General features: G+C 69.3%; 48 protein-coding genes, 1 pseudogene and 1 riboswitch (1 of these 50 running past the window's edge). Of the genes and pseudogenes, 32 read left to right on the forward strand and 17 right to left on the reverse strand.

Features of this window, described 5'->3' with window-relative positions; all coding sequences use genetic code 11:
* The first annotated feature begins 381 nt into the window (after positions 1-381).
* Positions 382-2004, forward strand: coding sequence for a chaperonin GroEL (gene groL / locus SALPAC4_RS0111320; RefSeq protein WP_018218064.1), 1623 nt, complete (start codon positions 382-384; stop codon positions 2002-2004).
* A gap of 58 nt (positions 2005-2062) precedes the next feature.
* Here the strand turns inward: groL and SALPAC4_RS0111325 are convergent, their stop codons facing one another.
* The 3 genes from SALPAC4_RS0111325 to SALPAC4_RS0111335 form a co-directional block, all read right to left on the reverse strand.
* Positions 2063-2266: a hypothetical protein gene (locus tag SALPAC4_RS0111325; protein WP_018730316.1), complete on the reverse strand. Its 204-nt coding sequence runs from the start codon at positions 2264-2266 to the stop codon at positions 2063-2065.
* Between the two features lie 86 nt (positions 2267-2352).
* Positions 2353-3282 carry a GNAT family N-acetyltransferase gene (locus SALPAC4_RS0111330; RefSeq protein WP_019870415.1) on the reverse strand — a complete coding sequence of 310 codons (930 nt, stop codon included), beginning with the start codon at positions 3280-3282 and terminating at the stop codon, positions 2353-2355.
* 15 nt (positions 3283-3297) lie between these two features.
* A complete protein-coding gene (locus tag SALPAC4_RS0111335) occupies positions 3298-5754 on the reverse strand; it encodes a S8 family serine peptidase (RefSeq protein WP_019870416.1) in 2457 nt (818 codons plus the stop codon).
* A 160-nt stretch (positions 5755-5914) separates the two neighbouring features.
* Here SALPAC4_RS0111335 and SALPAC4_RS0111340 point away from each other — a divergent pair, with 160 nt between their 5' ends.
* Positions 5915-7726, forward strand: coding sequence for a glycerol-3-phosphate dehydrogenase/oxidase (locus SALPAC4_RS0111340; RefSeq protein WP_019870417.1), 1812 nt, complete (start codon positions 5915-5917; stop codon positions 7724-7726).
* Positions 7727-7848: 122 nt separating this feature from the next.
* Here SALPAC4_RS0111340 and SALPAC4_RS0111345 read toward each other — a convergent pair whose 3' ends face one another.
* Positions 7849-9243 (reverse strand): FAD-binding oxidoreductase, encoded by a 1395-nt coding sequence (locus SALPAC4_RS0111345; protein ID WP_019870418.1) that lies wholly within the window; start codon positions 9241-9243, stop codon positions 7849-7851.
* A gap of 307 nt (positions 9244-9550) precedes the next feature.
* On the opposite strand from SALPAC4_RS0111345, the gene SALPAC4_RS0111350 reads away from it, so the two are divergent.
* Complete coding sequence (locus SALPAC4_RS0111350; protein ID WP_019870419.1) at positions 9551-10834, forward strand: FUSC family protein; 1284 nt, start codon at positions 9551-9553, stop codon at positions 10832-10834.
* Between the two features lie 63 nt (positions 10835-10897).
* Here the strand turns inward: SALPAC4_RS0111350 and SALPAC4_RS0111355 are convergent, their stop codons facing one another.
* A complete protein-coding gene (locus tag SALPAC4_RS0111355) occupies positions 10898-12142 on the reverse strand; it encodes an aminotransferase class V-fold PLP-dependent enzyme (RefSeq protein ID WP_019870420.1) in 1245 nt (414 codons plus the stop codon).
* 43 nt (positions 12143-12185) lie between these two features.
* A riboswitch (SAM riboswitch) is annotated at positions 12186-12305 on the reverse strand.
* A gap of 24 nt (positions 12306-12329) precedes the next feature.
* Between SALPAC4_RS0111355 and SALPAC4_RS0111360 the strand changes: the two genes are divergently transcribed.
* Positions 12330-14045 carry a PrsW family intramembrane metalloprotease gene (locus SALPAC4_RS0111360; RefSeq protein ID WP_019870421.1) on the forward strand — a complete coding sequence of 572 codons (1716 nt, stop codon included), beginning with the start codon at positions 12330-12332 and terminating at the stop codon, positions 14043-14045.
* Positions 14046-14092: 47 nt separating this feature from the next.
* Here the strand turns inward: SALPAC4_RS0111360 and SALPAC4_RS27945 are convergent, their stop codons facing one another.
* On the reverse strand, positions 14093-14260 hold the full coding sequence (locus SALPAC4_RS27945; RefSeq protein ID WP_018218073.1) for a hypothetical protein: 168 nt from the start codon (positions 14258-14260) through the stop codon (positions 14093-14095).
* Between the two features lie 86 nt (positions 14261-14346).
* The gene (locus SALPAC4_RS0111370; RefSeq protein ID WP_019870422.1) at positions 14347-14685 is read right to left on the reverse strand and encodes a GroES family chaperonin; all 339 of its coding nucleotides are present in this window, start codon (positions 14683-14685) and stop codon (positions 14347-14349) included.
* A gap of 177 nt (positions 14686-14862) precedes the next feature.
* Between SALPAC4_RS0111370 and SALPAC4_RS0111375 the strand changes: the two genes are divergently transcribed.
* Entirely contained in the window at positions 14863-16146 is a 1284-nt protein-coding gene (locus SALPAC4_RS0111375; RefSeq protein ID WP_027644641.1) for an AI-2E family transporter, read from the forward strand.
* A 30-nt stretch (positions 16147-16176) separates the two neighbouring features.
* Here SALPAC4_RS0111375 and SALPAC4_RS0111380 read toward each other — a convergent pair whose 3' ends face one another.
* A complete protein-coding gene (locus SALPAC4_RS0111380; RefSeq protein WP_019870424.1) occupies positions 16177-18228 on the reverse strand; it encodes an ATP-dependent DNA helicase in 2052 nt (683 codons plus the stop codon).
* 137 nt (positions 18229-18365) lie between these two features.
* Here SALPAC4_RS0111380 and SALPAC4_RS0111385 point away from each other — a divergent pair, with 137 nt between their 5' ends.
* The 10 genes from SALPAC4_RS0111385 to SALPAC4_RS0111440 all read left to right on the forward strand — a co-directional run bounded on the left by SALPAC4_RS0111385 (position 18366) and on the right by SALPAC4_RS0111440 (position 27746).
* Positions 18366-18872: a DUF402 domain-containing protein gene (locus SALPAC4_RS0111385; protein ID WP_018744893.1), complete on the forward strand. Its 507-nt coding sequence runs from the start codon at positions 18366-18368 to the stop codon at positions 18870-18872.
* 763 nt (positions 18873-19635) lie between these two features.
* On the forward strand, positions 19636-20262 hold the full coding sequence (locus SALPAC4_RS0111395; protein WP_018218078.1) for a DUF47 domain-containing protein: 627 nt from the start codon (positions 19636-19638) through the stop codon (positions 20260-20262).
* Positions 20263-20265: 3 nt separating this feature from the next.
* A complete protein-coding gene (locus SALPAC4_RS0111400; protein WP_019870426.1) occupies positions 20266-21270 on the forward strand; it encodes an inorganic phosphate transporter in 1005 nt (334 codons plus the stop codon).
* Between the two features lie 52 nt (positions 21271-21322).
* Positions 21323-22177, forward strand: a complete 855-nt coding sequence (locus SALPAC4_RS0111405; protein ID WP_027644640.1) for an NUDIX hydrolase — start codon at positions 21323-21325, stop codon at positions 22175-22177.
* A gap of 162 nt (positions 22178-22339) precedes the next feature.
* Positions 22340-22984 (forward strand): phosphate signaling complex protein PhoU, encoded by a 645-nt coding sequence (phoU, locus tag SALPAC4_RS0111410; protein WP_018744896.1) that lies wholly within the window; start codon positions 22340-22342, stop codon positions 22982-22984.
* A 253-nt stretch (positions 22985-23237) separates the two neighbouring features.
* A complete protein-coding gene (locus SALPAC4_RS0111420; protein WP_019870429.1) occupies positions 23238-24194 on the forward strand; it encodes a PstS family phosphate ABC transporter substrate-binding protein in 957 nt (318 codons plus the stop codon).
* A 1-nt stretch (position 24195) separates the two neighbouring features.
* The gene (gene pstC, locus SALPAC4_RS0111425; RefSeq protein ID WP_018730300.1) at positions 24196-25143 is read left to right on the forward strand and encodes a phosphate ABC transporter permease subunit PstC; all 948 of its coding nucleotides are present in this window, start codon (positions 24196-24198) and stop codon (positions 25141-25143) included.
* A complete protein-coding gene (gene pstA, locus SALPAC4_RS0111430) occupies positions 25140-26060 on the forward strand; it encodes a phosphate ABC transporter permease PstA (RefSeq protein WP_019870430.1) in 921 nt (306 codons plus the stop codon). The genes pstC and pstA overlap by 4 nt, the downstream gene beginning before the upstream one ends.
* Positions 26061-26121: 61 nt before the next feature.
* The gene (gene pstB / locus SALPAC4_RS0111435) at positions 26122-26988 is read left to right on the forward strand and encodes a phosphate ABC transporter ATP-binding protein PstB (RefSeq protein WP_027644639.1); all 867 of its coding nucleotides are present in this window, start codon (positions 26122-26124) and stop codon (positions 26986-26988) included.
* A gap of 17 nt (positions 26989-27005) precedes the next feature.
* A complete protein-coding gene (locus SALPAC4_RS0111440) occupies positions 27006-27746 on the forward strand; it encodes a response regulator transcription factor (protein ID WP_018736322.1) in 741 nt (246 codons plus the stop codon).
* Here SALPAC4_RS0111440 and mshD read toward each other — a convergent pair.
* The 3 genes from mshD to SALPAC4_RS0111455 all read right to left on the reverse strand — a co-directional run bounded on the left by mshD (position 27731) and on the right by SALPAC4_RS0111455 (position 30391).
* The gene (gene mshD / locus SALPAC4_RS0111445) at positions 27731-28654 is read right to left on the reverse strand and encodes a mycothiol synthase (protein ID WP_019870433.1); all 924 of its coding nucleotides are present in this window, start codon (positions 28652-28654) and stop codon (positions 27731-27733) included. The two genes, SALPAC4_RS0111440 and mshD, sit on opposite strands and share 16 nt — an antisense overlap.
* 25 nt (positions 28655-28679) lie before the next feature.
* The gene (locus SALPAC4_RS0111450; protein WP_019870434.1) at positions 28680-29549 is read right to left on the reverse strand and encodes a polysaccharide deacetylase family protein; all 870 of its coding nucleotides are present in this window, start codon (positions 29547-29549) and stop codon (positions 28680-28682) included.
* A 122-nt stretch (positions 29550-29671) separates the two neighbouring features.
* Positions 29672-30391 carry a winged helix-turn-helix transcriptional regulator gene (locus tag SALPAC4_RS0111455; RefSeq protein ID WP_019870435.1) on the reverse strand — a complete coding sequence of 240 codons (720 nt, stop codon included), beginning with the start codon at positions 30389-30391 and terminating at the stop codon, positions 29672-29674.
* A 242-nt stretch (positions 30392-30633) separates the two neighbouring features.
* Between SALPAC4_RS0111455 and SALPAC4_RS0111460 the strand changes: the two genes are divergently transcribed.
* The 5 genes from SALPAC4_RS0111460 to SALPAC4_RS0111480 all read left to right on the forward strand — a co-directional run bounded on the left by SALPAC4_RS0111460 (position 30634) and on the right by SALPAC4_RS0111480 (position 34072).
* Complete coding sequence (locus SALPAC4_RS0111460) at positions 30634-31665, forward strand: hypothetical protein (protein WP_027644638.1); 1032 nt, start codon at positions 30634-30636, stop codon at positions 31663-31665.
* A gap of 79 nt (positions 31666-31744) precedes the next feature.
* On the forward strand, positions 31745-32536 hold the full coding sequence (locus SALPAC4_RS0111465; RefSeq protein WP_019870437.1) for an LmeA family phospholipid-binding protein: 792 nt from the start codon (positions 31745-31747) through the stop codon (positions 32534-32536).
* Between the two features lie 18 nt (positions 32537-32554).
* Entirely contained in the window at positions 32555-32710 is a 156-nt protein-coding gene (locus SALPAC4_RS29125; protein WP_019870438.1) for an Ms5788A family Cys-rich leader peptide, read from the forward strand.
* Positions 32711-32891: 181 nt separating this feature from the next.
* Positions 32892-33740 carry a sulfurtransferase gene (locus SALPAC4_RS0111475; RefSeq protein WP_019870439.1) on the forward strand — a complete coding sequence of 283 codons (849 nt, stop codon included), beginning with the start codon at positions 32892-32894 and terminating at the stop codon, positions 33738-33740.
* Positions 33737-34072, forward strand: a complete 336-nt coding sequence (locus SALPAC4_RS0111480) for a DUF1416 domain-containing protein (RefSeq protein WP_019870440.1) — start codon at positions 33737-33739, stop codon at positions 34070-34072. The genes SALPAC4_RS0111475 and SALPAC4_RS0111480 overlap by 4 nt, the downstream gene beginning before the upstream one ends.
* Positions 34073-34099: 27 nt before the next feature.
* On the opposite strand, the gene SALPAC4_RS0111485 is transcribed toward SALPAC4_RS0111480, so the two are convergent.
* Positions 34100-34426, reverse strand: a complete 327-nt coding sequence (locus SALPAC4_RS0111485; protein WP_019870441.1) for a hypothetical protein — start codon at positions 34424-34426, stop codon at positions 34100-34102.
* A pseudogene (locus SALPAC4_RS26460) lies at positions 34423-34825 on the reverse strand (DivIVA domain-containing protein). The gene SALPAC4_RS0111485 and the pseudogene SALPAC4_RS26460 overlap by 4 nt, the downstream one beginning before the upstream one ends.
* Positions 34826-35018: 193 nt before the next feature.
* Between SALPAC4_RS26460 and SALPAC4_RS0111500 the strand changes: the two are divergent.
* From SALPAC4_RS0111500 to SALPAC4_RS0111525, 6 genes are all read left to right on the forward strand, one after another.
* Positions 35019-35258 (forward strand): winged helix-turn-helix domain-containing protein, encoded by a 240-nt coding sequence (locus tag SALPAC4_RS0111500; protein WP_018254638.1) that lies wholly within the window; start codon positions 35019-35021, stop codon positions 35256-35258.
* A gap of 712 nt (positions 35259-35970) precedes the next feature.
* Positions 35971-36801, forward strand: coding sequence for an ETX/MTX2 family pore-forming toxin (locus tag SALPAC4_RS0111505; protein WP_019870444.1), 831 nt, complete (start codon positions 35971-35973; stop codon positions 36799-36801).
* Positions 36802-37405: 604 nt separating this feature from the next.
* Positions 37406-37831, forward strand: a complete 426-nt coding sequence (locus SALPAC4_RS0111510; protein ID WP_019870445.1) for a hypothetical protein — start codon at positions 37406-37408, stop codon at positions 37829-37831.
* A gap of 199 nt (positions 37832-38030) precedes the next feature.
* Entirely contained in the window at positions 38031-38777 is a 747-nt protein-coding gene (locus tag SALPAC4_RS25290; protein ID WP_019870446.1) for a pentapeptide repeat-containing protein, read from the forward strand.
* Positions 38778-39880: 1103 nt separating this feature from the next.
* The gene (locus SALPAC4_RS0111520; RefSeq protein ID WP_223874733.1) at positions 39881-40795 is read left to right on the forward strand and encodes a hypothetical protein; all 915 of its coding nucleotides are present in this window, start codon (positions 39881-39883) and stop codon (positions 40793-40795) included.
* A complete protein-coding gene (locus SALPAC4_RS0111525) occupies positions 40789-41481 on the forward strand; it encodes a hypothetical protein (protein ID WP_223874734.1) in 693 nt (230 codons plus the stop codon). Before SALPAC4_RS0111520 ends, SALPAC4_RS0111525 begins: the two co-directional genes overlap by 7 nt.
* 428 nt (positions 41482-41909) lie before the next feature.
* Here SALPAC4_RS0111525 and SALPAC4_RS0111530 read toward each other — a convergent pair whose 3' ends face one another.
* The 3 genes from SALPAC4_RS0111530 to SALPAC4_RS0111540 form a co-directional block, all read right to left on the reverse strand.
* A complete protein-coding gene (locus tag SALPAC4_RS0111530) occupies positions 41910-44906 on the reverse strand; it encodes an ATP-binding protein (protein WP_029126515.1) in 2997 nt (998 codons plus the stop codon).
* Positions 44907-45026: 120 nt separating this feature from the next.
* Complete coding sequence (locus SALPAC4_RS0111535) at positions 45027-45254, reverse strand: hypothetical protein (RefSeq protein ID WP_027644637.1); 228 nt, start codon at positions 45252-45254, stop codon at positions 45027-45029.
* A 34-nt stretch (positions 45255-45288) separates the two neighbouring features.
* A complete protein-coding gene (locus SALPAC4_RS0111540) occupies positions 45289-48255 on the reverse strand; it encodes a type 2 lanthipeptide synthetase LanM family protein (protein ID WP_027644636.1) in 2967 nt (988 codons plus the stop codon).
* A gap of 344 nt (positions 48256-48599) precedes the next feature.
* Between SALPAC4_RS0111540 and SALPAC4_RS0111545 the strand changes: the two genes are divergently transcribed.
* On the forward strand, positions 48600-49211 hold the full coding sequence (locus SALPAC4_RS0111545) for a helix-turn-helix transcriptional regulator (protein ID WP_027644635.1): 612 nt from the start codon (positions 48600-48602) through the stop codon (positions 49209-49211).
* A complete protein-coding gene (locus SALPAC4_RS0111550) occupies positions 49208-49795 on the forward strand; it encodes a helix-turn-helix transcriptional regulator (RefSeq protein ID WP_019870454.1) in 588 nt (195 codons plus the stop codon). The genes SALPAC4_RS0111545 and SALPAC4_RS0111550 overlap by 4 nt, the downstream gene beginning before the upstream one ends.
* A 183-nt stretch (positions 49796-49978) precedes the next feature.
* Here SALPAC4_RS0111550 and SALPAC4_RS0111555 read toward each other — a convergent pair whose 3' ends face one another.
* The gene (locus SALPAC4_RS0111555; protein ID WP_019870455.1) at positions 49979-50170 is read right to left on the reverse strand and encodes an MbtH family protein; all 192 of its coding nucleotides are present in this window, start codon (positions 50168-50170) and stop codon (positions 49979-49981) included.
* Positions 50171-50354: 184 nt separating this feature from the next.
* On the opposite strand from SALPAC4_RS0111555, the gene SALPAC4_RS0111560 reads away from it, so the two are divergent.
* The 4 genes in view from SALPAC4_RS0111560 to SALPAC4_RS0111575 are tightly spaced (at most 57 nt apart) and all read left to right on the forward strand, a layout consistent with a single transcriptional unit that may run on beyond the window.
* Positions 50355-53492: a non-ribosomal peptide synthetase gene (locus tag SALPAC4_RS0111560; protein ID WP_027644634.1), complete on the forward strand. Its 3138-nt coding sequence runs from the start codon at positions 50355-50357 to the stop codon at positions 53490-53492.
* A gap of 11 nt (positions 53493-53503) precedes the next feature.
* Positions 53504-54796, forward strand: a complete 1293-nt coding sequence (ectB, locus tag SALPAC4_RS0111565) for a diaminobutyrate--2-oxoglutarate transaminase (protein ID WP_027644633.1) — start codon at positions 53504-53506, stop codon at positions 54794-54796.
* Between the two features lie 57 nt (positions 54797-54853).
* Positions 54854-55804: an ornithine carbamoyltransferase gene (locus SALPAC4_RS0111570; RefSeq protein ID WP_019870458.1), complete on the forward strand. Its 951-nt coding sequence runs from the start codon at positions 54854-54856 to the stop codon at positions 55802-55804.
* A 1-nt stretch (position 55805) separates the two neighbouring features.
* Positions 55806-57671, forward strand: partial view of a lantibiotic dehydratase gene (locus SALPAC4_RS0111575; protein WP_019870459.1) — the 5' portion only. Its footprint extends 489 nt past the window's final position; only the first 1866 of its 2355 coding nucleotides appear in the window; the start codon lies at positions 55806-55808; the stop codon falls past the right edge of the window.

Here is a 57671-nt window from a genome sequence, read left to right on the forward strand (position 1 = left end):
TCCCGAGCCCTACCTGACCAGCGGGTAGGGCTCGTCGTTGTGGCTGCCGCGCGTCGGCGTGCGAGGGGCTGGTGAACGTCGCTCGGCGGGCGGTGGAAGTCGACTGCCTGGGCGATCGTGCTTGCACTCGGCAGGGGGGAGTGCTAAACAGGTCCTTGGCACTCGCATACCGTGAGTGCCAATGGTCGGGGCGGGAGGGCCACGGTCGCGGCGGCGTCGCAGGACGCGGGTGCGGCAGTTGGCCGGTCGTCGCGGGCTATCCGGCCCGGCCGACGGACGTCGCCGTCGCCAGGTGGCGATGTCTGAAGGTGCGTAACCAGGCGGCCCATCCGGGAGACACCCTCTCGGGTGGCCCGTGAGTGTCCAGGAGGACAACGCCGTATGGCCAAGATGATCGCGTTCGACGAGGAAGCTCGCCGCGGCCTCGAGCGGGGCATGAACCAGCTCGCTGACGCCGTGAAGGTGACCCTCGGCCCCAAGGGCCGCAACGTCGTGCTCGAGAAGAAGTGGGGCGCTCCCACCATCACCAACGATGGTGTGAGCATCGCCAAGGAGATCGAGCTCGAGGACCCGTACGAGAAGATCGGCGCTGAGCTGGTCAAGGAGGTCGCGAAGAAGACCGACGACGTCGCCGGTGACGGCACGACGACGGCGACCGTCCTGGCCCAGGCCATGGTCCGTGAGGGCCTGCGTAACGTGGCCGCCGGCGCCAACCCGATGGCCCTGAAGCGGGGCATCGAGACCGCGGTCGCCAGCGTCTCGGAGGAGCTGCTGAAGCTCGCCAAGGACGTCGAGACCAAGGAGCAGATCGCCTCCACCGCCTCCATCTCCGCTGGTGACCCCAGCGTCGGCGAGATCATCGCCGAGGCGATGGACAAGGTCGGCAAGGAAGGCGTCATCACCGTCGAGGAGAGCAACACCTTCGGCCTGGAGCTTGAGCTCACCGAGGGTATGCGCTTCGACAAGGGCTACATCTCCGCGTACTTCATGACCGACCCGGAGCGGATGGAGGCCGTCTTTGACGACCCCTACATCCTGATCGTCAACAGCAAGATCTCCTCGGTCAAGGACCTGCTCCCGATCCTGGAGAAGGTCATGCAGTCGGGCAAGCCGCTGCTGATCATCGCCGAGGACATCGAGGGCGAGGCCCTGGCGACCCTGGTCGTCAACAAGGTCCGGGGCACCTTCAAGTCCGTCGCCGTCAAGGCCCCGGGCTTCGGTGACCGCCGCAAGGCCATGCTCGGTGACATCGCCATCCTCACCGGTGGCCAGGTCATCAGCGAGGAGGTCGGCCTCAAGCTGGACGCCGTCAGCCTCGAGATGGTGGGTCGCGCCCGTAAGGTCGTGGTGACCAAGGACGAGACCACGATCGTCGACGGTGCCGGCGACGCCGAGCAGATCCAGGGTCGGGTCAACCAGATCCGGGCCGAGATCGACAAGAGCGACTCCGACTACGACCGGGAGAAGCTGCAGGAGCGGCTGGCCAAGCTGGCCGGCGGCGTTGCGGTGATCAAGGTCGGCGCGGCCACCGAGGTCGAGCTGAAGGAGCGCAAGCACCGCATCGAGGACGCCGTTCGCAACGCGAAGGCTGCCGTCGAGGAGGGCATCGTCCCGGGTGGTGGCGTCGCGCTGGTGCAGGCCGGCAAGACCGCCTTCGACAAGCTCGACCTGACCGGTGACGAGGCGACCGGCGCCCAGATCGTCAAGATCGCGCTGGACGGCCCGCTGCGGCAGATCGCCGTCAACGCCGGCCTCGAGGGTGGCGTTGTCGTCGAGCACGTTCGTGGCATCGAGGCCGGCCACGGCCTGAACGCCGCGACCGGTGGCTACGTGGACCTGATGGCCGCGGGCATCATCGACCCGGCCAAGGTGACCCGTTCGGCGCTGCAGAACGCGTCGTCGATCGCGGCACTCTTCCTCACCACCGAGGCCGTCGTGGCGGACAAGCCGGAGAAGACCCCGGCTGCCCCGGCTGGCCCGGGCGGCGGGGAAATGGACTTCTGAGTCCAGTTTTCGCGAGACCAGCGGGGCGGGCCGTTCAGCGGTCCGCCCCGCTGCGTGTTCACGTTGGCAGCGGCCGTTGGTTGCGCCGCTTCTGCGTCTGGTCGTACGGCTGGGGCGCCGGGACCGGCTCGTCCACGACCGGCACCGGTTCGTCAACGGGCGGCTCGTCGGCGCCGTCCATCTCCGCCTGCTGTTCGGCGTCGCCGAAGTCGAGGCGGTCAACGGGCAACGGTGGCCCGGGCTGTTCGTCGTCCGTCGTCATGTGGGCCTCCTTCACCGAAACGGTAGGGGCCGTTGCCGGCTAATGGGGGCGAATGACGCTATCGGATGATCTATCCTATTCGCCGGTTATTGCTCCCCGAGGCTCCGCCGGTACCCGAAGAAGACCCGCTCGATCCAGGCGCCCGCGCTGCCCGAGTAGAACCGAACCGGCCCCACCCAACCAATCTGCGCCTGCGCGATCCCCGCGGCCCGCTGGTCGGCGAGGCAGCGACGCAGCAGCACCCCACCGATCCCGGACCCCGCCGCGGCCGGCGCGGTGCCCATCGGGCCGAACCAACCCGGCCGGGACGAACCCCAGGCGGCGAAGCCGAGGAGGTCGCCGTCGCGCTCGGCGAGATGGCAGCCGGCCCGGTCCCGGCCGATCGACTCGGCCACCTCCACGGCCCAGGCGCCGTCGAAGGTCCCCGACGCGAACGCCGTTAGCGCCGGCAGATCCGCCGGCTCCGCCCGCCGTACCGTCACCCCCTGACCGGCCAGCCGCTGCTCCGCCGGTGTCGTCGTCCGCAGCGCCGGGCTCTCGGTGCAGGAGAGGTCGGCGGTCATGTTCCAGGCCGTGCCGTCCCGGGTGTACCCGAGCGCCTCCGCCGCACAGATCGCCGGCGTGTAGCGCACATCAATGCCGGGCCAGGCATAGTACGGCGGGTTGCCGGCCAGCAGCACCTCTCTCGCCCCGAGGCCGGCGAGCCGTTGCTCGGCGCGCGACACCAGCGCCCGCGCCACGCCCCGCCGCCGGTGCGCCGGCTCCACCGCGATCAGGTCCACATGCCCGGCTGGGCTGCTCGGCGTGGAGAGTGAGCCGAGCAGTACGCCGATGAGCCGGTCGTCCCGGTGCGCGCCCAGCGCGACGACGGGGCGGTGCGCGGCCGCCCGCGGCCAGAGCGTCTCCACGATCGCCCCCGCCTCGGCGGCGTCATCCGGCAGATCCAGAGACCGGCCGCACAGCTCGATCACGGTCGGTAGCTGCTCCGGCGTCAGCTCGGTGACCTTGAGATCCATGGACGCTGACCCTAGTCAACCTCGGGCGGCGCGGACAGCGGCGTACGCGTCCACCAAGCCGGCGCCCGCGACCTGCGTGGGGTCGCCGCAGTCGTCGTTGACCTGGACCGCGGTGGCCGTCTCGGTCAGGATCTGGCGCGTCCGAGGTAGATCCCCGATCAACGCCGGATTGGCCGACCACATCAGCGCCGCCACCCCGGCCACCTGCGGCGTCGCCATCGACGTGCCGCTGAGCGCGCCGTACCCGCCACCCGGCAGCGCGCTGAGCACCTCCGCGCCGGGGGCGACCAGGTCCGGCTTGGTACCGCCGTCGGGGCCCGGGCCGCGCGAGGAGAAGTCGGCCACCCGTCGCTGCCGGTCAACCGCGCCGACGGTCAGGACATCCGGGTGGAAGGCCGGGGAATCCTCGATCGAGCGGCAGCGGGGACCGGTGTTGCCCGCGGCGACCACCACGAGGATCCCGGCAGCGGCCAGGGCCGCAACAGCCGGCTGGAGTGCGCCAGGGTCGCAGCCCTCCAGCGCGGGGCAGGCCCACGAATTGGTGAGAATCTCCGGCGCGCGGTGTGGGCGACCGTCGCGGAACGGATCCCCGCCAACGGGGAAGGGCGCCAGCATGAACTGGAGGCAGTCCAGATAGAGCGCGGGGTTGCCGAGGTTACGGTCCAGATTGACGCAGCCGGTCCAGGTGGCCCCGGGGGCGACCCCGACCCCGTCCCGACCGACCGCGCTGCCGAGCGTGTGGGTGCCGTGCCCGCCCCGGTCCCGCGGGGCCGAGGTGGCGTTCCAGGGGTCAAACCACGAGTCGTCCCCGCCACGGAAACCGGCCGCCAGCCCCGGATGGGTGCCGTCCACCCCCGAGTCGGAGCTGCCCACGGTCACCCCCGTACCGGTGATCCCCAGCTCCGACCAGACCCGGTCGGCGCGGATCAGCCGGATGTTCCACTCCGCGCCCGGCGGCGGTGCGGCGTCTCCCCGGGCGACGGGGGCGGGCGCGGGTAGTGGGCGGACCCGCTGGCTGATCAGCACCCGATCCACCTCGGGACGGTCCGCCAGCCAGGCCCGCACCAGCGGCCCGCCGTCCACCTCGATCGCGTTGACCAGGTAGTAGGGCGTGTGGTCAAGCCGGAACCGGCGCAGCTCCCGGCGCAGGTCGGCCTGCGTCCGCTCGGCGGTCTCCACCAGCCGCTGGTAGACCTCGGCGGCCCGGCGGTCGCGACCGGCGCGCCCGGTGGCGGCGGGGACGCCGCTCAGGTCGGCCTGCTCCCGGAGCACCGCGAAGAGCCGTTCCCCATGCAGCCCGGGTTGTCCCGGCCCGACGGCTACCGCCCCGGTCGTCACCAGCAGGGTGGCCGCCGCCACCCCGGCCACCAGCCGACTGGGCCGGGCGCCGGGACGTCGGCCGAGCATCACCCCGTAGCCGATGGCGAGCAGGACCGCGACGGTGAGGCCGGCGCCAGTGGCGACCGCCACCCAGAAGGGCACGTCCCGGGCGTCGGCCAGCACCAGGCTGACCTCCTCCGGGTCGGCCCAGGCGAGTGGGCCGAAGACGCTCAGCCCCACCAGCCCGGCGGTGGCGGGCCCGACGCCGGTCGCTGTCCGCCGGGCGGCGGCGGCCAACGCCGCCAGTGCGAAGCCGGCCGGCGGCAGCACCAGCAGCAGCGGCAGCTGGGCGCCGGACTGCCCGACTCCTGCCCCGAGCAGCAGCAGAACGACGCCGGCGACCAGACCGTCCACCAGCACCAGCTGGCCTGGTCGGGGTGGAGTGTCGGCGCTGCGGCGGGACCAGAAGGCACCGGTCAGGAGTGTCGCTGCCAAGCCACCCACGGCCGTGGCCGCGAGTGCGGCGAGCAGCGTCTCCAGTAGTCCACCGAGCGCGCCGACCCAGACCCACGGCAGCAGCAGGGCCAGGCCGCCGGTGAGCCCGAACAGCGTCACCGGGGCGGGGCGTGGGTCGCGCCGCCGGAGCCGGTCCGACTCGCTCTCCGGGCCCCGCGGCGCGATCCGGTGGGCGACCAACCGGTGGATGATCAGGGTGGCCAGCCCGGCCGTGCCGGCGAGCGTCGCCAGATACGCCTCGTGCTGCACCGGTGGCAGCGCCCGTGGCAGGCTCAGCGCGCCGAACACCAGCAGACCCACCAGCCAGAGCTGGCCGACGGTGCGGACCACGCGGGAACGGGGCAGCACGGCGAGCAGCAGGGTGGGCATGCCGGCCAGGAGCACCACCGCGACAGTGACTACCGGCCAGAGCCAGACCAACCGGTCCACGCCGACCAGGAGGAGGAGTTGGTCGGTCACCCAGCCGCCGAGCTGGGTGACCACGGTGAGGCCGACGATCCACAGGCCGACGAGGACGGCGGCGACCACCGGTGCGGGGCCGGCACGGTCACCCTGATCACCCGCGATGGCCGGCGGCGGTGGGCCGGCCGGGCTCGGGAAGGGGTGGGCTGGCCAGGGTCCGGGCTGCACCGGCACACCGTACGTTGTCGTCGGATTCGCCGCGGTACGTCGTCGGAAACACTGCCGTACTACTCCGCCCTACCGCCGGGCCGACGGTGGGGCGGAGTGCCCCAGAATTCGCTGCTGCCCGGGCCGGGACGGGGAGGGCTACCGTGGAGGTGTGCGTGACCCGAATGTGTCCCGAGCGACGGCCAGCCAGCTCTCTCCGCAGCGGCGCACCGCCGACCTGCGTAGTCTCGCGGCCGAGCACTTCGATGTCCTGATCATTGGCGGCGGGGTCACCGGCGCTGGCGCCGCTCTGGACGCCGCCTCGCGTGGCCTGAAGGTCGCCCTCGTTGAGGCGCGCGACTACGCGGCCGGCACGTCCAGCCGGTCCAGCAAGCTGATCCACGGTGGCCTGCGCTACCTCGAACAGCTCGAGTTCGGCCTGGTCCACGAGGCGCTCACCGAGCGGGGCCTGCTGGCCACCCGGCTCGCGCCGCACCTGGTCCGCCCGGTGCCGTTTCTGGTCCCGCTGCCCGGCGGCGGGCTCCGGGACCTGCCGGCCCGGATGCTGCGCCGCTCCTACTACGGCGCGGGCGTGGCGGCGTACGACGCGTTCGCCGGGGTCTTCGGCGGCGGCCGGGGGATGCCGCTGCACCGGCACCTGACCCGGGAGGGCGCCCGTCGGACCTTCCCGAGCCTCAAGGCGGAGGGGCTGGCCGGCGCGATCCGTTACTACGACGGCCAGGTCGACGACGCGCGGCTGGTGGTCACCCTCGTCCGGACCGCCGCCAGCCTCGGCGCGACCGTGGTCACCAGCGCCCGGGCCGTCGGTCTGATCCGGCAGGCCCGCGAGGTGACCGGGGTCCGGGTTCGGGACCTGGAGGCGCCGGCGGACTCCCCGGACGCCGAGTTCGAGGTACGGGCCCGCACGGTGATCGCCGCGACCGGGGTGTGGAGCGACGACATGTCGCGGATGCTCGACGATGTCGGGCTACGCCCCCGGATCCGGGTCCGGGCCTCGAAAGGCGTGCACCTGGTGGTGCCCCGATCGGCGATCACCGGCGAGACCGGGCTGATCCTGCGGACCGCCACCAGCGTGCTCTTCGTCATCCCCTGGGGTGGGCACTGGATCATCGGTACAACCGACACCGACTGGCGGCTGGACCGCTCCCACCCCGCGGCCTCCGCCCGGGACATCGAGTACCTGCTGGCACAGGTCAACACCGTTCTGGACCGGCCGCTGACCACCGCCGACATCGAAGGCGTGTACGCGGGTCTGCGACCGCTGCTGGCCGGCGAGGCGGATTCCACCTCCAAGCTGTCTCGAGAACACGCGGTGATCGAGCCGATGCTCGGGCTGCTGCTGGTCGCCGGGGGCAAGTACACGACGTACCGGGTGATGGCCGCGGACGTGGTCGACCGGGCGGCGCACCGGCTCGGCGCGGCGCGGCGGTCGCGTACGGCCGACCTGCCGTTGCTCGGCGCCGACGGGTACGCGGCGATGTGGCGGGACCGCGCGGACCTGGCCCGCCGGCACGGGGTGCCGGTCGGCGTGGTCGAACATCTGCTGGAGCGCTACGGCAGCCTCGCCCTGGAGTTGTTGGCCCTGATCGACGCCGACCCGTTGCTCGGCTCGCCGTTGGCCGGCGCCCCGGAGTACCTGGCCGCCGAGGTGACCTACGCGACCCGGGCCGAGGGGGCGCTGCACCTGGAGGACGTGCTGGACCGGCGGACCCGGATCTCCATCGAGACCGCGCATCGTGGCCTGGAGTCCGCCGAACACACCGCGGAGCTGATGGGCGCGGTGCTGGGCTGGAGCGCCGAGGCCCGAGCCCGGGAGGTGGCGCACTACCGGGCGCGGGTGGCGGCGGAGCGTAACTCGCAGCTGATGCCGGATGACGCGACGGCCGACACGGCCCGGCTCGGCGCACCCGACGTCCGTGGCTTCGCCGCCGACCGGGGGGACGGGGATTCGGTGGAGCGCGCCGCCCCCTCCCCGTAGCCACGGCGCTGGTCAGCGCAGTTTGCCGGGTTGACCAGGCCTGTCGGGTCAGCGCACCTTGCCCGGGCTGAATAGGCCTGTCGGGTCGGCGCACCTTGCCCAGGCTGAACAGGCCCGTCGGGTCAGAGCACCTTGCCCGGGTTGAACAGGCCCGTCGGGTCCAGCGCCGCCTTGATCGCTTGGTGCACCCGGATCCCGACCGGACCGACTTCCTCGGCCAGCCACTCGCGCTTGAGCAGGCCGACTCCGTGCTCGCCGGTGCAGGTGCCCCCCAGTTCGAGCCCCAACCGCATGATCTCGTCGAACGCGCGTCGCCCCCGGTTGAGGCTCGCTGGGTCCGCCCGATCAACCACGATGTTCGGGTGCAGGTTGCCGTCTCCGGCATGCCCCACCACACCGATCGGTACGTCGCACTCGGCGGCGATCCGCGCCACCCCGTCGAGCATGGCGGCCAGCGATCCGCGCGGCACCGCCACGTCGTCAATCACCAGGCCGCCGTTGCCACCCGGGTACGTTTCAGCGGCGAACCGCTCCATCGCCGGGTGCGCCAGTCGGCGTGCCTGTAGCAGCGCTGCTGCCTCGGCCGCGTCGGTCGCCGCGTATACCTCGTCGGCGCCGGCCGCCGTGCAGACCGCCGTCAGCGCGGCCAGGTCGTCGGCGGCGCGGGCACCGGTGTCGACGGCGGCGAGTAGCAGCGCCGCCGCATCCTGGCGCAGGCCCATCGGCCGGTACGCCTCGATGGCGCGCAGGTGCGTCTGGTCGAGCAGCTCCAGCAGGCTGGGGGAGAGACCCTGGGCGGCGATCTCCGCCACCGCGGCCCCCGCGGCGGTGGTGCTCGGGAAGACCGCCACCATGGTCAGCGACTCCGCCGGAGCGGGCCGCAGCGCGACGGTCACCTCGGTGAGCACCCCCAGGGTGCCCTCGGAGCCGACGAAGAGGCGGGTCAGGTCGTACCCGGCCACCCCCTTCGCAGTACGCCGTCCGGTGCGCAGCACCTCGCCGGAGGCGAGCACCACCTCGAGGCCGAGCACGTACTCGGTGGTCACGCCGTACTTCACGCAGCACATGCCACCGGCGTTGGTGGCGACGTTCCCGCCGATGGTGGACGATTCCCAGGAGCCGGGATCCGGCGGGTACCACAGCCCGTGCTCGGCGACCGCGGCACCGAGGGCCGCGTTGACCACCCCCGGTTGCACCACCGCGATTCGGCTGACCGGATCGATCTCCAAGATGGTGGTCAGGGCCGAGGTGCTGATCACGACGGCGCCATCCACCGCGTTCGCCGCGCCCGCCAGCCCGGTCCGGGCGCCCTGCGGCACCACCGGCGCCCCGTGCCGCGCCGCGGCACGGACCACCGCCGTCACCTGGGCGGTGTCCCGGGGGCGGGTGACCACGAGTGGCGTGCCGGCGGCACAGAGATCCGCCTCGTCCCGCTGGTGCGCCCGGAGCAGATCCGGGTCGGTCAACACCGCGTCGTCACCGAGCGCGGCACGCAACTCGTTGAGGAGGGGGCCCATGAGCCGAGGCTACGACCCGCGCTGCCCGCTCCCAAACCCGCCCTCGCGCCCGGCCTCCAAACCGCCCGCGCGCCCGGCCCTGTCGCTCCGCCCCAAACCGCCTTCGCGTCCGGCCCCCTTTCGCTCCGCCCCGCGTCCGGCCCTTTCGCTCCGCCCCGCGTCCGGCTCGTCGTCTGTCCGTTCCCAGCGCGCGGTACGGAACTGCCGTGAAGAGGATTCGACCGGGTGCGGGGTGGGTAGTACCCGCCGTGGCCCGGGACGAGCGACCTTCGCTGGTGTAGCGACTCGGGCGCGGGATGGCGGTGGTATGGACATCGACGGCGCCCGGATCGCGGCGACGGTGCAGCGGTTGCGCCGTCGCGGCCGGGCGACTCTCCACGACCGGGTGTCCCGGGTCCGCGCGACGTTAGTGCTCTCCGTGCAGGCCGGACTCGCCGCCGGCATTTCCTGGCTGGTGGCGCATGAGCTGCTGGGCAGCCCGCAGCCCGTCTTCGCGCCGATCTCGGCGGTCGGTACCCTCGCCGTCTCGGTCGGCCAGCGCTTCCGTCGAACGATGGAGCTGATCGTCGGGGTGGCGGTCGGGGTGGCGGTCGGGGACCTTTTGATCTTTTTGTTGGGCACCGGGCCGTGGCAGCTCTGTCTCGTGGTGACCGCGGCGATTCTCCTGACCGTCTTCGCCGGCGGGAGCGTCGCGATCCTGATCCAGGCGGCGGCGACGGCTGTTCTGATCGTCACGCTCAGCCCGGCCGGGCACAACCTGGAGATACCGCGGTTCCTTGATGCGTTGATCGGCGGTAGCGCCGCGTTACTGGTGACCGCGCTGCTGCTACCACTGAACCCGGTACGGGTGCTCAACCGGGCGGCCCAGCCGGCGTTGGACCTGCTCGCCAACCAGCTCGACGCGACCGCTGAGGGGCTGCGAAAACGGGACCGGGACAAGGTAGAACGCTCGCTGGAGAAGCTCCGTGACCACAAGGAGGAGGTGGCATCGTTCGACGAGGCAATCCAGGGCGCGAAGGAGACCGCCACGCTGTCCCCCGCGCGTTGGCACCGCCGCGACGAGTTGACCCACTATGCGGAGGCGGCCGACCCGATCGAACGGGCGATTCGAAACGCCACCACGCTGACCCGGCGTGCCATCACCCTGATCGAGGACGCGGAGCCGATCCCCGAACCGATGCCGGCCTCCATGATTCACCTCGCTGAGTCGGTGCGGCTGCTCCGGCACGAGTTCGCCGTCGGCGAGGAGCCCGAGCGGGCCCGCGAGCGGTCGCTGCGCGCGGTCAGCGAGGCCGCGCGGGCGTACACCGAGGGCGTGGGTTTCTCCGGCAGTGTGGTGGTTGCCCAGGTGCGTACCGTCGCCAGCGACCTCCTGGTCGCCTCGGGTGTCGCCCAGGACGAGGCGAACCGCCTGGTTCGCGACGCCTTCGGCGACCTGAAGGAGAACAAGCGCGCGGTGAAGTCGGAGCAGTCCGAGAAGAAGTCGGAGCCGTCCGAGAAGAAGTCGGAGCCGTCCGAGGGGAAGTCGGAGCAGTCTGAGAAGTCGGAGCAGTCTGAGGGGAAGTCGGAGCCCCCGCCCGCCGGGGGGTGATCCGGCGGGGTGTGGTTTCCGGTTCTCGCCGGCTGTCCCGACGAGCCGCCGCGAAACCGCGGGTCACTCGAGCGCGGCGAGTGCCGCCAGCAGGTGGTCCACGTGCTCCTCGGTGCTACCCAGCCCGATACTCGCCCGCAGTGCGGTCGCCGGGAGGTCCCGCCGACCGCTGCGGGCGGACGCCTCGGTAAGTAGCCGCCGGGCGAACGGGTGGGCGCAGAACAGCCCGTCGCGTACCCCGATCCGGTGCTCTCGGGCCAGGTGGGCGGCGACCTTGGCCGAGTCCCGGCCGGCCAGCACGAACGAGACGATCCCCACCCGTGGTGCGGCCGGCCCGAAGGCGTGCAGCTCAACCGCGTCCGGCAACTCGGCGAGGCCCGCCCGCAGCCGGTCCAGCAGTCGCTGCTCGGCGTCGTGCAGCGCCGCCCGGTCGGCGCTGGCGAGGGCGTCACACACCGCGGCGAGCGCTACCGCGCCGACCAGGTTCGGCGTGCCGCCCTCGTGCCGCCCCGGCCCGGCCACCCATTGCACGTCGTGGGTCGCGCCGCCGACGTGGCTGGTCGCGCCACCGCCGGCCAGGTACGGCGGGGCCGCGTCCAGCCAGTCGGCCCGCCCGATGAGCACTCCCGCGCCGAACGGCGCGTACAGCTTGTGCCCGGAGACGGCCAGATAGTCCAGCTCGAGGGCGCGGACGTCAACGGGGGCGTGCGGGGCGAGCTGTGCCGCGTCCACCGCGATCCGGGCCCGGTGCCGCCGGGCCACCTGCGCCAGCTCGGCCACGGGCCACCGCTCGCCCGTCACATTGCTCGCGCCGGTCACCGCGACCAGTACCGGCGGCTCGCGGTCGGGGCCGCGGCGCAGCTCGCTGAGGGCGGCATCGAGCGCGCGTACCGCACCGGCGGGGTGCTCTGGCATCGGCAGCCGCACCGGCCCGCGCGGCCAGGGGAGCAGGTTGGCGTGGTGCTCGCCGCCGAATGTCACCACCGTGGTGCCGGTGGGTAGCGCGCGGGCGAGCAGGTTGAGCGCGTCCGTCGTGTTCCGGGTGAAGACGACGTGGTCGTCGGGGCGGGCGCCGAAGAAGTCGCCGACCGTCTGCCGGGCCTGCTCGTAGGCCAGGGTGCAGTGCTGCGACAGGGCCCCGGCGCCCCGGTGCACGCTCGCGTACCAGGGCAGCAGCGCCGTCACGGCGTCCGTCGCGGCCTGCGCGCACGGGGCGCTGGCCGCGTAGTCCAGGTTGATCTGACCGGGTACGCCGAGCACGTCGAGTGGGCCGGCGGCGGTTGGCGACGGGGCGAGGGCGCAGGTCATCAGGGTGGCTCTCCAGGGTCAGGGACCCCGGGCGGGTGGACGGGGTCCGCGCTTGCCCGACGCGCGCCGCGCCCGGCCCGGTCATCACCCGGGGCACCCCACCGCGAACCTCGACGAGGGTTGCCGGCCAGCAAGCCGGGGCTTGTCGCTGGCGCTCGTGACCTGCTCTGCAGTCTAGCGGGCAGCGGTGTGGCCGGCCGGCCGGGTCGGTGGTGACTACGCTGACGGAATGGCCGACACCCCGCCCGGCGCGCCCCCGCCGCCGCCGATCACCGCCGCACCGACGGCCGCTCCGCAGATGCCGTCCCGTCGCCGAAACTGGCTCAGCTACCTCGTCCTGGCCGGGGTGATCCTGCTGATCGCGGCCTGCGCCGTGTTCATGCTCTGGAGGCTTGGCGAGAGCCTTGGTACGGACGCGCTGTTGATCGGCGTGGTCGCGGCGGTTCTGCCCGTCCCGGTACTGGTCGCCTGCTTCCTCTGGCTCGACCGGTACGAGCCGGAGCCGTTGCGGTACCTGGTCTTCTGCTTCGCCTGGGGCGCTTTCGTGTCCACCGCGGTGTCGCTGGTGGTCAACACCTTCGCTGCGGGCCGGTTCGAGGCGGCGGGTCTGTCGACCGCGCTCACGGCGGTGTTGGTCGCGCCCTTCATTGAGGAGCTGACCAAGGCGCTGGGGCCGATCCTGTTGCTGATCTTCCGGCGGCGGGAGATCTCCGGAATCACCGATGCCCTGGTCTACTGCGGGCTCTCCGCGATCGGCTTCGCGATGGTGGAGAACATCCTCTATCTCGGCGGGCTCGGATATCGGACGGGGGTGGAGGAGTACGGCCCGGCGACCGGCACGGTGCAGGTAATTTCGATCTTCATCCTCCGGATCCTGCTCTTCGGCTTCGCCCACCCGCTGTTCACCTCCATGACCGGGATAGGGCTGGGCATCGCCGCCCGTAGCGCCGACCGGCGGGTGCGGGTGCTGGCCCCCGCGGCCGGCCTGCTCCTGGCGATGATGTTGCACGGTGCCTGGAACCTGCTACCGACGTTGACCCAGGCCACCGGGGAGCTGCTGATTCAGCTCTACGGCCTCATCGGCGTCATGGTGCCGATCTTCTTCGGCATGGTGGGGCTGGCGATCTGGCTGCGCTCCTGGGAAGGGCGGCTCACTGAGCGGATCCTGCCCGACTACGTCCGCTCCGGTTGGCTCACCCCGCCGGAGGTGGCGACGTTGAGCAGTCTCGGCCGGCGGCACGCCGCCCGGGTGTGGGCCAAGCGGGTCGGTGGCGACCAGGGGCGGAAGGCGATGCGTGGCTACCAGTTCGCCGCCACCCGGCTCGCGCTGCTGCGGGACGGGATGCGTCGTGGGTTGGACGACCGTCCGGCGCAGCGGGAGCGGGCCGTGGCCGAGGAGCGGTACCTGCTGGAGCTGATCAGCGGCTACCGGGCGTTCTTCGTCGGCCGGGATCCGCGCGCCCCCGCCGGGGTGTGGGACGGACACCGCTACCATCTGCGGTTCCCGGACGGCTCGCAGCGCGCGGTAGCGGCGCCGGAGGAGCCGGTCGTACCGATCCCGGTCGTGCTTGCGCCGCCCGCTCCACCCGGTGGTTACCCCGTTCCGCCCGGCCATTCGGTGCCGCCCGGCTACCCCGCTCCCCCGGGCTATCCCGTTCCCCCGGGCTACCCCGCTTCGTCCGGCCATTCGGTGCCGCCGGGCTACCCCGCTCCGCCCGGCTACCCGGTGCCTCCTGGCTACCCCGCTTCGTCCGGCCATTCGGTGCCGCCGGGCTACCCCGCTCCGCCCGGCTACCCGGTGCCTCCTGGCTACCCCGCTCCGTCCGGTCATCCGGTGCCGCCCGGCTATCCGCCACCGCCCGCCGCTGGGCCGCCCGCCTCGGGGCCCCCTGGCCAGCACTGAGCCGGTCCTGCCGGGCGCCCGTCCGGGCGCCCGGCAGGACCGGACGGTTACGTCATCAGGCTGGTGAGGAAGTCGCCGAGGCCCTGTGCCAACGCCATCAGCACGCCCCCGATCGCTTTGACCATCTCCGCCGCCCCATCGGGTCGGAACGCCATGAAGTAGATCAGGAACGCGATGAAGCCCCAGAACAGCAACTTCTTGAGCAGTACCGGCATCGTCCCTCCCCAGGGCACCTGGTGCGGCTAACTTCCCGGGAGGGAGCGGAGCAAACAGCTACCGGCGGGGGCCGGTGGTCTCGGGGCTACAGGTAGAGGCCGGTGGAGTCCGGTTCGACACGTTCGGCGGCGACGGCGTGTACATCCCGCTCGCGCAGCAGCACGTATCCGCGGCCGTGCAGCTCAACCTCGGAGCGGTCGTCCGGATCGAACAGCACTCGGTCACCGGAGACGATGGAACGGACATTCGGCCCCACCGCCACCGCGGCTGCCCAGGCCAACCGCTTGCCGACGGCGGCTGTTGCCGGAATCACGATGCCGGCGGTGGAGCGGCGCTCACCTTCACTGCCCTCCATGCGGACCAGCACCCGATCGTGCAGCAGCCGGATCGGCAGGCCGGAGTCGAGATTCTCGTCGTTGCTCACGGGGCCAGACGCTACCGTGTCCCGTTCCGCCGCCCGGCCGTGGTTCCCCGGCGGTGACCGCGGGCATCCGCTGGCAGATCAACCCCACGGTTGTTGGTAAACGGCGTATCCTGTCCGACCTACCGGGGGAGCGGATCGCGTTGACGCCAGGAGGTGCGCTTGAGCCGTTTCGAGCGGATGCGTGGAGGGCTTCGGCGCGCGTATGAGTCGTACCGAATCCGGCGGCGATCGGCGGGCCTGCGCGCCGGGACGCCCGGTACCACCTTGCCGGCGGAACCCAGCCCGCCACCAGCCCCGCCACCAGCCCCGCCACCACCGGCGGTCAGCGGCGTGGAGGCATCCCCGCCGCTGCACAGCTCGACGACCAGCCGGGACGACGCGGATGTGCCGCACGCGCTCCGGATCGGGGCCGCCTGGTCCTGGCGCCTGCTCGCGATCGGGATCGTCGCTTGGGCCCTGCTGCGGATCGTGGGTCAGATCCGGATCGTGATTATCCCGCTGGCCATCGCGCTGTTGCTGTCGGCGCTGCTGGCCCCGGCCGTTGGTTGGCTGCTCCGGGCCCGGTTCCCGCGGTCGCTGGCGACCGCCGTGGTGCTGGTGGGTGGCCTGGCCGCAGTGATCGGCACGCTGACCCTGGTGGTCAATGAGTTTATCCAGGGCGTGCCGGAGCTGAGCGCGAAGTCGTCCCAGGGCGTACGCCAGATTCAGGACTGGCTGCGAACCGGCCCACTGCACCTCGATGACCGGCAGCTGGACAACTACATCAACGAGGCCGAGAAGTGGCTCAACGAGAATACGGCTGGGTTGACCAGTGGCGCGCTCTCCACCGCGGCCACCCTGGCCGAGGTGCTTACGGGCACGATCCTGGTGCTTTTCGCGACCTTCTTCTTCCTTCGTGATGGCAGCCGAATCTGGCGTTTCCTAGTGCGGCTGGTGCCGGTCAACGCCCGCTGGAAGGTCGACGACGCCGGCCAGGCGTCCTGGCAGACACTCGGTGCGTACGTGCGGGCCACCGTGCTGGTGGCCTTTATCGACGCGCTCGGCATCGGCATCTTCCTGGTGATTTTCGATATCCCGTTCGCATTCCCGCTCGCCGCCCTGATCTTCCTCGCCTCGTTCATTCCGATCATCGGTGCGACGTTGTCCGGTGGCGTCGCGGTGCTCGTCGCCCTGGTGGACAGCGGACCGATCACCGCGTTGATCATCTTGGGTGTGGTGATCGGTGTGCAGCAGCTCGAGGGGCACGTGCTCCAACCAATGATCATGGGGCGGGCGGTGGCCATCCACCCGCTCGCGGTAATCGTTGGTATCGCCGCCGGCGTGGTACTCGCCGGGATCACCGGGGCGCTGATCGCGGTGCCGTTGATCGCGGTGCTCAACACAGCCGTACGTCGCCTCGCCGCCCGGACCGTTCCGGAGACCCCGTCGGACGCTGTCGTCGTCGCGAGTAAGGCTCCCTGACCAGCTCGCCAGAGTGGGGGGCGGGTCCGGTCACGCCTTGGCGAGGCGCTCGAGGGCGCCGCGGGCCACGTCGCGGCGGGTCGTGTACCAGAACGGCGGAAGCGACCGGCGGAGGAAGGGGCCGTAGCCCCGGGCGGTCTCCAGCCGGGAGTCGAGCACCGCGACCACCCCTCGGTCGCCGGTGGCCCGGATCAGCCGACCGACGCCCTGGGCCAGCCGGACGGCCGCGATCGGCACGCTGACCGCGGCGAACCCCGATCCCCCGTCGGCATCAACGGCGGCGGCACGGGCAGCGGCGAGCGGCTCATCCGGTCGTGGAAAGGGCAGTCGGTCAACGACCACCAGCTGACAGGCGTCGCCCGGCACATCCACCCCCTGCCAGAGCGACATCACCCCGAACAGGCAGCTCGCCTGTTCTTCGCGGAATCGGCGGACCAGCAGTGGCAGGGCCTGCTCGCCTTGAAGTAGCACGGGCAGGTCGGTGCGTTCCCGGAGCAGCTCCGCCGCCTGCTGCGCGGCCCGCCGGGAGGAGAAGAGCCCGAGCGTTCGTCCGCCGAGCGCCTCGACCAGCTCGAGAAGCTCCGCGCCGGCCGCCTCGGGCAGGCCGGAGACGCTGGGTCGGGGTAGGTGCGCGGCGACGTAGAGGATCCCCTGCCGGGCGTAGTCGAACGGAGAGCCGACGTCGAGTGACTGCCAATCCGGGCCGGAGGTGACGGGGGCCTCGGTCGTGGCTGCCGGAACCTCCAGGCCCAGAGCGCGGGCGACGTTGTCGAAGCGGCCCCCCAGGGTCAGGGTGGCTGAGGTGGCGACGACGGTGCGTTCCTCGTAAAGGTGGGTGGCGAGGGTGCCGGCCACCGAGAGCGGGGCGACCACGAGCGCCCGCCGCCCGGTGGTGTCGTTGCGCTCCACCCAGGCCACGTCGTGGTCGGCTTCCTCCAGCAGCCGCTGCGCGGTGCCGGACAACTCGTCGAGCACCGCCTTGGCCTGCTGTTTGCGGACCGGGTCCGGGTCGTCGGCCTTGACCTCACCGATCGCGTCGAGCGCCGCCCGGGTCGCGGCGTCGAGCAGCGTGCACGCCTCTCGCAGCGGTGCCGGCAGCCCGGTGGTGAGCCGACCTGCGGGGGCCTCGGCGAGCCCGACGGCCAGGGCGTCACCCGCCGCGGTGAGTGCCTCGGCCGTCTCCGGGCGGAGTAGTGGGCGGGCCTGACGGGTGGACCGGTCGATTGACTCCGGCACCAGCTCCGCCTGCGCGGCGGAGGAGACCCGGTCGGCCAGCTCGTGCGCCTCGTCCACGATGAGCAGCTGGTGTGGCGGAACGATGTGTCGCCCGGCGAGCATGTCCACCGCGAGCAGGCTGTGGTTGGTCACCACGACATCGGCCTCACGGGCGCGGGCCCGGGAGGCGTCGGCGAAGCACTCGGCGCCGAACGGGCAACGGGCCGTACCGACACATTCGCGTGCCGGCATGGACACCAGGCGCCAGGCCTGCTCGTCAACGCCGGGATCAAGCTCGTCCCGGTCGCCGGTGTCAGTCTTCTCCGCCCAGTCGCGGAGCCGCTGGACCTGTCGGCCAAGGCGCCCGGCCTCGCCGAGCCAGGTCGTGCCGCTCGGCCTCGGCGTGTCGAAGAGGGTGTCGCCCGGCTCCGCCTCGGTGGCGTTGTCGAGCCGGGCGAGGCAGAGGTAATGGTGCCGCCCCTTGAGCACTGCGAAGGTGGGCCGCCGACCGAGCAGCGGCTCCACCGCGTCGGCCAGTCGGGGAAGGTCGTGGTCAACCAGCTGGGACTGGAGCGCGAGGGTGGCAGTGGAGACCACCACCGGGCCGTCAACGGTGAGTGCGGGCGCCAAGTACGCCAGGGACTTGCCGGTGCCGGTGCCGGCCTGCACCAGCAGGTGCTCGCGGGCGGTTACGGCTGCCTCAATCGCCGTTGTCATCTCCTGCTGGCCCGGGCGTGCTGCACCGCCGGGGACCGCGTTGACCGCCGCAGCGAGCAGGTCGGCTCCGGTCACCCCACCGCCGGAGCGCCGGCTGCCGGTTCGGTACTTCGGGCTGGCGGAATCGGTGGCGGTGCGGGGCGGGGTCACCGTGCGACGGTACCGGTCGGCGCCGACAGCTGGCTCTCGGCCGGCGGCGCGGCGTCGTCACGGTCTGGCAACTGACCGGTGGCGTCCGGTTATCTCCCTGCTACGTCGGATCCGCCGAATCGGCTAGGGTGCCAGTCATGCCGAGCGACGTGGTCCGCGTGATCTACCGCAAGTACGACGGCAGCGCCCACCGCGACTATCCGGCCCGCCGGCTCGCCGAGGACGACCTCGGCATCTGGCTCGGCGTGCCGGTCGGCACCCCCTCGGTCTACCACGGCCGCCCCTCCGTCGAGCAGATCCCGTTCGTGCTCCTGGTGCCGCATCACGCGTGGTGGACCGGCATGTTCAACCCGCCGCCGCGGACCAGCGAGGTCTATTGCGACATCGCCAGTCCAGCCCGCTGGGAGAACGACGACACCGTGCACCTCTTCGATCTTGACCTTGACGTGGTGCGCCGGCGTGGGTCCGGTCTGGTGGAGCTGCTGGACGAGGATGAATTCGCCGAGCACCGCAAGCGGTTCGGTTACCCGGACGACGTGGTTTCCGAAGCCCACGCCGCAGCCCACTGGCTGTTCGCCGCGTTGGGCGATGGCACCGAGCCGTTCGCTACGTCGTACCGCAAATGGTTGGCCCTGGTCGTCTGACGGGCTGACCGGAGCGTGGCCCTCCGCGGTTGAGGGGGTGCTTCGGCGGGGTGGGCCGCTGCTTAGGGTGAACGTTGCTGGTGTTGCTGGTGTTGCTGGTTCCGCGTGAACGGTACGTCGGCGTTACTGCTGTCGAGCTGCCCCAGCTGTGGGACCGGGCGTCGGATGCGCTGAGGCCGGGGGTCACCAACTAGCTGAAGCTCTCTAAGTCGGTCCGAAAGGTGGGTCGGCTGGGGTGGCAAACACTCCACGTGGATGCGCCAGATATGTCCGCTGTCTGGGGCTTCGGCCCCAGGTGAGTTGGTCGTCCGGCCCGGGGTCGGGGTCAATGTGAGGTATCTCGCGCCCCATTCGTGAGTGCAGCTCGACAGCAGGCGCAACCGCAAGTTCCTTCTCCCGAGGATGGACCCGTCATCACAGAAGGTGTTCATCGCGCTACCGATGGGTGGCATCGGGGGCGACCGGGGGTGACTGCGGGATGGTCAGATGGTTACCGAGGGTGGTCGCCGGCCGTAGTGGGTCGCGGTGGGGCTGTGGGGCATGTTCGGTGTCGGATGTGTGGGGTATCCGCTTGCCGGCTCGCTACCCCGAGCCGGAGCGGAGGTCCAGAACCGATAAAGGTGAACAGGTAGTTAACCGAACATGAACGAAAGTAGGCTAGTGGTGGGCCGGTTCATTCGGCGTTTCGGCGGCACCTAGCATTCCCACTCGGGTCACCGCGCGAGGTGGCTGCCACCCCCACCGACACGACGAGGTCCGTCCTGTGAAGTTTTCCTTCCGCCCGAACGAGGGTGCCTTCTACGAGCTCTTCACCAGGGCCGCGCAGAACTTGGTGCGGGGCACCGAACTCCTCAACGAGCTGGCCCTGCCCGGCGTTGTGGTGCAGTCGGTCAGCGAGCGGCTCACCGAGGTGGAGCACGACAGCGATCAGATCACCCACGAGCTGTACAAGAAGATCAACTCTACCTTCATCACGCCGTTTGACCGGGAGGACATCTACCGGCTCGGCTCGCTGCTCGACGACGTCATGGACCACCTGGAGGCGGTCGGAAACCTGCTCTACCTGTACGGCCTGACCGAGCTGCCGTCGCTGCCCCGGGAGATGCACGAACTGGTCAACGTCCTGGACCAGCAGGCGAGGCTGACCGCTGAGGCGATGCCCCGACTGAGGTCGATGCGGGACCTTGAGGACTACTGGATCGAGTGCAACCGGCTGGAGAACGACGGCGACCAGGCGTACCGGATGCTGCTGGTCCGGCTCTTCTCCGGCGAGTACGACGCGTTGACCGTGCTGAAGATGAAGGAGGTCGCCGACGAGCTTGAGGCCGCCTGCGACGCCTTCGAGCACGTGGCGAACACAGTCGAGACAATCGCGGTCAAGGAGTCCTGATCCGTGACCCCTGAACTCATCGCCGTGCTGGCGGTGATCGCAGTTGCGTTGGTCTTCGACTACACGAACGGATTCCACGACGCCGCCAACGCGATCGCGACCAGCATCTCCACCCGAGCGCTGACCCCCCGGGTCGCTCTGGCCATGGCGGCGGTCGGCAACTTCATCGGTGCGCACTTCGGTGCGGAGGTCGCCAAGACCGTCGGTAGCGGCCTGGTGGAGTTGCCCACCGGTACGGCCAGCCTGGCGATCGTCTTCGCCGGTGTGGTCGGTGCGATCGTCTGGAACCTCATCACCTGGTACTTCGGCCTGCCGTCGTCCTCGTCGCACGCCCTGATCGGGGGCTTGGTCGGCTCCACGGTGGCGGCTTCCGGCACGGTGCTGTGGAGCGGCATCGGCCAGAAGGTCATCGTTCCGATGATCCTGTCGCCGATGGTCGGTCTCCTGCTCGGTTACATCGTGATGGTCGCGGTGCAGTGGATCTTCCGGCGGGGGCACCCGGGCAAGCTCAACCGGGGCTTCCGTTGGGCCCAGAGCGCCTCGGCCGCGGCCATGTCGGTCGGCCACGGCATGCAGGACGCGGCGAAAACGATCGGCATCGTGGTGCTCGCCCTCTTCGTGGGTGGTTTCCAGGGCAGTCCGACGCACATCCCGGAGTGGGCCTTCTGGACCTCTGCCGCGGTGCTCGCCGCCGGCACGTACGCCGGTGGGTGGCGGATTATCCGGACCCTGGGCCGGAAGATCATCGACCTGCGGCCGCCGGAGGGCTTTGCCGCCGAGACCGTGGCCAGCTCGGTGCTCTACTTCAATGCGCTGGTGCTGGGCGCGCCGATCTCCACCACCCACACGATCACCTCGGCGATCATGGGTGTCGGTGCCACCAAGCGGCTCTCCGCCGTTCGGTGGGGGGTCGCCGGCAACATCGTGGGCGCCTGGATTCTCACCTTCCCGGCGGCCGGCGGCATCGGTGCCCTGACGTACTTCCTGGTTCGTCCGTTGTTCAGCTGAGGTGCGGGCAGGGGCACTGGGCGTTCCGCCGGCCGGGATCTAGGCTCGCTCCATGACTAGCGACGGCGATGGTTTCCCTGCCCCATCGGCGCTGGTGGAGCACGCCCGCCGGTTCCGCGAGCAGGGGGGCGTCCCGGCGGAACCCCGGGTGGCGGCCACCGTACTACTACTTCGGCCCGCCGCCCCCTCGTCCGCTGCCCCGCCGTCCGCCGGCCGGGACGGCTTCGAGGCATACCTGATCCGCCGGGTCGCGGCGATGGCCTTCGGCGGTGTGTACGCCTTCCCGGGTGGCGGCGTGGATGCATCGGATTCGACGGCCCACGTTGACTGGGCCGGGCCGACCCCGGATCAGTGGGGAACCCGGCTGGGGCTGGCTCCGACGGCGGCACAGGCGGTCGTCTGCGCCGCCGCGCGGGAGGTGTTCGAGGAGGCCGGGGTCCTGCTCGCCGGCCCCGACGCCGACACGGTCGTCGGTGATGTGGCCGGCGATGACTGGGAGGCGGCCCGGGTAGCCCTGGAACGGCGGGAGCTGGGCTTCGCTGAGCTGCTTGCCCAGCGAGGCCTTACCCTTCGCTCGGATCTGCTGCTGCCGTGGAGCCGGTGGATCACACCCGAGTTCGAGCCGCGTCGGTTCGACACGTACTTCTTCGTCGCCCGGCTACCGGTGGGGCAGCGTACCCGGGATGTCTCCGGTGAGGCGGACCGCACGCTCTGGATCTCCCCGGCCGACGCCTGCGCCACCGGGGAGCTGACCATGCTTCCGCCCACCCTGGTCACCCTCGGGCAGGTGGCAGCCTGCCGGGACCTGGCCGGTGTCATCGCCGCCGCGGCGAACCGCGATTCGGCGAGTCCGGTGATGCCTCGGCTGGAGGATTCCGGCGCTGGGCCCCGGTTTCTGCTGCGCTGACCGGCCGGTCAGGCTTCCGTCCCAGCGCCGGTGCTGGATTCGGCTGATTCGGGCCGTAGCCGGTAGGTTGCTGTCTATGCGATGTGGCTGACTCGTGGTTCGCCAAGGCGTACCCGCCCTCGGGACGACGGCGGAGCCGCGAGGCGAGCAGGTGGAGGCGCGATGGTCCGGAGCGGCTACGACGAGCAGCTTGATCGGTTGACTGGCGCCTTGGTGGTGATGAGCCGGGAGGCCGTGGGGGCGATCCGGGGTGCGGGTACCGCGCTGCTGGACGTGGACCGGGAAGCAGCCGAGCAGGTTGTTCGGAACGACGCGGTCCTCGATCAGCTTCGCTGGGACATTGAGGCGGCCGTTCCGGAGCTGCTCGCCCGGCAGCAGCCGGTCGCCTCGGACCTGCGCCTGGTGCTCTGCGCCATCCGGATCGCGGCCGACCTCGAGCGGATGGGCGACCTCGCTGTCCACATTGCCAAGGTCGTGCAGATGCGGTACCCGGTCATGGTCGTCCCTCCGCCGGCGGCAGCCGTGGTGACGGAGATGGCCGAAGCGGCGGCACGGCTCGCGGAGAAGGCCTCGACCGTGCTCGCCACCCGCGATCCGCTGACCGCGATGCAGATCGGGCTCGACGACGACGAGGTCGACACCGCCCAGTCGCGCCTGCTGTCGCTGCTGTTGGCCAGCTGGCAGTACGGGGTGGAGAGCGCCATCGACCTCGCCCTGGTCGGCCGCTACTACGAGCGGTACGCGGACCATGCGGTCAACGTGGCGCGTCAGGTTGTCTACCTGGTCACCGGCACGATCCGGCTCTAGGCCGGTCGGGTCAGCGCCGGCCGCGCAGACCCGGGGCGGGCGCTCGACGGGACCCGGAGGTCGGGGGCCGCGATCCGGACATCTGGGGAGCTGGTGGCCCGAAAGTCACAGTGCTGATGTTCCCGGCCACGATTCTCGTCGTGGAGTTCACTTTTCGTTCACTTAGCGCCGGTCGCGCGGCTACCTGGGCCTTCTACCTTGACTTCTCGTACGGCCCGGACGGGCTGGCACACCCCGATAGAGAGGCTTTCTGGTGAACCGCAACGTGCTTTCGCGGCGCGTCCTCGCCGGCACCGCGCTCGCCGCGCTCGCGCTTACCGGCTGCAGCAGCAACAACGAAGGCGCCGATGGTGGCGAAAAGCTTTCGGGTGAGGTCAAGGTCAACGGCTCCAGCACCGTCGCTCCGCTGAGCGAGGCCGCGGCCACCTTCTACCGGGAGGTCCAGAACGGCGTCAACGTCTCCGTCGGCACCTCCGGCACCGGCGGCGGCTTCGAGCGGTTCTGCAAGGGGGAGACCGACATCTCTGACGCCTCCCGTCCGATCAAGGAGTCGGAGATCGAGGCCTGCGAGGCGGCCGGGATCCAGTACAAGGAACTGGTCGTCGCCAACGACGCCCTCACGGTGGTCGTCAGCAAGGACAACGACTGGGCTGACTGCCTCACGGTTGACCAGCTCAAGGCGATCTGGGAGCCGAACTCCAAGGTCGCCAACTGGAACCAGGTCGACCCCAGCTTCCCGGACGAGCCGCTGAAGCTCTTCGGCCCGGGCACCGACTCCGGCACCTTCGACTACTTCACCGACGAGATCAACGGTGAGGAGGGCGCCAGCCGCACCGACTACACCGCGTCGGAGAACGACAACGTCGTGGTGCAGGGCGTCGCCGGTACCAAGGGCGGACTGGGCTACTTCGGCTTCACCTACTTCGAGGAGAACGCGGACAAGCTCAAGGCGCTCAAGGTCGACGGTGGCGCCGGCTGCGTCGAGCCGAGCCTGAAGACCGCGCAGGAGAACACCTACCAGCCGCTCTCCCGGCCGCTGTTCATCTACGTCAGCGACGCCGGTGTCAAGAAGGAGCAGGTCGCGGACTTCGTCAACTTCTACATCGAGGAGATCGACGAGATCGTCCTGGAGGCGAAGTACGTCCCGCTCACCGAGGAGCAGAAGAGCACCCTCCAGGCTGAGTTCGACGCCCTGAAGGCTGCGGCCTGACGTGTCCACCAGTACCTCGAACGCCGGTTCCGCCGCGGGCAGCGCCCTGCGGCGGGGCCGGCGTCGCCCCGTTGACAGCACCGTCAAGGTCCTGCTCGTCGCTGCCGCGTTGGTCTCGGTCGCCACCACGATCGGGATCGTCATCGCGTTGGTGCAGCCGACGATCGGGTTCTTCCAGCAGGTCAGCGTCGTTGAGTTCATCACCGGCACGAGCTGGACGCCGACCTTCGCGCAGAAGGCCTACGGTGTCCTGCCCCTTGTCGCCGCCACGCTGACGGTGACCGGCGTCGCGCTGACCATCGCCGTTCCGCTCGGCCTGGGCTCGGCGATCTACCTCTCGGAGTACGCCAACCCGCGTACCCGCAAGGTGCTCAAGCCGATCATCGAACTGCTCGCTGGCGTGCCGACGGTCGTGTACGGCTTCGTCGCGCTCTTCGCACTCAACCCGCTGCTGCAGAAGTGGTGGCCGACCGACGACGGACCGGCCTTCCAGAACCTGCTCATCGCGGGTATCGCGATGGGCATCATGATCGTGCCGACCATCGCCAGCATCTCCGAGGACTCGATGGCCGCCGTTCCGCGCAGCCTGCGCGAGGGCGCGTACGCGCTGGCCTCCACGAAGATGCAGGTGTCCACGCGGGTGGTGGTGCCGGCGGCGATGTCCGGCATCGTCGCCGCGGTTGTCCTGGGGATCTCCCGCGCGGTGGGGGAAACCATGATCGTTACGATCGCGGGTGGCCTCACCTCGGACCGGATCGTCCTCAATCCGCTGGAGGGGGCGGCGACCATGACCGCCTTCATCGCCAACATCTCCTCGGGCGACATTCCGGTCGGGTCGCTCGACTACGACTCGGTATTCGCCGTCGGTGCGCTGCTGTTCCTCATCACCTTCGCGCTGAACGCGGTGTCGATCCGGATGGTCCGTCGTTTCCGGGAGGTCTACGAGTGAGCACCCCCACCACCACCACCGAGACCCGACCGGATTCGTCCGCGTCGGGTAATGCGCTGACCCAGCGCCGTAGCCGGCCGGGTGAGGTCGCGTTCCGGCTGGCGATGCAGGCCTGCCTGCTGATCGCCTTCGGCGTACTCGCCGCCCTGCTGACCTGGGTGCTCGTCAAGGGCTGGAACCGGCTGGACTCCCGGCTGTGGACCGAGATGCCCACCGGTCTGGTGAGCCGGCTGGACGGCGCTGGCGTGCAGTCCGCGCTGGTCGGCACGCTTTGGATCATCTCGCTGGTCGCGTTGATCTGCCTGCCGATCGGCGTCCTGTCCGCGATCTACCTGGAGGAGTACGCGGACAACACCCGCTGGTACAACCGGCTGCTGGAACTCAACATCCAGAACCTCGCCGGCGTACCATCGATCATTTTCGGTATTCTCGGCCTGGGGATCATCGCCCGGGCGCTCGGCCTTGGGTTCACGGTCATCACCGCGGCGATCGTGTTGTCGCTGCTGGTCCTGCCGGTGGTCATCATCGCCACCCGGGAGGCCATCCGGGCGGTGCCGCAGTCGATCCGGCATGCCTCCTACGCCCTCGGTGCGACCAAGTGGCAGACCGTGTCCCGGCAGGTGCTGCCGTCGGCGGTTCCGGGGATCGCCACCGGGTCGATCCTGGCTTTGTCCCGTGCGATCGGGGAGGCCGCCCCGCTGATCGTCCTGGGTGCGGTCACCTTCATCACCTTCAACCCGGATGGGCTGGACAGCGGGTACACCGCGCTGCCGATCCAGATCTACACCTTCATCACCCGCTCGCAGTCGGAGTACACGGAGCTCGCTGCCGGTGCCATCGTCCTGCTGCTGGCGATTGTGCTCGCGATGAACTCGATCGCGATTTTCGTTCGTAACCGGTTCGAGAAGCGCTGGTGAGTAGTCCGATGACGGATCACCGGCTCCACCGTCCCACCCACCCCATCCCGAGGTGAGCACCGTGAACCCCACCGACACCACCAACCGGCCCAGCGTCAGCATTGCCGGCGTTGGCGCCCAGCCGACCGGAACCTCCAAGCCCGACGCGGCGGACCCGGTGATGGAGCTCTCCGGAGTCAGCGTGTTCTACGGCGCCTACGAGGCCGTACGCGACACGTCGATGCCGATCCAGGAGAAGCAGATCACGGCGATGATCGGCCCTTCCGGGTGTGGCAAGTCGACCATCCTGCGGTCGTTGAACCGGATGAACGACCTCATCCCCGGAGCTCGCGTCTCCGGGGCGGTGACGTACCACGGCCAGGACCTGTACGCCAAGGACGTTGACCCGATCGAGGTCCGGCGCCGCATCGGCATGGTCTTCCAGAAGCCGAACCCGTTCCCCAAGTCGATCTACGACAATGTGGCCTACGGGCCGCGGGTCACTGGCATGAAGGTCTCCAGCATGGATGACCTGGTGGAGAAGGCGCTGCGCGACGCCGCCCTCTGGGACGAGGTCAAGGACAAGCTCAAGACCAGCGGTCTGGCCCTCTCCGGCGGTCAGCAGCAGCGGCTCTGCATCGCCCGGACGATCGCCGTCCGGCCCGAGATCATCCTTATGGACGAGCCCTGCTCGGCGCTCGACCCGATCGCCACGGCGAAGATCGAGGACCTGATGTCGGAGCTGTCGAACGACTACACGATCGTCATCGTCACCCACAACATGCAGCAGGCGGCCCGGGTCAGCCACTACACCGCCTTCTTCACGGCCGAGGTGGACGAGCGGCAGGAGCGGCACGGTCGGCTGGTCGAGTTCAGCCAGACAGGCAAGCTTTTCACCAACCCAGCGGACAAGCGCACGGAAGACTACATCACCGGCCGCTTCGGCTGAGCCCGCGGCCGGTGTCGATGAATAACGTCGTCGAGAACACCAGGGGTGGCTACCGAGCGGAGGGGCGCTTTCTACTGTTTGTGGTGGATGACGACAAGGTCGCCGGCCCAGAGTTGGTGACGGAGTTATCCACCCTCCGGGTGCATGGGCGATACTTCCCGCACGCCGCCGAGGCGCTGCTGGCAGCTGGCGCCCTGCAACCGGACGCGGCGGTCGTGTCGGCTGGGCTCACCACCATGGCCAGCACCGAGTTGGTCCGGCTGTTGGTCGGGCAGGCCGGCATCCCCACCCTGGTTGGGGTGGGAGATGACGACGGGTCAGTGGTCGTCGGGGCGCTCCGGGCGGGTGCCACTGCCTGCGTCCGACGGCCGTACCGGATGGACGAGGTGGTGCCGATCCTGCGGGGGATCCGGCCGGAGACCGCCGGCAGCCTGGATCCCCCGATTGAGCTGGGTGGTCTCCGGATGGAACCGGCCACCTACGAGGTGACGCTGCACGGTCGGCCGATGTCGCTGCCGTTGAAGGAGTTCCGGCTTCTGTACTTCTTCATGACCCACGCGGACCGGACGGTCAGCCGGGAGCAGCTGTTGTCGGCGGTGTGGGGCGGTTCGACCGGGGAGAGCTCGAACACCCTCACGGTGCACATCAAGCGGCTCCGCAAGCGACTGGAGGCGGAGGGGGAGCGGCAGCCGCTCATCATCACGGTGCGGGGGCTGGGCTACCGCTTCACCCCACCGGAGCATCAGCCCAGTTGGTAGTTGACGTGCGCCGACCAGCGGGCGAAGCCAAGCCGCTCGTAGAGAGCCACTGCCGCGGTGTTGGACTCGTCCACGTAGAGCATCACCCGGTCCAGGCCCCGCTGGTCCCGGAGGTACGCCAGGCCAGCCGCGGTGAGTGCTTTGCCGAGCCCCCCACCGTGGGCGGTCGGGTCAACACCCACCACGTACACCTCCCCGATGCGGGCGGAGCCGGGCCGCTCGTGGACCTTGGTCCAGTGGAAACCGAGCAGCCGTCCCGCTGGGTCAACGGCGAGGAGGAAACCGGCCGCGTCGAACCACGGCTCGTCGCGGCGGGCCCGCAGGTCGGCGGCGCTCCAGCGGCCTTGTTCCGGGTGGTCCGCGAAGGCCTTGGCGTTGAGTGCCAGCCAGGCGTCGTCGTCGGCTCCGGGTCGGTACGCGCGCAGCGTCACCCCATCGGGTAGGGGCGGCTGCGGGATCGGGGCGGTGAGGGGCCGGCGGAGCTGCCAGAGCACCCGGGCACGCCGATAGTCCAGGTCCACGGCGAGCGCCGCGGCGGAGGGGTGGTCGCCGTGCGCCCAGGCGCGGAGCGGCCCGATGACGGCCGCGCGTACGCCTCGGGCCAGGGCTCGTCCGGTTCCCCGACGGCGGTACGCGGGGTGGACCGCCAACTCCACCCCGGTGCCGGCGGCGGGGTCGGTGGTGTCCAGGTGCGCGTACCCGGTCAGGGTGCCGTCAGCGGTGCGGGCGGTGAGGTGGCAGGTCGGTGCGTGCGGGTCGCGGAGCCGGAGCAGGGTGTGCTCGTTGAAGGGGTCCGCGCCGTCGGCATCCCCCGCGGCTCGGGCGAGTGCCAACACGTCGGTGATCTCCGGCGGGCTGAGCCGGTCGGTCCGGGTCACCCGGTCGCTGGCGGGTTCGGTGCTGTTCATCCGGTCACGGTAGCCCGGGCGCCGGTCAGGTGACGCCGGGTGGCAGTGCCGTTACCAGGAACCGGGCGGTGAGCTCGGGCAGGATCTGGTTGAGGGCGTCCACGGTGTCCTGCCGGGGCCCACCCGAGTCGTGCAGCAGCACGATCGAGCCGGGTTCGACTCCGTCAAGCACGGTTGTCATGATGGGATCGGCGCCCGGGCTCTCCCAGTCCCGCGGGTCGATTGTCCAGTGCAGCGGGGTCATTCCCAGCTCCTCGGCCGTGGACACGACCGAGTAGGTCCAGGCGCCGCCGGGCTGGCGGTAGTACGCGATGGGGGCCCCGGGGACGGCGGCGTGGATGGCGTTGCTGGTTCGGGTCAGGTCTGCCCGGATCTCGTCCGGCGAGCGGGAGCCGAGGGCGATGTCGTGGTTCCAGGTGTGGTTGCACAGGGTGTGCCCGTCGGCCACGATCGCTTGGACCAGCTCCGGGTAGGCGCTAGCGTTCTCGCCGGTCACGCAGAAGGTGGCGGTGACCCCGTACGTCCGCAGGGACCTGAGGACCTGTGGGGTGTACTGGGGGTCTGGTCCGTCGTCGAAGGTCAGCGCCACGGCCGAGGTTTCGGTGGTGCGCCGGGTTCCTTCGTCGTAATAGTCGCTGCTTGGGGTCGGGTCTGGGGCGGCTGCGCTGTCGCCGTCGCCCTGCCGTGGTGTCGTGGTGCTGCCGTCGGGTGTTGGTGCCCCCGACGGCGCGGGCTGGTCGGGTGAGTGTGGCGTGGTGGCGTTGCTGGTGATCGGGTCCCCGGTCGGCGCGATGCCGCGCCCGATCGCGAACGCGGAGCCGAGCAGCGCGATCACGACGGCGGCCGCGATGGCGAGGGAGCGGGTGGCTGGGTTGAGCTGCCTCAGCCCGCCCATCCGGGTGGGATCGCCGCCTTTCGTCTGCACCGTATGTACCCCCGTACTTACCGGTAAGCGGTCCTAGAACATGAGAATAGTCCCGATTATGGGTAATAATCGGGCAAATAGTTAATAGCGGATCAGACGGAGACCGGGGCGGGCTCCGACTCCGGTAGCGCCCGGGCGGGCGGAACAACGAACTTGTAGCCGACCTGGCGGACGGTGCCGATCATCGACTCGTACTCGGAGCCGAGCTTGGCGCGCAGCCGTCGGACGTGCACGTCCACCGTGCGGGTCCCGCCGAAGTAGTCGTAGCCCCACACCTCGCGCAGTAGTTGGTCTCGGGTGAAGACCCGCCCCGGATGCTGCGCCAGGAACTTGAGCAGTTCGAACTCCTTGTAGGTCAGGTCGAGGGGGCGGCCCTTCAGCTTCGCGGCGTAGGTGTCCGGATCGATGGTCAACTCGCCGGCCCGGATCGAACTGTCGGCCCCCGTGGTCGCGTCCGTCAACCGGCCGATCACTAAGCGTAACCGGGCCTCGACCTCGGCGGGGCCGGCTGAGGCGAGGATTACATCGTCAACGCCCCAGTCGGCGTTGAGTGCGATCAGCCCGGCTTCGGTGACGACCGCGAGCAGGGGTGCGTTGAGCCCGGTGGCGTGCAGCATCCGGCAGGTGTCCCGGGCCTCGCTCAGCTCGGAACGGGCGTCGATCACGACCACGTCCGGGCTGGGGCCGGCGACCAGCGTACGTACGTCGCGTGGGGCGGTGCGGACCGAGTGGGGTAGTAAGTCGAGCGCTGGCAGCACAGCGGATGGTTCACCTGCGCGTGCCGTCACCAGAAGCAGGATCTCCACGATCACCTCCGTCCCGGCGGCGCGGTGGCCGCGCGTGACCAGCGCGCGCTCCGCACTGAGGGCGCTGGGGTACTGCGTGGTCCCGGCGTCACTGACGGGCGGGTAAACAGGTTGAGCCTAACCGATCGCCCTGCGTCAACCTGCAGCGCAAATCCGTTTCGTCTGTTATGCCCATGACTGGGGGGTAGGTTTTAACGTCACCGAAACCATGCCGCCCGCGGTGCCACGCGGTCTGGCACGATCGGTGGGTGCTTCCCTCCAGCAGGCCCGAGACCGGCCGTGAGCCCTGGCCCGAACAGCCGTCCAGCGGTCCGCCCGCACCGCGGGCCGGGGGCGACGATGGGCGGTCGGAGCGCGGTGGCCCACGCCGAGCCCGGCGGGACGGGGAGTCAGGCCGTCGGCCCGCGGGTGACCCCGGCGACGGCCATGACCAGGACGTGGAGGAGGTCCCGCCGGTCGAGGTGCGCCGAACCCTCGCGCTGGCCGTCGCCGGCTTCGCGGTGCTGCTCGGGATGGGGCTGGTGCTGGCGGCGCAGACCAGCGGCCCCGGGCACCGGCTGCCTTTCACCGCCGTCATCTTCGGTGTCCAGGCGCTCTCGGTGCTGACCTGGACGATGGCGTTTCGCCCACCGGCGCTGATGACGGTGGCCGGGGTGGGTGCCGTCGCCGCGATCGTCGCCGACACCGTCGCCGTCCGGAGTGATCCGGCCCGGCTGATGCCGCTGGTGCAGGTCCTGCTGGTCGGCCTGGTTGCTGCGGTCGTGGGGCAGTTCGTCCGGCGGGTCGACCGGGCGCAGGTCCTCGAATCGTTGCGCGGCACCGTGCTCATCGTCGCCGGGGTTGTCGCCTTCCCCACCATGATCGTGCTGACCCGGATCCCGATGGGCACCCAGGTCATCACGGTCTGCCTGGCCGCGGCCGGGGTCGCGCTCGCCGTAGCCCGAATCACCGACGCGTTCGCCGCCTGGCCCCGGCTGGCCCCCCAGGTGCCGCGGGGCGCGGCTGGTGTGGTCGGCGGCGCCATGATCGGCACCATGGTCAGCGCGCTCCTGGGCAGCTACCTCGTCACCCCGTTCACCCCGACCCGGGCCGCGATCATGGGACTGGTCGCGGCGGTCGTCGCCGTCCTGGCCGACCTCGCCGTTGGGTTCGCGGAGGCGGGTCGGGAAATGGCCGGCGAGCCGACAGCCGGGTGGGCGATCCAGCACATCCAAGGTCCGCTCACCGGCCTCGCCCTCGCCGCGCCGGCCGCGTACGCCCTGTGCAAGCTGGTTCTCTGAGCGGTCGGAGCGCCATCGCCCGGGTAACCTCGCCGCAGTGACGGCGGCGACAGGAGCAACAGTGGTGCCAGGAGGAGCTGTGACGACCGAGGAGCGCCCGCAGCAGGACGAACGCCCCCGGCGGCAGCGCGGGCGGCGGATACTCGTCGTGCTCCTGGTCCTGCTTCTGGTCCTGGTCGGGCTGTTGGTGGTGGCCGACCGGGTGGCGGCGGGGGTGGCCGAACGCGCCCTGACCGACCAGGTACGCGAGGAACTCGCCAAGGAAGGCGTTCAGGCTGGGCCGCCCGAGGTCGAGATCGGCGGCTTCCCCTTCGTCACCCAGGTCCTCGACGGCCGCTACGAGCGCATCTCCATCGGGCTCAACGAGGTCCGGGGATCAGTCCAGGGCGACGTGCTGGCCCTGCCAGTCCTCGACATCGACGCCTACGACGTGACCGCCCCGCTGGACACCCTTCGCTCCGGACGGGGCGGGGTGATCGCCGGGAGTGTCACCGGCACCGGCACCATCAGCTACGACAGCATCGCCGCCCGGCTCGACCGGGAGGGGCTGCAGCTGGGGGAGCGGGACGGCCAACTCGTGGTGACCGCTCCGGTGGAGCTCCTCGGGGAGCGGGTGCCGGTCAGCGGCACCGCCGACATCACGGTCGACCAGGGTCAGGTGTCGCTGCGGTTCACCGACCTGACCCCCGATGGGGTGCCGAACGGGTCGCTGGTCCGGACGCTCCTGAGTAGCTTCGCCGAGGGCATCTCCGTGGACGTGCCACTGCCGGTGCTCCCGTTCGACCTCACCGTCAGCGAGGTCCGGCCACTACCCGAAGGGCTCCAGGTCACCGCGGAGGCGGCCGAGGTGCCGCTTCACGCGGCGAGCTGAGTCGAGTACGCGTCCCGGATGCTGGTTGAGCCGTGGCCGGCGGCGACATCGCTGGTAGTCTCCCTGCCCATGGGGATGTTCCTCACCAAGCGGCGCGCGGTCGACCTGTGCCGTGTGGCCACCTGCCTGTGTTGCCCCGTCCAGTTGACGGCGGGGCTGTTCTCGGCCGCCTGACGCGGCCTCCCAGCGCCCAGGGTCTGCGCACCTGACTGGTGCCCCCTCCTGCGCCAACCAGCGGCGCCGTCGCACGAACCCGTGATCCGATCCGAGCCATGGGTCCCGCGCGTGGTGGACCACTGACACACCATGACTCCCGCGCGCTGGCTCACCATCCATCCTCACCAGGAGTGATCTGATGAGTCGTGACACCGCACTCGTCTCGGCCGACTGGGCCGAGAAGAACCTCGAAACCCCGGGTGTCGTCTTCGTCGAGGTTGACGAGGACACCTCGGCCTACGACACCGGCCACCTGCCCGGCGCGATCAAGCTCGACTGGAGGACCGACCTTCAGGACCAGGTCCGCCGGGACTTTGTGAACAAGGACCAGTTCGCGGCGCTGCTCTCCGAGCGGGGCATCGCCAACGACGACACCGTCGTCCTCTATGGCGGCAACAACAACTGGTTCGCCGCGTACGCGTACTGGTACTTCGCGCTCTACGGCCACCGCGAGGTCCGGCTGCTCGACGGCGGTCGCAAGAAGTGGGAGCTGGACGCCCGCCCGCTGACCACCGAGGTGGTGTCCCGTCCGGCGACTCCGTACGTGGCGCAGGAGCCGGACCACACCATCCGGGCGTTCCGCGACGAGGTGGTCGCCGCTATTGGCACGAAGAACCTGGTCGATGTCCGCAGCCCCGACGAGTACGCGGGCCGCCTGCTCGCCCCCGCCCACCTACCGCAGGAGCAGGCGCAGCGCGCGGGCCACGTGCCCACCGCGCTCAGCGTGCCGTGGTCCAAGGCGGCCAACGAGGACGGCACCTTCAAGTCCGACCAGGAGCTACGCGAGATCTACGCCGCGGCCGGGCTGGACGACAGCCGGGAGACCATCGCCTACTGCCGGATCGGTGAGCGCTCCTCGCACACCTGGTTCGTGCTCCAGGAGCTGCTCGGCCACCGGAACGTGAAGAACTACGACGGCTCCTGGACCGAGTACGGCTCACTTGTCGGTGTGCCGGTGGCGCTCGGCGACGAGCCGGGGAAGGAGTGAACGTCGTGACTGCTTCGACCGCGGCCGGTTGCGCCGCCCCGAATCAGGCCGCCCCGCTGCCGGCCAGCCTCGACCTGGAGAAGGAGACCGTCATCACCGGTGTTGTCCGTGACGCCGCGGGTGAGCCGGTGACCGGTGCGTACGTCCGTCTGCTCGACTCCACCGACGAGTTCACCGCCGAGGTGGTCACCTCGTCGGCCGGGCAGTTCCGCTTCTTTGCGGCGCCGGGCACGTGGCGACTGCGTGCGCTGTCCCGGCACGGCAACGGCGACCTCGTCATCACCGCCAGCCGGGGCGTCAACGAGGCGATCGTCCCGGTCGTCGTCGACTGACAGCACGCGCTGTCGGACTGCGGCCCGCTACCTCCAGTTGCGGGCCGCAGTCGTCTGGTCGCGTCGGGCGTGGCCGACGTTGGGCTGGAGGAACCGTCGGGAACAGCCGCCGTCGTGCTCGGGCCGCAGCCGGCAGCGCCAGCCGTGTTCCAGTAGCCGGTCACAGAAGACCTGATGGTGTACGTCGGGTGCGCCGGTGACAGAGACGGTCGTCTCGCCGAGCACCAGCTCGGGCAGGAAGCCCAGGGAGCGGGCCAACGAGCGGGCGAGCAGGCGCGCGCCGGCGAGGTCGTCGGCGTGCAGGGTCAAATGGACGACGAAACGTGGTCTCTCGTCAAGGCCGGTCACGGTCATGCCCGTACGCCGGGGGTGGTCCGGGACTGCCAGTCGCGCAGCGCCCGCTTGATCCGGATGTTCTCGTCCCGGGTGCTCCTCAGCTCGGTCTGCAGCGCGGACAGGTCCGCTGCGACCCGATAGCGGAAGTTCCACCTCGGAGGCGTCGAGTCCCCGCCGGACCTGTGGGAACTGCCGCTGGCGTACCTGATCGGGGGTCAACGGCCAGCGTGTCGCCGACCGGTGGTGCCCGCCCGCGTTGCCGGCGAACGACCGGTGGCGGTCCGCATCGCTGTCGGTGCCGGCGGGGCGGCCTATGTTCGCACCGATCAGCGAGCCGGTGCGAGCAGTGGGGTGGCTCGGGGCAGGGCGGCCTCGCCAGTGACGAAAGCGTCGGAACGGGTTACGCACGTCAACCACCTCTCCGGATCGGACGGGCCGGGGTGAGCCATGCCCAGCCCACCCCGCCCGGGGGATCGGCCCTACTCGTTGCCACGCGATGAGGACCTGCCGCTCGACTTATACAAGGAAGCCAAGGTAGGCAAGGAACGCCTTGAACTTGTCGTCCTTGTCTTTCTCGTGATCGAATCGGAGGTGCCACGCGAGGAGTGACATGCCAGCGACACCGGACTATATCCGGATCTCCGATGAGATCATTGATGACATCAGGTCGGGCCGATACAAAGCGGGGGACAAGCTGCCCTCAATCGCTCAGCTCTGCGAGCGGTACCACGTAAGCCCGTCCACGATCCAGCTCGTCAACGTGCGACTGGAGGCGCTGGAGGTGATCAACCGTCACCAGGGCAAGGGCGTCTTCGTGACCGATCCGAAGACATGGCTCCGGAAGCCCTGAGCCGCAGGGCGAACCGGGCTGGCTATTGTCCGACGGCTACTCGGGCTGGAGCACGTCCTCTCGACGGCGATCGCTCGCCATGACCAGCGAAGGTGGATGCGCGGTGTCGTCCCCGGTGGACGACGTCTGGTGCTCGACATCGAACGGCCGGCGGCCGTGGTCAGTCGACGCATGACCGGGCGTGCCGGCGGCTGGCGTCGCACGGTCGGGAGGAGCTGGGGTGGTCGCCCCCTTGGGCGATAACGCCGCTCCACTGTCAACACCGCCACCTTCGCCGGCTGAGCGGGGCGACGCCGCACACGCCCCACTGCGCTGACGGATTGCGTGACTATCTCATTGCCCGCTGTTGCGGTGGCGCATTCGGCCGAGTCCCAGTTACTAGTTTATCGAATACATAAACTTGGTAACGAATCGGTAAAGAGGAGTAGGTGACATAAAGCATCTGTGAAGCAGCGGACAAGTTGTATCTTTTGCTAAAAGCCGAGGTCAGAGCTGGCTTCTAGCGGTGCGGTAAGGCGCTTGGTGTCGCCAGGATTGCTTGGGGCCCAATCATGTGTATGATTCGTCTACGTCAACACCGGCGCTCGGTCGGATCGACCGGGTGTGCGGAAGGGAAAGTGATTGGGTGGCCTAGTCGTGTCATGAAGCACGCCGCGGGCCAGCAATCTGGATATTGCCTACCGGGTAGCCGCCAAGTCGGAAGAGGAATGGTATGAGGTTAAAGAGGACGCGAGCGCTCCTGGCGATGTCGATCGGCACCGCGGCGGCGGTGTTGATGACCGCCTCGCCCGCACAGGCAGCGGCGATCACCGACATCACCACGCTGCTCGAAGATATGTCGAGTCACGCCTACCCTCCTTTTGGTTTTGAGGTTACCGCCACCCCGATCCTGATTACGGAATCGGATGCGGTTCCGGTGGGTTCGGCGAAGGTGGTGTCGAGTGCCCCGTTCTACCTGGGGTGCGCGAGTTTGACGAACTCCACAAGTTCGGATCAGACCCTGTGGAGCCACTCGTTCAGTAAGGCCTTCACAAACACGGTGTCGACGACCGTCACCACTGGTGTGTCGTCAACCTCGAAGGTTTCGGGTACCTTCTCCCTTTCGAAAGTGGTCGGTCTCGGCCTCGAAGAGTCAGTGACGGTGTCGTACCAAGATTCGGAAACCCAGTCGGAGTCGATCAAGGAGACGCACACCGCGCCGTCTCAGCGTGTGCTGGTGCCCGCACAAACAACCCGGTACGTCGTGTCGTCGCTGACGCAATCCACCTACACTGGCGAGTTGGCGCTGAATGCCAATTTCACTGGCGGCTTTACGGCCAAGAGTCTGAACGGTCCGCTTCCGCCGGTGCTCAATATCTATGACACCCTGTCTCGGGCGGAAGACCGTGGCGGCCAGCTTCCCACGGGATTCTCGCTGAACTCATCCACCAAAAGGTTGGACTTCCAGGGTACCGGGACCTACACGGTGAAGGCTGGGGCTAACTTCCGCGTTGAAGTCCTGGAAACGTTGCCGGGGGGTTTGAAGACTTCACAGTGCAGCTGAGTCGAAACGGGACCCCGGTGGCCGCCAAGGGTGCAGCCACCGGGGCCGTCCCGCCGGCGCCTGCCACAACAACGGTGCCCCGCCCGACCGTGAGGTCAGGCGGGGCACCGTGACGAGCGCTCCCGATAGCCCCGACGAGCTCGGCAGCGACGTGGGGACCAGGACCAGCCTCCGGCCGCCACTGTCACCGACGCGGCGGCGAGCACGAACGGCAGTTCGGCACCGGAGGGTGGCGTGAGTCGTCAGCCGCGCGACCTGGCCGTCAACTGACTCGCGCACAGGCGGGATCGGGCGGTGCTGAACACTGGGAGTGCCCATACTGGATGGTTTGATGGGTTTTAGGCAAAATCTCAGATTTTGCGCTTCCGACGATGACTCACTGGCCTGTTGTGGGTGGATGGCAACAAATCGAACGTTCACGTGAACATCGTGTACCGCATGGCGGTGTGATTATTTACCACCTTCATAGTTCTGATATTGATTCGACCTCGGTCCGGGTTCTAAGATTTCGCCGTCTTCGACGTTCTCCCGTAGCTGCTGGCGGGCTGGCGGTCCACCGGTGGCCAACCGGTGGCAGAAGGAAGGGGGCGGCTATTGTGCGCCTATGCCGTTCGAGCCCCTTTCCACTATGGAGTCGGCCCTCTGGGGGCTGCTAGGTAGCTTCATCGTGGAAGCACTCGAACTCGGCGCTGCGTTGCGACGTGCGAAAACCCTGCCCTGGAAACGCCCCGACGAGCCAGGGCTCCCCGCTTACCTGGCCTCAGTCGTGCTTCGGCTCGCCGCCGGCGCGGGACTGGCCGCCCTCATCGGCGCGGACGGGCGCCTGGCCAGCCCCTTAGCCGCCGGGCTTCTCGGCATCACCGCACCGCTACTGATCGAAAAAGTTCTGCGCCAGGTTGACCTGGCATCGACCGAGGTGGACACACCGCACCACCACTCGACATTACCCCTCAGCCGTTCCGTGCCACCCCCGCTGGCAACGGACCAGAAGCTGGCCTCAGGAGATGCGGATTCTTCCGATGTCGACTGACTCTTTCCGCCGTCAACTCGTGCTCGCGCTCGGTCGTTCCACCCCCGCCTTTCACTCACCACGAGCAGCCCGACCTGGCCGGTTAAGACACCTCATTGCTGCGTTGAGCCGACGTACCCCAGCCTTCGCCAGCCCGCAACGCGGTAGCCTGCCCAACGCCGATCTCCGTCAGGACGCCTCGCGCATTGGCGATTCCCGCATGAACGACTTGGCTGGTGCGGAGCTCAACAACAGGGATCTTCGCGAGGCCGATCTCGTCGGAGTCAACCTCGCCCGCGCCAACTTCGCCGGAGTCGACCTCACCGGTGCCAACCTCGCCGGTGTTGACCTGCGTGGCGCGGACCTGACCGACGTCGACCTCACTGGCGCGAACCTCGCCGGTGTTGACCTGCGTGGCGCGGACCTCACCGACGTCAACCTCACCGGCGCGCTTCTCATCGGTGCCAACCTCGCCGGTGCCAATCTCGCTGGTGTCGACCTGACCGCCGCCAACCTCCGTGGTGTTGATCTTGCCGGCGTCGACCTCACTGGTGTCGAGTTGACCGCCGCCAACCTGACGGCGGCCGACCTCACGCGGGCCGATCTCACCGGCGCGCTTCTCATCGGTGCCGACCTAACCGGTGTGGATCTTGCCGGCGCGAACCTTGCCGGCATCGACCTTCGCGGCGTCAATCTCACCGGCGTCGACCTCACCAGCGCCGATCTCCGTGAGGCCAACCTCGACCGCGCCAACCTCACCGGGGTCAACCTCTGTGAGGCCAACCTCTACGGTGCCGTTCTCACCAGCACGAAACTTGCGGGGGCGCGGTGGGATTGGGCCACCATCTGGCCGCCCGAGCGGGCGGCGGAAATTTGGTTCCGGTCGGCGGAACGACCGGATCAACCGGGCGTCTACGTAGTGCTACCAGAAGCCGGCGGCCGAGACCGCCAATCCGTTGTTGTGTGACCGCACGTAGGCGTTGGGGTAGCCACAAGTACATCTCTCGGGCCTTCACCCCGCATCCCCGAGCTTCTCGATGCGATCGGCGACCTCGAAGTCACCGTGACCTGCAGCAACCCGAAGCGCAGCGTCGCGGGCCACCGAACTGGCGGCAGGTCATGTACGATCGGTCCACATTCGAGCGAAGCGCTACGAGTGGTGCGTTAAGTGCTGTAGTGCCAGAGTCATCAAGTGCTGTAGTGCCAGAGTCATCCGCGTCTCTGGACCAGGCTAAAGAGGATTATGAAAATGTCGGAAGTTGCGGCCAAATCTTCAAGCGCGCAATCCGGACGGCGGCCGTGATTGGCCTGGCGGGAGCTGCTGCAGTTGCGGTGCCATCGTCGCCAGCCGCCGCTGACATAGGCGACGGGCTCCTAGCCTGCAGTGTCGGCGAAATTTGTTTTAAAAAGAACTGGGACGGAAACTGGGATCTCGGCCGTCGTCCACCACGGCTCCAGATGTAGGTCTCGGCTTGTTCGCCGAACTGCCTAGAGTCCAGCTGTTTTCTCCGTGGCCCGGGAACATGTCCAGGCGGAGCTATTCGGCAGTAAGGCGCAGTTGCTGCCGCTGTTGCCACCACAGGTACCCACAGGCCGGGATCCCGGGTGACGGACTAGCGCTCGGTGACCTGGGAGGTAGTTGATCATAAAATTGGCATAGCGATCATCGAATGCGTCATGCGCGCCGCTGCGGGTACGCCTTGCTGGATCCGGATCCGGGCCATGGATATACCGGGCGTTCGACTGACTTCCATCGGCTGAAACCGCCCCGTCCTGGCGGCATGGTCCAATGCAACTACGACTACAGGAAATCATCAACGCTCCTCTCGGTCGCCGGAGAAGTCCCTCAGAACGCAGGTCAGAAGCCGGAAGCTGGGCCGGCGCCATACAAGAACGTGTTGCGGCCAGACTTGACTAAGGCGGCTAGCTATTTGCCAGTCGCTAAGCTGGCTACTACGCTGTCTCTAGTATCATCCGTAATTATCTTCCGCGTCCCAGCATAAGGCAACAAGCCAGAATGCAAGGTGTACTGCAGCAATGAGACAGACTTTTCCGGCGCCTCTACTCCGAGTGAGCTCTGCAGCGCTGCTTGTAGCCGGCCTCATCGCCGGTTGCTCATTCGACGACCGGGCCTCGACCGACAATGCGGCGTCAGCCGACTCTGATGCCTCTACCGCTCAACCGTTCGACGCTTTGCGAGGTGAAGAGCTTGGCATTCTTCGCCACTCGATCCGTAAACTGCGAAACGAGTGCCTCGCCGAGGCCGGCTATCCGCAGAACCTGACCCACATGGCACAGGAGCCGGATGACGATTTCGACCACCTCCGCTTCGACCTTCGAACGTTTGGTCCGGTTGACGAGCAAGAGGCGCGCCGGTCAGGATTCGGGAAAGACGCTCCAGCCCAAATTGCTCGCATTGTGAGCTTCGATGCGAATTACGACCAGGAGGTGGAGCGATGTGAGCTGGCAGCTTCGAAGAAAATCGGTCCGGAGGCGCAGGAGCTGTCCGTCAGTTACGGCGAGCTGGGCAACACGCTCATGGGCGAATTCGGAAAGGAATACGAAAGGCTAATAGGTCCTCAGTTGTCCGAGCTGCGTACGTCGCTGCGAGATTGCCTCGCGGAGGCGGGCTTTCAGGCAGAAGACCCCGAGGATTTCGCCCGGGAACCCTATCCGGAAAAGCTCGGCGTGCGCTTCGGTGCTCATGAAACAATAGTCGAGGAGGCGTGGTCGCCGGAGCGTAAGGAGGGCACTATCCAGATAGGTCCAGCAATTCCGGCAAAGAAATATGTTCCTACTGAGGAGGAGGTCGAGCTGGCCGTTGCCTGGTCTAAATGCACCCAACGCCTAGAGTTCAAGGAGCGCCTGATGCCTCTGGTCATCTCGGCGCAGCAAACTGTGTACGAGCGGCACGAGGAACAGCTTGCCGAGCATGCGGATAAGACTGTCGATCTCGCTAAGAAGGCAGCCGACCTTAAATGGTGAGACGTGCGCAGTTAATCCTCCATCGCGGTATCCTGCCGCTGGCATTCGCCGCGTCCACAATCGGGTTGGGCGCCTGCGGCAGTGGGAACGACGCGAATGCAACGCGCTTTCACCCGCTCCCCGGGCCTGTTGATGCAAGTGTGGGTAGCTCGGTTGCGTTTACGCCGGAGGATGTTCAGCGGATCGCTGAGCTCTCCGAGGTTACCGCCGCGGAAGGAAATAGCACCGCCTACAGCGTCACGGCCCGACATGCGGGCACTGGTAAGGAGCACGAAGCCATGGTCGTCACGGCCGCTGTTGACCAACAGTTGCGGTCGCTGGAGGTGGTATCGGGCACCTACCCCGCCGACGCCGGCGAGGCATGTGTGGACGATCAAGTCGCCGCCTCGCTCGGCTGGACGACGGGTGACCAACTCGCGTTGTCGAGGCAGAGCAGCTTAGTCGAGGTCGTCGTAACTGGTGAATGCGTGCGGCCGGCGGGCGATGAGTTCGGTGCCTCCGAGCTGATCGTGGCCGTACCGCTGGCGGATATTACGAGTATTACCGGCAGTAACGGTGCCGACGAGGTGATGATCCGACTGACTACTCCCGAGTCCGCGTCCACGCTTTACGATTCAGTGAGTCTCTCGCTAGGGCGTGACGTCGCAATGATTTATGGTGACCATCTACGTGGCGTCCTGGAATGACCAACGGCAGCTATAGAGGGTCTGGCGGATTGAAGTCGGCGACTCAGAAAGTCGGCACTATTCACCCCGCAAACGAGGAGGTTAGCCCTGAAGTTGATCGATTTCGGTGCATTGACGAACGCCTGAGTTAGCTCGCTGTCCGTAGCCTCAGAGTTGACACACTGGCTCGTCGAGCTGATTGCTTTGTGGGGGAGCCCCGAATTTGGAAGTCAAGTCCACAGGGAGGAGCGGTCGGCCACTGCGGCAGAAACTTGGCCGTCCGCTTTCGATCGCCGGGATCTTTGTGCTGGTTGGCGCGTTGGTTGGGGTGTCGTTCTGGTTGGGCCCCAAACTTCGCTCACCCGAGCAGGCGGCCGCAGATGCGGCGCCGCCGACGCCATCGGTGGTGACTGGTTCCGGTCGGCTGAACGACCGGATCAACCGGGCGTCTACGTAGTGCTACCAGAAGCCGGCGGCCGAGACCGCCAATCCGTTGTCGTGTGACTGGACGGGGCCGGGCTGTCAGTCCCTGCCGCAGCCGGTGGGTTGTCGACGAACCCGGCGCCGAACTTGGCCAGTGCGATTCGGTTGGGGAGTCCAGTCTTGGTCATCAACCCATGCACGTGCCGCTCCACTGTTCGGGGAGACAGGTGCAGGCGCGTGGCGATCTCACGGTTCCCCAGGCGCTTCACCACCAGGCCCAGCACCTCGTACTCCCGCGCTGTCACGCCAGCGGACCGCAGCTCATTCGGAATGCCCGCGGTACCGTCCCGCCGTTGCCGCACCGTTGCCCCGGCCCTGCGGAGTAGGGCCCGGCACGCCCCGGCCACGGCGTTCACGCCCGTACGGTGAAAGTGGTCCTCCGCACTCCGTAGCCAGGTCACCGGCTCGCCCCAGCCGTCGGTGAGCGCTGCCTCGCTGACCAGGCGGAGACCCAGGTATCGGCTCGTCGGATACGGTTCACCCGCCGCCAGCGCATCGGTCACAGCCCGGCTGGCGCGGCCGCGTTGACCCGACCGGCCGTCCAGGACGGCGCGTGCGAAGAACGTGAACTGGCGGTCCCAGCGCAGCGTACTTGCCGGGTTGACGGTCACCGCCTCGAGATCGGGCCACTCCGCCTGGCCGGCGAGCGCCCGCAGCAACACGTGTAGCCCACGTCGGCCGGAGAGAAAGTACACACTGGACCCGTTTTCCTCGGCGGCGACCGCTCGCGCCAGATCGCTCCGTGCCCTCGGTAGATCCTCCTCCAGGAGGGCGCAGAACGCCGCCGCCAGCCCGTGCGCCCGCGGACCGTGTAACGTCAGGTCCCCACCCCACTGCGTGAACCGCGCCAGCTCTGTTTCCATCTGGCTGCGGTCGCCTCGGTGCCCAGCGAGCACCGCGCGGGTCAGCAGCACGTACTGGGTCGTCTCCAGTAGATTTAGCCGGCTGGTCGCCGCGAAGACCTGGTCGGTGAGCGACGCGGCCGCGGTGAAGTCGCCGTGCAGGACGGTGTGCAGCGCGATGCTCGCCTCCGCCTGGTATTGGGCGGTCACCGCACCCATCCGGGTCGCCTGCGCGCTGGCGCGCTGGAGCCGGGCGAGGTCGCCGCGCAGCAACGCGTCGTCGTTGCCCAGCCGGATCAACGCGTGGATCTCACAGATGGGCAGGTCGTGGCGGACGGCCAGGGTGCGTGCCCGTTCCAGCACGGAGGTCGCCTCCTGCGGGTCCCGATGGCGGGCGAGGCCGCCGACGAGCTGCCAGGCCTGGCACGCCACCACCGGCAGCGGCACTGATTCGGCTACGGTCGCGGCCTGCCGGGCGAGGTTCTCGGCGGCGGCGAGTTGGTCCGGGCCGCCAGCGTCCAACAGCAGGTGCGCGGCGACCATGTCGATCGGTGCCAGATCCTCGGCGGAGCCCTCCGAGCCCAGCAGCGCTCGAGCGGTCTCCACCTGCGCCAGCCCGTCCAAGGTGCGCCCAGCGACCGTTGCGGCCCAGGCCAGTCGGGCGTGCAGGGCGGCCCGCCGGCTCGGGGTGAGCCAGCCGGCCTGGTCCAACTCGCTGACCGACTCGAGCGCCCGCTCGACCAGCCCTGCCTCGGCCAGCGCCTGCAGCAACAACTCCAACGTGCCGGTGCGGGTCGCCACGTCGTCGTGCGGGATGTATTCCAGTGCCCGGTCCAGCACCGCGACGGCCGAGTTGGCTGCGCCGAGTGCCAGCGCCCGCCGCCCCACCTCCGTGAAGAGCGTCCCGGCGGTGGTCGGATCCCCGGCATCCGCCCGTAGCCGGGCGGCGACCTCGCACCACTCCCGCGGAAGTCCTGGGTAGATCGCCTCGACCGCCGCCGCCAACATGTCCGCGATTCGCGCATGGGCGTCCTGGTCAAGCTGGGCGAGCACCGCCTCCCGGCTGAGCTGATGGTGGAAGGCGTACCAGTCGGCGGTCTGCTCGTCGGGGGCGACAAAGCGCCCAGCGACATCGTTCTGCAGAAGACCGAGCAGGTCCCGGTCGGCCAGCCCGGTGACGTGCTGAACGACCCGGAGCGGGAACTGCTGTCCAAACACCGCGGCGACCGACAGCAGCTCGCGGACGCGGGTCCCGAGCTGGGCGACGCGGCGGGCAAGCGGGCGGGCGAGACCTGCGGACACGGGTGCCTCGGGGCGACTGTTGATCTGCCAGCCCTGCGCATCGCCCACCAGGATGCCGTCATCCACCATTGTGCTGAGGAGTTCCTTGGCGACCAACGGGTTCCCGGAGCTTCCGGCCCACAGTAGGTCGACTGCCGAGGTGGGGACCAGGTTGGGCTCGACGTCCAGGCACGCTCCGGCCAAGTGTGCGAGTTCCGCCCGGGACAGCCGGTCCAAGTCGATGAGTTGACAGGCGCCGCGGCGGGCGGCGGCGCGGACCAGCGACAGCACCGGTCCCTCGTCGCGAAGGGCGCCCAGCAGCAGCATCGGCTGCAACTCGACATTGTCAATCAGGTACTCGAGTACGGCGAGGGTCTCCGGATCGGCTTCGTGCAGGTCGTCGAGGTTGAGCAGGCAGCCCCGGTCTCGCCCGACAAGCCCGATCAACCTCAGCACGGCTTCGGCCAGCACCACCAGTGACTCGCTGTCGTGGCTGTTCTCCGGGGTGCTCCACTCCGGCACCAGTCGGCCGAGGATCGGCCCGTACGGCCCGAGTTTTGCCGGGTCGACGGGCTCGATGCGGAGGTGCGACAGAATCGCCTCGGTGAGCGGTCGAAACGGCGGGGTGGGGCCGACGGCGCTCGCCCGTCCGCGCATCAGGCTCATGCCCGAGGTGAAGGCGAGCTCGGTGACGGCTGCGGTCAGCCGGGACTTGCCGATGCCGCTCTCGCCGGTCACAAAAACCGCGTTACCGCGGCCGTTTCTGGCGGCGGTCAACCCGGCCGTCAGCGCGTGCAGCACCCTGTCCCGGCCTACCAAACTTGCCGAAAAGTGCCGCACAACAATGACATTATCATCGGCGACCTGCGATGGAATCGCAGGCTTTGGGAGGCAGCGGCCAGGTCCGGGGTTCTCCGACCGGGCCGCTGCCCACCACGCTTCGGGTGGCTGTCGAATTGCTTACATCGGACGATCTGGGCAGCACGTGGTGTTCATCGCCGTCGCTTCACCCGCACTGGCTCCCAGCGCCGGCGCGGCGATGCTCGCGGCCAGCATGGCGACCGGCAGACCGACGCGCGCCAGCGCTGCCGCACGGTCGGCGAAGGTCACCGCGGTTGGCAGCAGACGTAGGCGGCCGGCCGGAGCGGTAGCAGCTTCTTCAGCGGTATTCGGGATCATTTCCGACATGACGTGCATCTCCTTTTCTCGTGGGGCAGGAACGTTAGTGAGTAGCCGAGGAACCTTGTAACAGCAACACCGAGGGCACCTGCTGTGGTGCGGCGTGCCGAAGTAGGCCGTAACCGATACCGGCCAGCCCGGTGAGTAGCCCCGGGGAACGGACCCCGCCGGGCACCCCGCTCAGCGAGCCGTGCCGACGCAGCACATCGAGGACCAGTCCAGTTCGGCGGCGCAGGGCCCGGGTCGCGAACGTGTGCCGATCGGAACCGGCGAGCTGGGTCAACACCTCGGTCACCCCGAGCTCACCGTGACACAGACTCAGATCCCGCCGTACGGGTGCGTCGGCCAGGGCCTCAACGCAGCCGGTCAGGTAGCGAGGGTCAGCGTCGGTCGACAGCGACGCACGGGCCAGTACGGTTCCGGCGGTGCCGCGACACCACCCGGACGCCGCCGGCTTACTCCGGTCGCCGAGCAGGGTGGCGACCCGACGGCCCGCGGCCTGATGGTGCTCGTCGGGCCCAGCGGTGGTCAACGCCCATCCGATCCCGGCCAGCCCTTCGGCGAACCCGCCCGATGTTGGCCCGGAGCCACCGGGCCGGTCCGGTGACGTCGCCGCACGGTGCCCGGGTGGGTTGTCGGACCCAACTAGCGGTGCGATGAGGAGGTCGGCGCACCGGCGGGCAACATCACCCGCTTCGGGGAGGTTCAGGTCGGTCTGCACTGTGGCCAGAGCCGCCAGGCAACCGGCGAGTCCGGTGGACCAACCAGCCGGCGCCTCGGAGGTCGCCGCCAGCGCGGCGAGCCGAATGCTGCGGGCAGCGGCATCGGTGAGGGTGTGATCGTCGAGTAGGGTCCCGATGCGGGTGAGGCCGTAGGCGATGCCGCCCAACCCATCTAGCCCGCCGCAACCGATGACCGCGACGAGATCGGGTCGCTTGTCCAGCGCAGCGACGAGCTGTGGCAGGTCGGCGGTGGCGGCGCGGGCTTGGTCGGCGTAGCGGCAGATTCCGGTGACCGCCGCGAGCTGGGCGAAGAACAGCGCCACACCGAGGTACCCACTACCGAGGCTGGCGCCAAGCGGCAGCACCAGCCACCGCTGGTCCTCAACGGCCTCCAGCCCCAGCCAGTTGACCCGCCCGCCCCCGGCCTTCGCTTCCGCGACCAGCTGGTCGGCGACCGCGCAGGCCGCCGCCAGGAGTTCGTCGGGGTGCGCCACCACGCCCTCGGGTTGGGCCGCGATCGGGACCGCCTCGGGGTGAGGGGCGACCCGGGAGCGGGACGCCAGGGTCGCGGAGATGATCCATTCCTGGCCGCGTCGGTTCACCTCGTCGAGCGAGGCGAGAGTGCTTAACGCTGCGGTGAGCCCGGTCTGTGGCAGCGGTTCGGTGAACTCGGTACCGGAGACGGCGCGGATTCGGCCGGTTCCGACCGAGGCGGTGAACATTGGTATGTCCCCCGCCCACAGGGTCGCGATCTCCGACCGTAACAGCTGTGCGAGCAGCGGCTGCTCGGTCCTGCCGTGGTAGAGCACGGAGAGTGCCCGGTCCCGGTCGACAGCGTCGCGGAGGACATCAGGGTGGGTGGTTTCGTCGAGCAGCGTCTTGTACATCCAGGTCGCCCTGACGATGACGCGGACCTCGAGATCGGCGCAGTCCCGCACAAGCGCGGTGAGCTTGTCGCGGTGGGCGATGAACGTGTCGTACGCCTGACGGAACCCACCGACGATGGCGCGATCATGCTCGTGTGGCTCGACCGGTCGACCGTTGAGGATCGGCCGGTTAGCCGCGCCAGCGAACTCGGCGGCCCGGCGCGTCAGGCGCATCTGGTCCGTACCCGCGTCCAGCCAGTCGACGACGGTCAACGGGGACGTCGAGACGTCGCCGCCAGCGCCGGACAGGTCAGCGATGCCCTGTTCGCCGACGAAGACCAGCGGCAATAGGGCGGTGCGGTGCACGGATTCGGCCAGTGCGTCGGCGGCGGGATCACCCAGACCACCGGGGGCGAGCTCCGGATGGAACAGAGTCTCGATGTCGACGAGAATTGGCTGGTCACCGTGGGCGATGAGGTTTTCGTAGTGCACGTCGGTGGCACGGACGAGGTGCAACAGGGCGAGCAACGCACCTTGGCGGCGGTAGAAGAGTTCCGCGTCCTCCCAGTTGAGCAGCGGTAGCGCGGCGATGTGCTCAGTCCAGCCGTAACCGGTTCGGGAGAGAACTCGCGGGGTGCGGGGGAACACCCCGGCGGCGGCCGAGGAGAGGTGGTCCAGAATCGCGGTCAGCTTGATGTACGGAGTCAGGTCACGTGGCTTGTAGACGAGTCGCCGTCCGTCCGCGAAATCCACGAAGGACACAGCGCGTCCGCCGGCGTGACGGTCTCCCTGCGCCGCGAGCACCGAGGTGACCGGACCCGGGTCGATACCGCCGAGCAGGGTGGCGATCAGCGCGTCGCGGTCGTGGCCGAGCCGGTTGAGTAGCTCCACGGTCGCGTCGGCGGTGGTGGCAGTGTCCTGGGCGAGTAGACGGGCCAGGACCGGATAGCGGGCGAGGACCTCACCGAGCCCCGCGGGCGCGGTGAGCTGGCGGACGAAGTCATGAAAGCGTGCCGGGCCGTCCCCACCGGTCAAGCGGCCTTCGGCACGCCACCGGTGTAGCTCGGTGACCAGCGTTCGGGCCGCGATGTCGACCAGGCGCGGCCCGAGCGTGCCGCTGACCGCGGCGGTGACCCGGTCCAGGTCCACGTGTCGACTACCGTGCCGGCGAATCTGGACCAACGCGGCGTTGACGAAGGGCGCGAGAACCCGGGCGAACGCCGCTCGCCAGTCGGCCACCGGCTGCGCGTCGGAGGTCAGCGGCCGGGCGGTGGCCAGGACGTCCTCCACCAGGACGGCCCAGGCAGGCCGACGGAGTTGAGTGGTGAGCGCGCCGAAGTGCGGATCGTGCGGCATCCCCAGGTCGGCGAGTCGGGCGGCGAAGCCCGGCTCGGTCTCGGCCTCGCCACCCGCGACCGGCACGTCCCGCTCGTGCAGGGCGAGGCCAGCGGCCCACCACGCCGGGTCCGGTAAGGGGTTGGCCGCAGCCAAACTCGCTGAACTCACACCCCGAACGTAACCAGGGCCGGGCCTCAGGTCATGGGTGCTCGACCCCCAGATTCATCCGAGCTCACTGATCAGCAGGTCAGGTAAGCCCGGAACCTACCTGGTGGACCGCCACGGTCGGGAGTCCCCGCACCGGTGCCCAGCCGGTGGAGAAATGTGCGTGTCCGGGCCCGATGTGCCGAGAGACCCACCGGTCGAGGCTGGTCGTGAGGGGCCGGCGACCGTGAGGCGCGATAGGCCGACGACCGTGAGGAGTGCAGGTGGGTGAGCCAGTTCGGGTCAGCGTCACAGCGTTGGACCCCATGCTCGAGGTGGGCGCCACAACCTCGTTACGAAGTTCCCCAGACGTTGAGGTGGTGTCGGGACCCGAACGGGCGCAGGTGGCCGTGATTGTCGTCGACACGGTCGACGAGTACGTCCTGGGCATCGTCCGGGAAACACGGGCGAGCGCTACCTGCCCCGAGGTGGTCTTGGTGGCGACGGACCTGGAGTCCTGCGCCGCCCTGCAGGCGATCGTCGCCGGGGCACGGGGTGTGATGCGGCGGCGGGAGGCCGACCCGGCCCGCCTGGCCCGCGTCGTGGTGGCTGTGGCCGATGGGGACTGCACCCTTCCGCTGGACATTCTCGACCAGTTGCCGGAGCGAGGTGCCCGTTCGCTGTCAGCGACATCCTCCACCGACTCGCCGTTGAGTGAGAGGGAGCGAGCGGTGCTGCGACTGGTCGCTGACGGCCACGAAACCGGTGAGATCGCCCGACAGCTCTGCTACTCGACTCGGACCGTGACCAGCGTCGTGCACGACATCACCCGCCGATTCCGGCTCCGGAACCGGGCCCACGCCGTGGCCTACACGCTCCGCGCAGGTCTGCTGTGAAGGTGCAGGTCGAGGCCGCGGATTCCACGCTCCGCGCCACCGTGGCGACGAAGCTGCGTCTGGTCGGGATCAAGATCGTGGAGCAGCCGTTCCAGGTGCCGGTCGTGGTGGCGGCGGCGGAGACGGTCGGACGGGCGCTCCGGTCGTGCCCGCAGCCCTATCTCACCGGCGACTACCGCCTGCTGGTCCTGGCCGACGCCTTCGACCCGGCGGAGGTCAGATCCGCCCTGCGGGCGGGGGTGCGAGCGATGCTATCGACCACCTCGGCCCCGGCGAAGCTGGCCTCAGCGGTGTGGGCCACCAAGCAGGGGGAGAGCAGGATTCCCCGCGAGATCCTGCTGAAGTTGTTGCGGGACAGGGCAGGAGGAGGTCCGGATTCGGCCCCGAACCCGTCCCCCCTGACCCCCCGGCAAACAGCGGTACTGGCTCTCATGGCGGAGGGCTACCCGAATACGGCGATCGCGAAGAATCTGTCCTGCTCGGAGCACACGGTGAAGAATGTTATCTACGACATGATGACGAGACTTCAGGTCAACAATCGGGCCCATGCGGTCGCCAGAGCGATCCGGGCCGGGCACATCTGATCGAAGTGCCCGCGCCCTGGCCCCCAAACACATCACGGACTGACTTCAGTCGTTCATCCGGGCAGCGGGGGCGGAGCGACAGGGCCTACGTCGTCGGGACGGGTTCGCGGGGTGGAGTATGCCCCCTCGTCGCGCCGGCCGGACTCGGCAGCCGATCGACGATCGGCCTGCCGTTCCGGAGCCTCAGGCCATCTGTTCGCGCAGACTGCGGGGCCGCATGTCCGTCCACACCTGCTGAATGCGCTCCAGGCACTCCTGTTTCGAGCCAGCTGTTCCTTCGGCACGCCATCCCAGCGGCAGCTCCCGGTCCGCCCACCAGATCGAGTACTGCTCCTCATCGTTGAGCACAACGCGGTACACACCCTCGTCGGTCATCGTTCCTCCCGCTGTCGACACGACCATGGCGAAGTCGAGCGTGTCGCAGCCACTCCGCCACGGGAAGGGACGAATACGCAGCAAAATCTGCACCTGCGCCCTGCGGGTCCTTCCCTGTTCTCCGGACCCGCGAGCCGCGCATGCTCAACACCTCGGCATGAACACAGCCAGCGGAGGTGTACCGGTGGACAGCGTCGGAGAGGTGTCGTTCGCGCAGGAGCGGCTCTGGTTCCTCGATCAGCTGCGGCCCGGAACGCCGGACTACCTGCTGCCGCTCGCGCTGCGCATCCGTGGACCGCTTGACGTCACCGCCCTCACCACGGCACTACAGGCGATCGTGGATCGCCATGACGTGTTGCGCACCCGCTACGTTGAGGTCGACGGCCGGCCGGTGGCCCACGTCGACCCGCACGTCACGGTCACCATCGCGCACACGACGGACCACCGTGTTCTGGAGCGAGAGCTCGCCCGCCCCATCGACATCGCCCGAGATCTGCCGTTCCGGCTCTCGCTGGCCCGTCTCGGCGACGACCACCTCCTGGTCTTCGTCGTCCACCACATCGCCTTCGACGGCTGGTCCTGGGGAGTGCTCGCCCGTGAGCTGGCCGCCGGCTACGCCGGTCGAACCACCGAGGTCAGCGGGCTGTCCGCGCAGTACGCCGACTTTGCCCGCCGGCAACGCGAGCGGTTCACCGACGAGCGCAGCCGCCGTCAGCTCGACTACTGGCGGGCTCAACTCGCCGGTGTGCCCGCCATCGAACTGCCCACCGACCGGCGGCGGCCCCGGACCTGGGACGGCGCGGGCGACGTCGTCCGTGTCGACCTGCCCGCGACCCTGCTGCGAGAGGTCGACGCGGTGGCCCGTAGCCGCCGGGTCACCCGCTTCATGGTCCTGCTCGCTGCCTTCCAGATCGTGCTCGCACGTGCCAGCGGTCAAACCGACTTCGCCATCGGCACGCCGGTCGCCGGGCGGACCCGCGTTGCGGACGAGGACCTGATCGGTCTCTTCGTCAACTCGGTGGTGCTGCGCGCCGACCTGGCCGGCGCACCCACTTTCGAGGAGCTGCTCACCCGCGTCCGGGACAACGCGCTCGGTGCGTTCTCCCATGCCGACACCCCGTTCGAGCGCATTGTCACGGAGCTTGCTCCGGAGCGGGATCTGTCCCGCAACCCAATCTTCCAGGTGTCGTTCAGCCTGCTCGACGTGCGGGCCCCGATGTCGCTTCCTGGGCTGGACGTCGAAGTGGTGGAGCCGCCACTGACGGGTTCCCCGTTCGACCTTTTCCTCGACGTCAACGTGCGGCCGGACGGCACGGCGACAGCACGGCTGCAATACGCGACCGCGTTGTTCGACCACGCCCGGGTGGAGCGGCTCGCCGGGGGTTTCGCCGACCTGCTGCGGGCCGTCGTCGTCGAGCCGGCAACCAGCGTCAGTGAACTGGCCGCGCGCCTGGAGCTGGGCCCGCGCGGGGAGCGCGACCGTCTGCTGTACGGCTGGAACCGCACCGCCGCGGACTTTCCCGACCAGACAGTTGATCAGTTGGTTTCTGCTCAGGTGCGGGCCACGCCGGATGCCGTGGCCGTGTGGACGACCACCGAGGAGATCACCTACGGCGAACTGGACATGAGGGTCAACCGGCTCGCGCACCACCTGCGCGCGCTGGGCGTTCGGCCCGGCTCGCTCGTCGCCGTCCTGCTCGACCGCGGTCCCGACCTGCTCATCGCACTCCTCGCCGTGCTCCGGGCCGGAGGCGCCTACGTACCGATCGATCCCGAGTACCCGGACGCCCGGATCGCCTTCATCGTGGCCGACTCCGCCGCGGCGGTCGTGATCACCCGGTCCGCGCTCGTCGACCGGGTTGGTGACACCAGTGGACAGCACGTACTGGTGGACCGGGACCGGGCCGTTGTGGCAGCCCGGCCCTCTGCTGCCGTGCCTGCCACGGCGACCGGCGAACAACTTGCCTACCTGATCTACACGTCCGGCTCCACCGGGACGCCCAAGGGGGTCATGGTCCACCATCGGGCGCTGACCAACTTCGTCACCTCGATCGTGCGGCGGCCCGGGCTCACGGCCGGCCAGTCAGTCGTCGCGCTCACCACGATCTCGTTCGATCCGTCGCTGCTGGAGTTGTACGTACCGCTGCTCGTCGGGGCGACGGTCGTCCTCGCCGATACCGAACAGGCCCGCGACCCGCAGCGGCTGATCGATCTGGTGGCGCTCACCCGCCCCGCGGTGCTGCAGGCGACCCCGGCGATGCTGCGGGCGCTGCTCGAGGTTGGGTGGGTTCCCCCGGCCACGATCACCGTGCTGTCCGGGGGCGAGAAGCTGCCGACCGAGCTGGCCCGGCGGCTCGCCGCTGAAGGAGCTCCGGTGTGGGACCTGTACGGCCCGACGGAGACCACCGTATGGGTGACCTCGGCTCGTCTCGACCCGACCGGCGCGGTGGTGGACTGGTCGCCGCAGGCCAACTGCACGGTCCACCTGCTCGACCGCTACGCCGAGCCGGTGCCCATTGGCACGGTCGGTGAGCTGTACATCGGTGGCAGTTGCGTCGCGCTCGGCTACCGGGGTCAGCCCGCGCTGACCGCGGAGCGGTACGTACCCGACCCCTACTCCACCACGCCCGGCGGACGCCTGTACCGAACCGGCGACCTGGCCCGCCGTAGCCAGGACGGCTCGGTGGAGATCCTCGGACGTGCCGATCGGCAGGTCAAGATTCGCGGCCATCGTATGGAGCCCAGCGAGATCGAGGCGGCACTGCTCGGCCACGACGACATTCGTGCGGTCGCCGTCCACCCCACGGCCACCCCCGCCGGGGAACAGCAGCTGACCGCCTACCTCGTCGCCAGGGCGGACACCGCACCGCCGGTTGAGGAGCTACGGAGGTTCCTGCTGCGGACCCTGCCCGACTACATGCTCCCCGCGGCGTACGTGCCGATGGAGGCTCTTCCGTTGACGCCGAACAGCAAGGTCGACTACGCGGCACTGCCGGAACCGGCGACTCGGGTCGCGGTAGCGCGAGTGGCCCCGCGTACCGCCGAGGAACGCGTCGTGGCCGACATCTGGCGGGAGGTTCTGGGGACCGGCGCCACCATCGACATGGACGATAACTTCTTCGAGATCGGCGGGCACTCGTTGCTCGCCACCCGGGTCGCGGTGCGCCTCCGCGCCCAGTTGGGTGTCGACGTTCCGGTACGGGGCCTGTTCGACCACAGCACGGTGGCCAGCCTCGCCGCTGCGCTCCCTGATTATCCGCGAATCTCCCAGCGCACCACGATGCCCACGCTGACCGCCCGGCGTCGTCATAAGACGCGTTGAAAGGACCTGCCATGACAATCACCGTAGATTCGACATCCGTGCTGGAGGCGACCGCGCCGTTCGCCGCCTTCGAAAGCCTGGAGTCAGAGGTACGGTCGTACTGCCGAAAATTCCCTGCTGTGTTCCATCGTGCTCGCGGCGCGGAGCTCTACAGCGAGGACGGCAAACGGTTCATTGACTTCTTCGCCGGTGCCGGCACTCTTAACTACGGCCACAACAACCCCTTTATCAAACGTCGCCTGCTCGACTATCTGAACAGCGACGGTGTCGTCCATGGCCTGGACATGTACACCGTGGCGAAGCGGGAGTTCCTCACCGCGTTCAACAAGACCGTGCTGCAGCCCCGGGGCCTCGACTTCAAGGTGCAGTTCTGCGGCCCGACCGGCACCGACGCGGTGGAGGCCGCGCTCAAGCTCGCCCGCAAGGCGACCGGCCGGAGCGGGGTGATCGCGTTCAGCGGCGCGTACCACGGCATGTCTCGGGGATCGTTGGCGGTCACCGGCAGTCGCCGCGCCCGACGTGCCGGTGGAATCGGCGGCGGAGATGTCACCTTCGTGCCCTATGAGGATGGACCGCAGGGTCCGTTCGACTCGATAGCACTCATCGAGCGCATGCTCGACGACCCATCTTCCGGTATGGAGATACCCGCCGCGGTGATCGTTGAGCCGATGCAGATGGAAGGCGGGGTCTACCCGGCCTCCGCGGACTGGCTGCGGCGGCTGCGCACCCTCACCGAGCAACACGGGATTCTGCTGGTCGTTGACGAGATCCAGGCCGGCTGTGGGCGCACCGGCACCTTCTTCTGTTTTGAGCATTCCGGCGTCGTGCCGGATGTGGTCACAGTGTCCAAGTCCATCGGTGGCTACGGCCTGCCCCTGTCGATGTCGCTCTTCCGGCGCGAGCTGGACGTGTGGGAGCCGGGGGAGCACACCGGCACCTTCCGCGGCAACCAGCTCGCCTTCGTCGCCGCCACCGCCGCCTGTGAGCTCTGGGGTGATCCGAAGTTTCGCACCGACATCGCGGTTGCCTCCCGGCGGTTGGAGCGCTTCCGGGCCGAGCTGACCAGCGTCGACGCCGGACTGGTCGTGCGGGGCCGAGGCATGGCCCTCGGCATTGACCTCGGACGGGTCGGCGGCCCCGATCGCGCGGAGCGCCTCCAGCGCTACGCCTTTGACCATGGCGTAATCGTCGAGCGGTGCGGGCGCCACGACGAGGTCATCAAGGTGCTGCCGCCGATAGCGATCGACATCGTCCGCCTCGACCGAGGGCTCGAGGTGCTCCGGGACGGGCTGCTCGCGGTCTGACCAGCAGCCGGAAGTCAGCCCGACCCCACCCGGCCCGGACAGGGAAGAGAGCCCGTCATGGCGAACCGACGCCACCTGATCTCCATCGATGACCTCACCGACACCGACCTGCGCGAGATCGTCCGGCGCGGCACCGAGTTCGCCGCCGGTGCCGCCGAGGACGCCCGATCCTTGGCCGACCTGGTCGTGGGCGTGTTGTTCCGGAAGACCTCGACCCGTACCCGGACCGCCTTCTCTGCCGGCTCACTGCGCCTGGGCGCCCGATTGATCACCTACGGTCCGGGGGACCTACAGGAAAACACCGGCGAGACGGCCGAGGACACCGCCGCGGTGCTGTCCCGGATGATCGATGTGCTGGTCGCCCGGACCGCCGGGCCCGAGGAGGAACTGCGCGCCTACGCGAAGCAACACCGGATGGCGGTGGTCAACGCGATGAGCGCGGCCGAGCATCCCACCCAGGCCCTCGCCGACCTCACCACCCTGGCCCGGCACTTCGGCCAGGTCGAGGGTCTGCGCGTGCTGTATCTGGGCGAGGGCAACAACACCGCCGCCGCGCTGGCGCTCGCGCTCGCCCGCTACACCGACACCCAGTTACACCTCCGTACCCCGCCCGGTTACGGGGTGCACCCGAGCGTGCTCGAACGGGCGCAGGCCGCCGCTAAACGCAGCGGGGCAGTGGTCGAACAACGGCACGACCCCACCGACCTGCCGTCGGTGGATGTCGTTTACACCACCCGCTGGCAGACCACCGGTACCACCAAGCCAACCCCGGACTGGCGGCGGGAATTCACCCCGTACCAGGTTGACGAGGCCCTGATGGCCGCCTGCCCGGGCGCGGTCTTCATGCACGACCTGCCGGCACACCGGGGCGAGGAGGTCACCGCCGCGGTACTCGACGGTCCCACGAGCATCACCTTCGCCCAGGCCGAGAACAAATATCACAGTGCGCGCGCCGTCCTGGAGTGGTGCACCGGGAACACGCCGAACTGGCGGATCGCGGGAGGTTGAGATGTCCGAGCACGTCGAGTTGCCCGTCGGGGGGTGGCGGCTGTGGAGCCAGTTCGCGCTACGGGGGCCGGGATTTCCCGCTGCCGGAGTGCTGGCGTTGGCCCCCGCCGGCCTGGCTGAACACGCCGACAAGTTCGACGCCGGCATCGTCCCCTCCGGGGCGGAATGGGCGGCGTTCGAACGGGACTTCGACGAGGCGATGGTAGCGACCGCGCAGGAGCTACAGCGGATCGCCGCGCTGCCGATGTTCCGGGCGGCCCTGGCCTGGCAGAACCGGCAGTTGCTGGACTCCGGCATCACCCCCTTCCTCGCCTGGACGCCGAGCGCCGCGGGCCGGACCAGCATGCCGCGGCAGCGCGAGGAACTGGTCGCCCACTACTGGCAGCGGTTCTGCGTCAAGAACGACACCATCGGCTTTTTCGGCCCGGTGGGCTGGGGGCGGTGGGATCTCTCGACCAGTGGAATCGTGGTTGAACCCGGCACCGGGCTCGTCGACGCTGCACGGGTTTACTTCTCCAGTTGGGCGATCGACCACGTAGCCCGCGCGATCGAGGCAGACTCCGCCGTACGGCCGTGGGTCCCACCCCGCAGGCTGTCGTTCGTACGCCGCGTCGGTCACACCGTCGCCATGCCAGGCCGCCCCCCTCAGCAGATCCTCCGGTTCCACGGTGACGTTCTGGACCTGTGCGACGGGGTGCGCACTGCCGCCGAGATCGCGGAGCTGTTGACCGTGCCGGTGTCGGCCATCGAGGAGGCACTGACCGAACTGCTCCGGCGCCGCTGGATCGTACGGCGGCTCGAGGTTCCGACCAGCGCCTACCCGGAGCGATGGCTGCGCTCGGCGGTGGAGCGGGTCACCGACGACCCGGTTCGTGCCCGCGCCCTCGCGAAGCTCGCCGTCGTCGAACGCGCCCGGGACCGGGTACACGCGGCCGGAATGGACGCCGACGCGCTGGCTGGTGCGCTCGCCGATCTGGAGACCGATTTCGCCACGGTGACCGAGCAGGCCGCCGCCAGGGCGAAGGGCGCCCGGGTCGCACCGTGCCGATCACTGCTGTACGGGGACGCCCGTCGTTCGGCGACCGCGACGATCGGCACCGCGATCCGGGACGAGCTGACCCCGCTCGGGCTCTTCCTCACCGCCGCCCGTTGGATGACCAACCGGTTCGCCGACCGGGTCGGTGCCCGAATCCGCGCAGCCTACGAGCGGCTGCGCGACGAACACGGCAGTGTTGATCTCGGTGCGCTCTGGTTCGCCTGCCTGCCGGTGCCGCACCCGGAGTCCGCGGCCGACGTCGCGGCGGTGCAGGCCGAACTCCGTGCACGGTGGGCCGAGCTCGTTGACGCGCCGGCCGGGACCCGACGGGTGCAGCTTCGTTCCGCCGACATCGCCGGTCGGGTGTACGAGCTGTTCGCCGAGCCCGGAAATGGCTGGAACATCGCCCGCTATGTCAGCCCGGACCTGCTGGTGTGCGCCGAGGACCCGGAGGCGGTCGACCGCGGCGAGTTCGAACTGGTGCTGGGCGAACTCCACGTCGCGATGAACACTGTCGGCGCCTCCCTGTTCGTGATGCAGCACCCGGACGTCGACTCGCTGTTGGCCGAAACCAGCCGGGACTTTCCCGGTCCGCGCCTGATGCCGATGCTGCCCAAGGAACAACCGCCGCGCTGGTCGGCCCGGAGCCGGCCGGCCCTGGTGCGGCCCGAGGACTACGTCGTGGCACTGGTGGACCACACGGGCGACCCGAGCCGTCCCCGCAACCTCCTGGCTGCGGACATCCGAGTCGAGGAGCACGCCGGTCGGCTGGTACTGGTACTGCCCGACGGCGCGGAGTTCGACGTTCTCGATGTTTTCGGCAACGCGCTG

Origin of the sequence: Salinispora oceanensis (genome assembly GCF_000383575.1) — a bacterium.
GTDB classification, from domain to species: Bacteria; Actinomycetota; Actinomycetes; order Mycobacteriales; family Micromonosporaceae; genus Micromonospora; species Micromonospora oceanensis.

Excerpts from the sequence above, each read along its gene's own strand:
- groL (WP_018218064.1), top strand. The coding sequence starts at position 382 with ATGGCCAAGATGATCGCGTTCGACGAGGAAGCTCGCCGCGGCCTCGAG.
- SALPAC4_RS0111325 (WP_018730316.1), bottom strand. The coding sequence starts at position 2,266 with ATGACGACGGACGACGAACAGCCCGGGCCACCGTTGCCCGTTGACCGC.
- SALPAC4_RS0111330 (WP_019870415.1), bottom strand. The coding sequence starts at position 3,282 with ATGGATCTCAAGGTCACCGAGCTGACGCCGGAGCAGCTACCGACCGTG.
- SALPAC4_RS0111345 (WP_019870418.1), bottom strand. The coding sequence starts at position 9,243 with ATGGGCCCCCTCCTCAACGAGTTGCGTGCCGCGCTCGGTGACGACGCG.
- SALPAC4_RS0111350 (WP_019870419.1), top strand. The coding sequence starts at position 9,551 with ATGGACATCGACGGCGCCCGGATCGCGGCGACGGTGCAGCGGTTGCGC.
- SALPAC4_RS0111355 (WP_019870420.1), bottom strand. The coding sequence starts at position 12,142 with ATGACCTGCGCCCTCGCCCCGTCGCCAACCGCCGCCGGCCCACTCGAC.
- SALPAC4_RS27945 (WP_018218073.1), bottom strand. The coding sequence starts at position 14,260 with ATGCCGGTACTGCTCAAGAAGTTGCTGTTCTGGGGCTTCATCGCGTTC.
- SALPAC4_RS0111375 (WP_027644641.1), top strand. The coding sequence starts at position 14,863 with ATGCGTGGAGGGCTTCGGCGCGCGTATGAGTCGTACCGAATCCGGCGG.
- SALPAC4_RS0111385 (WP_018744893.1), top strand. The coding sequence starts at position 18,366 with ATGCCGAGCGACGTGGTCCGCGTGATCTACCGCAAGTACGACGGCAGC.
- SALPAC4_RS0111405 (WP_027644640.1), top strand. The coding sequence starts at position 21,323 with ATGACTAGCGACGGCGATGGTTTCCCTGCCCCATCGGCGCTGGTGGAG.
- phoU (WP_018744896.1), top strand. The coding sequence starts at position 22,340 with ATGGTCCGGAGCGGCTACGACGAGCAGCTTGATCGGTTGACTGGCGCC.
- SALPAC4_RS0111440 (WP_018736322.1), top strand. The coding sequence starts at position 27,006 with ATGAATAACGTCGTCGAGAACACCAGGGGTGGCTACCGAGCGGAGGGG.
- mshD (WP_019870433.1), bottom strand. The coding sequence starts at position 28,654 with ATGAACAGCACCGAACCCGCCAGCGACCGGGTGACCCGGACCGACCGG.
- SALPAC4_RS0111450 (WP_019870434.1), bottom strand. The coding sequence starts at position 29,549 with ATGGGCGGGCTGAGGCAGCTCAACCCAGCCACCCGCTCCCTCGCCATC.
- SALPAC4_RS29125 (WP_019870438.1), top strand. The coding sequence starts at position 32,555 with ATGCTGGTTGAGCCGTGGCCGGCGGCGACATCGCTGGTAGTCTCCCTG.
- SALPAC4_RS0111475 (WP_019870439.1), top strand. The coding sequence starts at position 32,892 with ATGAGTCGTGACACCGCACTCGTCTCGGCCGACTGGGCCGAGAAGAAC.
- SALPAC4_RS0111485 (WP_019870441.1), bottom strand. The coding sequence starts at position 34,426 with ATGACCGTGACCGGCCTTGACGAGAGACCACGTTTCGTCGTCCATTTG.
- SALPAC4_RS0111500 (WP_018254638.1), top strand. The coding sequence starts at position 35,019 with ATGCCAGCGACACCGGACTATATCCGGATCTCCGATGAGATCATTGAT.
- SALPAC4_RS0111505 (WP_019870444.1), top strand. The coding sequence starts at position 35,971 with ATGAGGTTAAAGAGGACGCGAGCGCTCCTGGCGATGTCGATCGGCACC.
- SALPAC4_RS0111510 (WP_019870445.1), top strand. The coding sequence starts at position 37,406 with ATGCCGTTCGAGCCCCTTTCCACTATGGAGTCGGCCCTCTGGGGGCTG.
- SALPAC4_RS25290 (WP_019870446.1), top strand. The coding sequence starts at position 38,031 with ATGAACGACTTGGCTGGTGCGGAGCTCAACAACAGGGATCTTCGCGAG.
- SALPAC4_RS0111525 (WP_223874734.1), top strand. The coding sequence starts at position 40,789 with ATGGTGAGACGTGCGCAGTTAATCCTCCATCGCGGTATCCTGCCGCTG.
- SALPAC4_RS0111535 (WP_027644637.1), bottom strand. The coding sequence starts at position 45,254 with ATGTCGGAAATGATCCCGAATACCGCTGAAGAAGCTGCTACCGCTCCG.
- SALPAC4_RS0111555 (WP_019870455.1), bottom strand. The coding sequence starts at position 50,170 with ATGACCGACGAGGGTGTGTACCGCGTTGTGCTCAACGATGAGGAGCAG.
- ectB (WP_027644633.1), top strand. The coding sequence starts at position 53,504 with ATGACAATCACCGTAGATTCGACATCCGTGCTGGAGGCGACCGCGCCG.
- SALPAC4_RS0111570 (WP_019870458.1), top strand. The coding sequence starts at position 54,854 with ATGGCGAACCGACGCCACCTGATCTCCATCGATGACCTCACCGACACC.